The organism is Kitasatospora sp. NPDC058170 (assembly GCF_042883905.1).
Classification (GTDB): Bacteria; Actinomycetota; Actinomycetes; order Streptomycetales; family Streptomycetaceae; genus Kitasatospora.
Window position 1 is genome coordinate 1 of sequence record NZ_JBHVUV010000040.1, and the last position, 56,085, is coordinate 56,085.

Consider the following 56,085-nt stretch of genomic DNA (forward strand, 5'->3'; position numbering starts at 1 on the left):
TCTTCGAACACCCGCCAAGCAGGCGGGAGTTCGAAGACGGACCCCTATGCTGGGAGGGTGACGGACCGGGTGACCGTGCGGGTGGGGTCGGAGTCGGCGGTGCTGGTGCTCGGCACCGGGCGGGACCGGGTGCGCGAGGCGGCTGCCCTCCTGGGGGCGGGGCTGGCGTCGGCCCTGGCATGGCAGCTGCTGCTGCTCCCGGTGGGTGCGATGGTCGGCACCTTCGCCCACCACCTCCTGGACCTCGACGGCCGGGCGACGGCGTGGGCGGTGGCCGGGGTGTCCCTCCTGGAACTCGTGGTCGGGGCGGCCCGCTACGAGTGGGAGGAGCTGACCCGCCCGGGCCGGCTGGAGTTCTCACCGCCGGACAAGCCGGTGCGGTGGCGCCGCGTCGGGCCGGGCGTACCGGGCCGGTGGCAGCCGGTGGCACGCCTGCGCGGGTTGACGGTCACCCACTGGATCGCCGAGCCCGTGGACGGGGACCCGCGGCCCCGGCGCGAGACCTACTCCCTTCGACTGGAGCCGCCGGGCTTCGGCGCCGTGCCGTTGTCGGCGACCGAGGTGCCGGGTGATCCGCGGCGGCTCGTCGAGGACCTCCGGGCACTGCTCGTGCCGGCCGGTCTGGCGGTGGAGTTCGAGACCAGGCGGTACGTCCGGGCGCCCGGGCGGATCCCCTCCCTGGCGCCCGCGCCGCCCGACCTGCCTGCCCCGACCGCCCCGGCCGAGACCGGTACGGTGGCCGACGCCGTGCCGGACGCCCTGCCGGACACCGCGCCCGGCGACGAGGCCGGCACCGGGGCGGACCGAGGACAGACCCCGGCGTGACCGCCGCCGACAGGTGAACACCTGGCCCGGCCCGACCGCGGGGCAGGCCGCGCCGGAGGTCCGCCGAGCGCCTTCGGGCAACCGCAGTACGCCTCGGGGGTTGATCCGGCGTCAGGGAACCTCTTCACTTGTCATGGCACCGACGCGCATGATCGCGGCGTGGGCGCCGCTCGGCCCGCTCCACCGCTCGGCCCGCTCGGCCAGCTCCGCCTGCTCCACCGCTCCGCCAGCTGAACCGCTCTGATGCTCCGACGCCTCACCCGACGAGTCTGGAGACCCCTCATGCCCCTGCCCCGCTCGCGGCGCGCCCTCGTGGCGCTCGCGGCCCTGCCCCTGCTCGCGCTCGCCGCGGGTCAGGCCGCGGCCGCCCCGATACCCGCCCCCGCCCCCGCTGCTCCCGCCGCCCCGGCGGCCGCCACCCAGGTGTCCGCGATCGAGGACGAGGTCGCCCGCGCGCTGGCCACCTCCCTCACCGACTCCGCGCTGCGCGACGGACTGCGGTCCGCGACCGCCGGTACCGCGGCCGGCACCGCCGAGCTCGGCCCGCTGGCCGCCGCCGCCCAGAGCCCCGCCGCCCGCGGGCTCGCCGCCACCGCCGCGAACGCGGACCACCGGATCGCCGCCGCCAAGGGCCTCGGCGCCGAGCTCGGCCCGCTGCTGCGGGTCCAGTTGGCCGATCCGTCGATGCGGGCCGCCCTGGACGCGGGCGCGGCGCCGCTGGTGGCCACCGCCGTCGCCGACGACCACGCCCGCACCATCCGCGCCTACGACACCGCGGGCCGGGCCCACAACCTCGACGCCGGCGCGGTGCCCGGGCAGCCGGTCTACCTGGTGGACATCGACACGGCCAAGACGCTGGCCGCCGGAATCGCCGTGCTCCAGCGGGAGTTCGGCGCCCGCGGCCTCGACGCCACCGGCCTCGGCACCAAGGGCCCCGGCACCGCGACCCCCGGCACCAAGGGCCCCGACGCGGCGCAGGCCGCGGGCGGCTGGTGGGCCACCAAGATCAGCGGCATCGAGGTGGCCGACGACGAGGAGCCCTGGTTCAAGGGCGCCGCCGAGATGTTCAGCCTGGTGACCGGCTTCGGCCAGGACGGCAAGGTCCGGGTCGACTCGGTCGCCATGCCGTACCTCCAGTACGACGGCACGGTGTACCACCCGAACCAGATCCTGGTGAACTGGTCGAACTACAAGTACAACCTGGCCGACGTCGTCCTGATGGAGGACGACGGCGACACCAACTACCTGGCCCTCGCCCAGGCCGTCGCCGCCGTCCTGCTCACCATCGCCGACCAGGGTGCCTACATCCCGCTGGTCAACGCCGTCCTGGCGGCCCTGCCCACCTCCTGGTGGACCGACGACCCGGACTACGTGGAGTCCTGGTACACCCTCGCCCGGAACAGCTCGGGCCGCCTCAACGGCGCCCGCGGCAACGGCTGGATGACCGTCGAGCCGTACTTCGTGCAGCAGTTCTGACCGTCCTCACAGGGCCGGGCCGGCGCAGCGCGCGTTGCCGCGCTCCGTCGGCCCGGCCCGAAGTTGATCAACCCGTGTGAGGAGGACAAGTCCGTACTACCGTAGGCCCGATGACAACGGACTACGCATTGAACGGCCGGCCCGTCTCCCCGGCCGGGGCACCGGTGCTCCAGGCCCGCAACTCCGCCGCCTTCTGGATCGCGACCGGCCGATCCCGCGGGCACGAGGTGATCCGGCGCCGGGGATTCGTCGCCGTCGACGGTGACGAGCGCGCGGGCCTGCGGATCCTGATCCAGGAGCCCGACCTCGACCCGGGCGAAGTGGCCGAGTTGAGCGGACTGACCCGCCGGGCGGCGGGCTCGGTGACCGTCGAGGACCCGTTCAGCTCGACGGACCTGGGCCACCTGGGCATGCGCACCTGGCAGATGCCGATCATGCTGCGCCTGCCCGGGCCGGTCGCCGACCCGGCACTGGACGTGACCCGGGTGCGGCAGCCCGAGGACCTCCAGGTGGCCGAGCGGGTCGTGATCGAGGGCTTCGAGCTGGACGGCTTCGAGCCCTACCGCCCCGGCGAGCTCTTCCCGACCACGCTGATCGAACAGCCGGGCGTGGACGTGTTCGTCGCCTCCGTCGACGGCGTCGCCGCGGGTGCCGGCGTGAGCGTCGTGGCCGACGGCGTCGGCAGCCACTACTGGATCGCCACCTCCTCGGCCTTCCGCTCGCGCGGCGTGGGCCGGGCCGTCATGCTCGGCGCCCTCGCCCACCTGGCCGACCTCCCGGCCACCCTCACCGCCTCGAAGCTGGGCAGGCCGCTGTACGAGTCGCTGGGGTACACGGTGGCGTCCCCCTCGACCTGGTGGTCCGCGCCGTCCGGGACGGCGTAGCGCGGGATGGGTCCGCGCCGGTGACCCGCGGTCACCGCAACTGCGCTCCGTCACCGGGATGTTGAGTCTTCAAAGGCACCCCGATGACGGCCGGACTGCCTGGTGACACCCGATGGTGCGGGCGCGTAGCGTGGGAGGGAGCGGTCGGTACGGGACCGACCCGACGGTGACCGCGCGTAGCGAGCTGCGACGTGGTCCCGGTCCCTGCGACTGAGGAGGAAGCATGTCCAGGGAACTGCTCTTCTACCGGGCCGGCGACGGCCTGATAGCGACAGGAAGACTCGGTACCAACGGCATCTTCACCGGACTGGCCGACGGAAAGCTCTCCCCGCACTGGGCGCACATCGTGCCGATCGGGCGGGAGTTGCTCTTCTACCGGGCCGACAACGGTGTGATCGCGACCGCGCGGATCGACACGAACGGGATCTTCACGGAGCTGGCGGAGGGCGGGTTGTCCTCGGGTTGGACGCACATCGTGCCGGTGGGTCGGGAGTTGCTGTTCTACCGGGCCGACAACGGTGTGATCGCCACGGGTCGGATCGACACGAACGGGATCTTCACGGGGCTGGCGGAGGGCGGGTTGTCCTCGGGTTGGACGCACATCGTGCCGGTGGGCCGGGTGCTGCTGTTCTACCGGGCCGACAACGGCGTGATCGCCACCGGGAACCTGAACACCAACGGCATCTTCAACGGGCTGGCCGAGGGCGGGCTGTCCACCGGGTGGACCCACATCGAACCCCTGGGGGCCGAGCTGTTCTACCGGGCCGACAGCGGAGTGATCGCCACCGGCCGGATCGACACCGACGGGATCTTCACCGGACTGGCCGACGGAAAGCTCTCCCCGAACTGGACGCACATCGTGCCGGTGGGCCAGGAGGCGCTGTTCTACCGGGCCGACAACGGTGTGATCGCCACCGGCCGGATCGACACCGAAGGCATCTTCACCGAGCTGGCCGAAGGCGGCCTGAGCTCCGACTGGACCACGATCGTCGCCCTGACCGCCTGAGCCACCTCCGGGGCGCTGCGGAAAGGCAGGCCGAGCGACCCGGCACTCCGCGCAGGAAGTCGGTGGGGTCGACTTCCTGCGCTCACGGGTTGGGGGTGCGGGGCTGCTCCGGACAGGACTGGGACGAGGGGGCGTGGGTGGTGGACAGCGGTTCGGCTGTCACTTCCGGGCGTTGGTGCGCTTCGTCGGCTCGGCCGTGGTCGGGTCCTCGGGCCAGGGGTGGCGGGGGTAGCGGCCTCTGAGATCTGCTCTGACGGCGTGGTAGCCGTTCTTCCAGAAGCCCTCCAGGTCGCCGGTGATGGCGGCGGGGCGGCCGGCGGGGGAGAGCAGCTGCACGGTGAGCGGGACCCGCCCGCCGGCCAGGGCGGGGGCGGCCCTCCAGCCGAAGAGTTCCTGCAACTTGACGGCCAGCACCGGGCGTTCGGTGCTGTAGTCGACCCGTATCCTCGATCCGCTGGGCACGGTGATGCGTTCGGGGGCCAGCTCGTCCAGACGGCCGGCCTGTCCGCTTGCCCAGGGGAGCAGGCGCTGCAGTGCGGACGTGGTGTCGATCCGGGCGAGGTCGGCGCGGCGGCGGGCGCGGGAGAGTTCGGGTTCCAGCCACTCCTCGGCGCGTTCCAGCAGTGCCTCGTCGCTGACGTCCGGCCAGGGGTCGCCGATCGCCGCGTGGAGGAAGGCGAGGCGTTCGCGCAGGGTGGACGGAAAGTTCAGGAGGGCGCCTACGCCCTCGCGGGTGAGGCCTTCGAGGATGGCGGCGCGGACGAGGGACGGGTCGGGGCGGGGCAGCGGCTTCTCGGTGAGTTCGATGGCGCCGAGGGATTGCACCTGCCGGGAGACGACCTCGCCCCGCCGGGTGTCCCAGTGGACTTCGGCGCGCTTGGCGAGGAGTGGGGCACCGGCGAGGTGGGCGGTGTCCTCGTCGAGCGCGGCCGCATGCAGCACCCGCGCCGAGTGCGCCCCCGCCGGGCGGTCGGCCGCGGCGACGGCGAGCCAGGGCAGCGCGCCCAGCGCGGTGCCCGGGGCGAGTTCGGCTGCCGTCCCCGAGGCCATCAGGTACGGGCTGCGCTCGCCCGGGGCGGGCCGCTCGACCCGGGCGCGGGCGATGCGCTCGGGGAAGGCGAGGGCGACGACGAGTCCGACGGCGGTGGCGTCTGGCAGGCGGGTGGCGGGTTCGTCGGACGTGGCGCGTTGCAGGCGGCGGACTTCGTCGCGCCAGCGTCCGGCGTAGAGGTCGGTGCCCGACCGAACCCCGCGCCACACCGCGCCGAGGTCGTCCCCCAGTGCGCGCGGCGGTTCTTCGGAGAGCAGGGCGACCACCTCGGCCGCCCGGCGGGCGCCCACGGCGGGCGCGCCGTCGACCAGCGCCCGCCCCAGCCGCGGGTGCAGCCCGGTGCGGGCGAGCCGCACCCCGCGCTCGGTCGCCCGACCGTCCGAGGAGACGGCCCCGAGCGCCCGCAGGGTCTCCCGGGCGGCGGCCATCGCCCCGGCGGGCGGAGCGTCGGGCAGGGCGAGCCCGGTGGCGTCCGGGTCGCCCCAGCAGGCCACCTGGAGGGCGAACGGGGTGAGGTCCGCGAGCGCGATCTCGGGGGTGGGGAAGCGGGCGGCGCGGGCGTCCTCGGCCTCGTGCCAGCAGCGGTACACGGTGCCGGGAGCCTCGCGGCCCGCGCGGCCGGCGCGTTGGCGGGCGGCGGCCAGCGAGGCGCGCACGGTGACCAGGGCGGCGAGGCCGCGGGCGTGGTCGGTGCGGGGTTCGCGGGCGAGTCCGGCGTCCACCACGATCCGGACGCCGGGCACGGTGAGGGAGGACTCGGCGACGGCGGTAGCGAGGACGACCCGCCGCGAGGAGGACGGGGTGAGGGCCGCGTCCTGCACCGCCTGCGGGGCCCGGCCGTGCAGCTGCAGCACCTCGGCGGGGACACCGGCCAACTGCCCGGCGACCCGGGCGATCTCACCGACGCCGGGCAGGAAGCAGAGCACGTCCCCGTCCTGTTCCGCGAGCGCCCGCCGGACGGTGGCGGCGACGTGGTCCAGCAGCGCCGGATCGACCCGGGTGCCGTGCGCGGGGCGGACGGCGCGCGGCGGGGGCGCCCAGCGCACCTCGACGGGGTGCGAGACGCCGTGCGCCTCCACGACGGGTGCCGGGCCCTGCGGGCCCCCGAGCAGCTCCGCCCAGGCCGCCGTGTCGGAGGTCGCCGAGGCGCACAGGATCCGCAGCTCGGGCCGCAGCGCCGCCCGGACGTCCAGCAGGAAGGCGAGGGCGGTGTCTGCGTCCAGGTGTCGCTCGTGGCACTCGTCCAGCACCACCACGTCCACGCCGGGCAGTTCCTGGTCGCGCTGGAGCCGTTGCAGCAGCACGCCGGTGGTGACCACCTCGACCACCGTCCGGGGCCCGACCCTCCGCTCGCCGCGCACGGTGTAGCCGGCCTCGGCGCCGACGGCCGAGCCGAGCAGCCAGGCCATCCGCCGGGCGGCCGCCCGGACCGCCAGCCGGCGCGGTTCGGCGACCAGCACCCGGTGCACCGGGCGGTCGTCCCCGGCGAGCAGCCCGGCCAGGGCGAGCGGCACCAGCGTGGTCTTGCCGGTGCCGGGCGGGGCGGCCAGCACGGCGACCCCGTGCTCGTCGAGCGCGCGGTGCAGGGCGGGCAGGGCGGTACGGACGGGCAGTTCGCGCCAGGCGGGGTTCACCCGGACAGTCTCCCCGACCGGCGGTACCGCCCGTCGGTCCCGCCGACCTGCCGCGCCCGTAAGCCGCGCCCGCGGGTCGCGCCCGCCGACCATGCCCGCCGTTCGCCGTTCGCCGTTCGCGTTCGCCGTTCGCGTTCGTCAGTCGCGCTCGGCGACGAAGATCGCCGTCCCCGGGATCAGCCGTCCGCGCAGCGGCGACCAGCCGCCCCACTCCTGCTCGTGGCCCTCCGGCCACTGCGGCTCGACCAGGTCCAGCAGCCGGAACCCGGCGCCGACCAGCTCGCGCACCCGGTCCCCGAGCGTGCGGTGGTGCTCGACGTAGGTGGCCCGGCCCTGCTCGTCCTGCTCGACGTACGGGGTGCGGTCGAAGTAGGACGCGGTGGCGGTCAGCCCCTCGACGCCCGGCTCGTCCGGGAAGGCCCAGCGGATCGGGTGGGTCACCGAGAACACCCAGCGCCCGCCGGGTCGCAGCACCCGGTGCACCTCGCGCATCAGGGCGGCGGTGTCGGCGCTGAACGGCACCGCGCCGTACGCCGAGCACACCAGGTCGAAGGAGCGGTCCGCGAAGGGCAGCACCGCCGCGTCCGCCTGCACCACCGGCACGGGGGCCAGGCCCCGGGAGAGGTCGATCCGCCGGGAGTGCTGGAGCTGGCGGAAGGAGATGTCCAGCGCCACCGCCCGGGCGCCGCGACCGGCCAGCCAGCGCGCGCACTGGGCGGCGCCGGCGCCGAGCTCCAGCACGTCCTTGCCGGCCAGGTCCGCCGGGTCGCCGAGCAGCCGGGCGTCGGCCTCGTCCAGGCCCTCCGGGCACCAGGTGAACCGGTCGTCGCCGAGGAACTCGCCGTGCTCGTCCTGGTACTCGTCCGCGTTGCGGTCCCACCAGTGCCGGCTGGCCCGGCTGCTCTCGCCCGCCTCGGCCTCGCGCCTTAGCGCGTCGTCGCCGTCTTCGTCAAGATCATGCAGGTCGGACTGGGGGGTGGTGGCCACGGTGATAATGCCCATCGCGTAGGGTGTGGTCTGCGGAAGCGCCGCTGCCGCGAACCGGCCCGTCAAGGGCCCGGATCCAGGCGGTGGCATCCGGGGAAGGGCTTCCTGCGGCCGCCACCATGTGGTGCGCAATCGGAGGATATGGCCTGATCCATACCGGCCTCCACCGTCTTGGCGCCCTTGGCGTTGACCGTGCCTGGCCGTCCCCGTATGCTACAAGTTGCGCTGCGGGCCTGCGCGCCTCGGACGGAGCAGGTCGCGCTCGCATCTGTCGAAGACCCCACGGTCGCAAGACGGACACCGGTATTTCCCGCTGTGCGGGATTGTCCGGTGCGCCGTGTTCTTGGCTGTCCGGCTTTCGGTGGGAGCGATACGGGCCCTCCGCGTGGCATTACCTACGACTTCATGTCCGTACCGGAGCCCTTTTCCTAATGACGAGCCCCACCGACTCCTCCACCAGCACCACCCCGCAGGTCGCGGTCAACGACATCGGCGACGCTGAGGCGTTCCTCGCGGCGATCGACGAGACCATCAAGTACTTCAACGATGGCGACATCGTCGAGGGCATCATCGTGAAGGTCGACCGTGACGAGGTCCTCCTCGACATCGGTTACAAGACCGAGGGTGTCATCCCGTCCCGCGAGCTCTCGATCAAGCACGACGTTGACCCGCACGAGGTCGTCAAGGTCGGCGACGAGATCGAGGCCCTGGTTCTCCAGAAGGAGGACAAGGAGGGTCGTCTCATCCTGTCCAAGAAGCGGGCTCAGTACGAGCGCGCCTGGGGCACGATCGAGAAGATCAAGGAAGAGGACGGGATCGTCACCGGTACCGTCATCGAGGTCGTCAAGGGTGGTCTCATCCTCGACATCGGCCTCCGCGGCTTCCTCCCGGCCTCGCTGGTCGAGATGCGTCGTGTTCGCGACCTCCAGCCCTACGTGGGCAAGGAGCTCGAGGCCAAGATCATCGAGCTGGACAAGAACCGCAACAACGTGGTCCTGTCCCGCCGTGCCTGGCTGGAGCAGACCCAGAGCGAGGTCCGCCAGACCTTCCTCACCACCCTGCAGAAGGGTCAGGTGCGCTCCGGCGTCGTTTCCTCGATCGTCAACTTCGGTGCGTTCGTGGACCTCGGCGGCGTCGACGGTCTGGTTCACGTCTCCGAGCTGTCCTGGAAGCACATCGACCACCCGTCCGAGGTTGTCGAGGTCGGCCAGGAGGTCACCGTCGAGGTTCTCGACGTCGACATGGACCGCGAGCGTGTCTCCCTGTCGCTGAAGGCGACCCAGGAGGACCCGTGGCAGCAGTTCGCCCGGACCCACCAGATCGGCCAGGTCGTCCCGGGTAAGGTCACCAAGCTGGTTCCGTTCGGTGCGTTCGTCCGCGTGGACGAGGGCATCGAGGGTCTGGTCCACATCTCCGAGCTGGCCGAGCGCCACGTGGAGATCCCGGAGCAGGTCGTCCAGGTCGGCGACGAGATCTTCGTCAAGGTCATCGACATCGACCTCGAGCGTCGTCGCATCAGCCTCTCGCTGAAGCAGGCCAACGAGGCCCTCGGTGCCAACCCGGCCGAGGTCGAGTTCGACCCGACCCTGTACGGCATGGCCGCTTCGTACGACGACCAGGGCAACTACATCTACCCGGAGGGCTTCGACCCCGAGGCGAACGACTGGCTGCCCGGCTTCGAGAAGCAGCGTGAGGAGTGGGAGCGCCAGTACGCCGAGGCGCAGACCCGCTTCGAGCAGCACCAGGCCCAGGTCATCAAGAGCCGTGAGGCCGACGCCGAGGCCGCTGCCGAGGGTGGCGACGCTGTTGCCGCCGCCGCCGGTGGCTCGTACTCCTCCAGCAGCGACGAGGGCTCCGGCGCTCTCGCTTCGGACGAGGCCCTGGCTGCCCTGCGCGAGAAGCTGGCGGGCGGCCAGAGCTGAGGCTCTGCCCCTCCTGCTAGTGCCTAGCGCATAGCGTCACCGATGGTCCCCACCCGGATTTCCGGGTGGGGACCATTGTTTTTCCCCTTGACTTATTTATTCCCTATGTGAACGAATTTTGTGATAAGGGGCTCATTGGATGCCCCTGGGTGTTTTAGGGCCTAGCGCCTACCTTGGGATGAGTTGCCCGATGGGTCGCTCACCCGGCCCCACACGCTAGGCACCCCCCACACATGCGCCGTAGCACCGCAGTGACCTCCCCCTCCTCCCGCACGTCCGCCGACCCGAAGGTCGACGGGCGCCTTGCTGCCCTCGGCCGGTTCTGCTTCCGGCACCGGCGCTGGGTGCTCGGGTTCTGGGCGGTCGTGCTGGTCATAGGCGTGCTGATCGGCGGGCGGGTCTTCGCGGGATCGGTGGCCGGCGCCTCCTCGGCGGCCTCCGAGGCCGACCGGGGGAGCGCGGTGGTCACCGCGGCCGACCCGGCCAGGGGCGTCGTGACCGCGGTGGTGGACGGCAGGTCCGTCGACGATCCGGCCGTGCGGGACGCCGTCACCCGGGCCACCGCCGAGATCGCCGCACTGCCCGGGGTCTCGTCGGCCACCGACGCCTACGGGCCCGGCCCGGCCGGTGCCGCGCTGCGCTCCGCCGACGGGAACGCGAGCCTGCTGTCCGTCCGGATGGCCGACGACAGTACCGACGCGCAGACCGGCGCCGTCACCCAGCGGCTGGCGGCGATCGACGCCGAAGGCGCCCAGGTGAAGGTCGGCGGAGACCTCGTGCTCCAGGACGAGGTCAAGAAGCAGACCGAGAAGGACACCCGGTTCGGCGAGATCGTCACCCTGCCGCTGACCCTGATCGTCATGGTGCTGGTCTTCGGCGGCCTCGCCGCGGCCAGCCTGCCGGTGATCGGCGCGGTCGCCTCGGTCGGCGGGGCACTGCTGGCCATGTTCGGCTTCAGCAAGATCATGGACATCGACACCAGCGTGCTGCCGATCGCGACCGTGCTGGGGCTCGGCCTCTCGATCGACTACGCGCTGCTCATGGTGAATCGTTTCCGCGAGGAACGCGGCCACGGCGCCGGCATCGCCGCGGCCGTCGAACGGACCGCGGCCACCGCCGGCCGGACCGTCGCCTTCTCCGGGCTGACCGTGGCCGTCGCGCTCTCCGGCCTCTTCGTCTTCACCAGTCCCGTCCTCGGCGCGGTCGCCGCCGCCGGGGTGAGCGTGGTGGTGATCGCCGTCGCCGCCGCGCTCACCCTCGTCCCGGCACTGCTCGGCTTCGCCGGCAGCCGGATCAAGGCACCCACCGCGCCGGTGCCCGACGAGGGCTTCTTCAGCCGCACCGTCCGCCGGGTGAGCAAGCGCGCGGTACCCGTCGCGCTCGCCTGCGTCGCGCTGCTGATGGCCGCCGGGGCGCCGTTCCTGCACGCCGACATGCGCAGCTCCGGCGCCGCCGTGCTGCCCGCCTCCTCGGCCGGCCGACAGGTGGCCGAGACCGTCGACCAGCGCTTCCCGCTGGCCTCGGCGGCCCCGATCACCGTGGTCGTCGAGGGCGGCGCCCCCGTCGCCCAGGCCTACGCGGACGAGGTGGTGGCCAAGCTGCCCGGCGTCAGCGGGGTCCGTGCGGTGACCCCGGTGAGCGACGGGGTCTCCACCGTCGACGTGCTGGTGCACGGCGATCCGCAGGGCGGGGAGGCCAAGAAGGTGGTCGAGGAACTGCGCGCCGACCGCGGCGGGCTCACCACCCACGTCACCGGCGGAGCCGCGTCGATCGTCGACTTCCAGCACGAACTGCTCACCCGGGGGCCGATCGCACTCGGCCTGGTGGCGCTCGGCACGCTGGTGCTGCTCTTCCTGATGACCGGCTCGGTGGTGATGCCGGTCAAGGCCCTGCTGATGAACCTGCTCTCGCTGGGCGCCTCGCTCGGCGCGCTCACCCTGGTCTTCCAGGACGGCTGGTTCAGCGGACTGCTCGGCTTCAGCCCCACCGGTGGCCTGGAGACCTTCATCCCGGTGCTGGTCTTCGCCTTCGCGTTCGGGCTGTCGATGGACTACGAGGTCTTCCTGCTCGCCCGGATCAAGGAACTGCGGGACAAGGGCCACAGCTGTTCGAGCGCCGTGGAGCTGGGCGTCCAGCGCAGCGGGAAGATCATCACCTCGGCGGCGCTGCTGATGGTGATCGTCTTCGCCGGCTTCGCGCTCGGCGACATGCTGATGGTCAAGCAGATGGGCATCGCGCTCGCGGTCGCCGTGGCCGTCGATGCCACGCTGGTCCGCTGCCTGCTCGTGCCGGCGGCGATGAGCCTCTTCGGCGAGTTCAACTGGTGGGCCCCGGCGCCGCTGCGCCGCCTGCACCGCAGGTTCGGGCTGAGCGAGCACGTCGACCTGCCGACGATCGAGCCGGCCGTGCTGCCGGCGCAGCGTCCGGCGCCCGTTCTGGTGGGCGCGGGGCCGACCGGTTCGGCGCAGCCCGCTCAGTAGGTCCGGCGCCGCCGACCGGTTCGGCGCGGTAAGTCGGGCGTCGGCCGGTTCAGCGCAGTCGGCGCAGGAGCTCGACGCCGCTGCGCAGGGTCCGCTGCTCCTCTGGGGTGAGCCGCGCCTCGATGGCCGCCGCGATCCGCGCCTCCCGTCGGGCCCGCTGCTCGAACAGCGCGGCCCGGCCGGCCTCGGTGGCGGCGATCAGCAGCTTGCGGCCGTCGGTGGCGTGCGGCTGCTGGACGACCAGCCCGGATCCGGCCATCAGGGTGACGGTGCGGGCCATCGACTGGTGCCGGACGTTCTGGCGGGCGGCCAGTTCGGCGACGGTGTAGGCGCGCTCGTCGCGGACCAGCAGGCCGAGGACGGCGGCCTGGTTCTGCGGCAGCGCGTCGTCCGGGCGCAGCGCGCGGACCAGCTCCCCGACGGCGGTGCGCAGGTCGGCGGCGAGCTCCAGGGCCTCGGGGCCCGGAGTGCTGTTCGGCTCTTCGGTCATGGCGGAATCCTACCCGGCGATTATGCAGCAAGGCTGTACAGTCTTGCTGTAGTGTTTGCGGCATGCGACTGACCAAGTTCGGACATGCCTGTGTTCGCCTGGAACAGGGCGACACCACTCTCGTCATCGACCCCGGAGTGTTCACCGAGCCCGCCGCCCTCGCCGGTGCGGACGCCGTGCTGATCACCCACGAGCACGCCGACCACTTCGAGGCGGCCGCCCTGCGCGCCGCCCTGGCGGCCGACCCGGAGCTACGGGTGTGGACCAACCGCGCGGTGGCCGAGCAACTCGACGGGGTGGCGCAGCGGGTCACGGTGGTCGGCGAGGGCGACGCCTTCGAGGTCGGCGGGATCGGCGTCTCGGTGCACGGCGAGTGGCACGCGGTGATCCACCCCGAGATCCCGCTGGTGCGCAACATCGGCTTCCTCGTCGACGGCCGGGTGTTCCACCCCGGCGACGCGCTGACCGTGCCGCCACACGCGGTGGAGACGCTGCTGCTGCCGATCGCCGGGCCGTGGACCAAGGTGTCCGAGCTGATCGACTACGTCCGGGAGGCGGGCCCGAGCCGGGCGCTGCCGATCCACGACGCGGTGCTCAGCCCGGCGGGCCTCGCGGTGCACACCCGGCTGGTCGGTCCCGGCGGGCCCGGCACCGGGGCGGAGCTTTCGGCGCTGGCCGCCGGCGAGAGTCTCGACCTGGGCTGACCGGGCGCCGTGGGCGCCGGTAGCCTGGCGCCATGCTGAAGATCGGACTGACGGGCGGCATCGGCGCCGGCAAGAGCGAGGTGTCGCGGCTGCTGGCCGCCCACGGCGCGGTGATCGTGGACTCCGACGTGATCGCCCGCGAGGTGGTCGCTCCCGGGACGGCGGGCCTCGCGGCGGTGGCCGCCGAGTTCGGCCCCGGCGTGCTCCGGGCCGACGGTTCGCTGGACCGCCCCGCGCTCGGCGCCGTGGTCTTCGCCGACCCGGAGCGGCTGAAGGCCCTGAACGCCATCGTGCACCCACTGGTCCGGGCCCGCTCCGCCGAACTGGAGGCGGCCGCGGCCCCGGGCGCACTGGTCGTCCACGACGTCCCGCTGCTCGCCGAGAACGGGCTCGGCCCGCTCTACGACCTGGTCGTGGTGGTCGACGCGCAGGACGAGGTGCGGATCGACCGGCTGGTCCGGCTGCGCGGCATGGCCGAGGAGGAGGCCCGGGCGCGGATGGCCGCCCAGGCCACCCGGGCCGACCGGCTCGCCATCGCGGACCTGGTGATCGACAACAGCGGCCCGCTGGAGTCCCTGGCCCCCCGGGTCGCGGAGCTCTGGGCGGAGCTGAAGGGGCGTCAGGCCTGATCTGGTCATGGCGGGACCGGCGGGGGATCATGGCCCGATGACCGATCACTTCGTTTCCGTACCACCGGCGGTGACGCCGCTCGCGCAGTACACCCGGGCCGACCAGGACGAGATACTCGGCTCCGGCGCCGACCCGTTCGGCGTCGCGGACACCGGGCTGACCTGGCTGCCCAAGGAGATCCACTTCGGCATCCGGCAGCAGGACGGCCGACTGGTCGCCCACACCGGGCTGCGGCGGCTGCCGCTGACGGTGGGTGGCCTGGACGCCGAGGTGGTGGGCGTCGGCGGCGTGGCCGTCGCCCCCGACCTGCGGGGGCACGGCCTGGCGCGCGCGGTCGTCGGGGCGGCCCTGGACCATGCGCGGACGCTCGGCCCGCGGCACGCCCTGCTGTTCTGCCGCCCGCCGCTGGTCGCGCTCTACCGGCGGCTCGGCTGGCGGGAGCTGGACGGCGAGGTGGCGGTGGAACAGCCCGGGGGGCGGGTGGTGGTGATGCCGCTGCGGACCATGTGGACGCCCCTGCGGGACGGTGCCGACTGGCCCGCGGGAGCGGTCCGGCTGCGCTCGCTGCCGATGTGAGCCCGGGGCCCGCCGGGCCGAGTCGGGCCGGGGCGGGCCGCGGTGCGAGAGGTGTGTCAGGCGCGGACGGCCGCCGCGCGCTCCGCCGCGGCGGCGTGCTCCACCGCCGCGGCGGCGAGCGCGCGGATGGCGGGGTGGGCCCGGGTGCCGTCGCCCGCCAGCTCGGGCTGGAACAGCGAGGCCAGGAAGAACGGGTGGCCGGGCAGCTCCAGGACGCGCATCTCGCCGGAGTCGTCCGTGCCGCTGAACCGCAGCCCGCGCGCGTGCAGCCGCTCCAGGTAGTCGGCGTTCAGCCCGTACGCGCAGTGGTACCGCTCCAGCGTCCGGGTGGTGCCGAAGACGCGCTCGGCGAGCGAGCCGGGGGCGATCTCCACCGCGCCCTCGTGTCCGACCAGGGAACAGGTGAGCGGCACGATCAGCAGCTCGTCCCGCTCGGGGTGGGACTCGCCGTGCGCGGCGCCGCCGATGCCGCAGACGTTGCGGGCGTACTCCAGCACGGCGTGCTGGAAGCCGGCGCAGGTGCCGAGGAACGGGATGCCGCGCTCCCGGGCGGTCCGGACGGCCGCCAGGGCGCCGGCCTCGCTGCGGTAGGGGCTGCCGGGCAGCAGCCAGATCGCGTCGAAGCCGTCGAGGGCGGTGGGCGTCCCGGCGTCCTCGGTCGGGATCCAGTAGGCGTCCAGGACGAGCTGGTCGCGCTCGGCGAGGGCGTCGAGCAGGCCGGGGATCCGGGCGTGCGAGCGGACGGCGGGGGAGCGGTCGCCGACCAGGGCGATGCGGGGAGTCAGGTACGTCATGCGGCTATCCTCACCCTCGGCCCCGGATCAGCGCCAACGATGATTGCTTACCCTTCGATCAGAGACTCTGATACTCCTGTGTCCATGGACCCGCACCTGCTGCGCACCTTCGTCACCGTCACCCGGCTCGGCTCCTTCTCCGAGGCGGCGCGGGAGCTCGGCTACACCCAGTCGGCCGTGTCCCAGCAGATCGCCGCACTGGAGGGCGATCTGGGTGCGGCCCTGCTGCACCGCCGCCCGGTCGGCCCGACCGAGGCGGGCGCGCGGCTGCTGGAGCACGCCGGTCCGCTGCTGGTCCGGCTGGACGCGGCGCGCGCCGACATCACCCGTCTGGTCGCCGCCCCGAGCGCCCGCCTGGTGCTCGGGGCCACCCCGCTGGCGGTCACCGCCCGGCTGGCGGAGGCGCTCGCCGAGGTCCGCCGGGCGCATCCGCGGGTCGACCTGGTCGTCCGGGTGCTCGCCCACGAGGCGCTGCCCGCCCAGGTCGCCACCGGCCGGGTCGACCTCGCCCTGATCGACGGTCTCGCCGCGCCCAGCGACCCGCTGCCGCTCCCCGACGTCGGCCCGCTCACCACGGTGGCCGTCGCCGAGCAGCCGCTCGCCGTCGCGCTCCCGGCCGGCCACCCGCTGGCCGGGCGCCCCGGCCTCGCCCTCGCCGACCTCTCCGCCGCCCGCTGGCTCGACGCCCCCGACCTCGCCCCGCGCCCGGACCGCCTGCGCGCGGCCACCGGGGTGGACGGCTTCCGCTCCGCGACCCGCTACCTCGGCACCGACGTCCGCGGCCTGCTCGCCCTGGTCGCGGCCGGCCACGGCCTCGCCGCCCTCCCGGCCGCCGCCCTGTCCGGCGCACCCGGCCTCACCGCCGTCCCCGTCCACACCCCGCGGCTGGTCCACCGGACGGAACTCGTCCGCGGCAGCCTCCCCGAGGGCCCGGCGGCCCTGCTCGCCCACCTGCTGGACCAGGCCTGACCACCGGCTGGGTTGTCGTCAGGCGGTGGTCGGGCGGCGGAACAGGGCGGTGAGGAGGACGGGGATGCCGAAGAGCGGGCTCTCGGGTGGCTGGGGTGTCATCGGGCGGAGCTCGATCTCGGTGAAGTCCGAGAACAGCCAGCGCAGTTCGTCGGGCGTGTAGGCGAGCCCGGGCCCCGGCCGGGAAGCCCCGGACAGCTGCCCGCCGGGCCACTACAGTGCCGCCATGAGTGCCGCTATGAGTCTCCCCGCGCGTGCCGCCGCGAGTGACGGCCCGGTGATCCTCCGTCCGATATCCGCGGCCGATCTGCCGACCCTCGAAGCGCTGTTGGCCGATCCCGAGGCGCTCGGACCGTTCCAGTGGTACGGCTGGTCCGACCCCGGTCGCTGGCGGCGGCAGTGGGCGGAGGACGGCCTGCTGGGGGAGGAGCGGTCGCAGCTCGCGGTGGCCTCCGGCGGGGCGCTGCACGGGTTCGTCGGGTGGCGCCGCCGGGCGGTCGTCCCCGGAGCGCCGTACTGGAACATCGGGATCCAGCTGTTCCCGCAGGCCCGCGGCCGCGGGATCGGCACCGAGGCCCAACGCCTGCTGGCGGACTACCTGTTCGCGCACTCCCCGGTGGTCCGGCTGGAGGCCGACACCGAGTCCGCCAACCTCGCCGAGCAGCGCGCCCTGGAGAAGTGCGGCTTCACCCGGGAGGGCGTGCAGCGCAGCCTGGTGTTCCGGGACGGGCAGTGGCGCGACGTCGTCCGCTACAGCCTGCTGCGCGGCGACGCCCGCCGGGCCTGAGCCCCGCGCCTCCCGGGCCAATCCTCCGCAGAGTGCGCCAAGGCGGCGCCGGACGGCGGGAGTTCGCACAGATGCCAGGGCGTCTGCTCCCCGGCGCCCCGTCAGGCGAAGGTGACGTAGAGGGGCTCCTGCTGCTTCGCGTCGGCGAGGACGACCGGCTTGGGCATCAGCGACTTGTCCTCGATCCAGGAGCGCCCGAAGTGCAGCCCGGTGCCCGCGAGTCGCAGCAGGTAGAGGCCGGAGCCGTCGACCGTGTCCACCGCGATCGGCTGCTCGTCCTCGGTGAGCCTGAACAGGGCCCAGCGGGAGTGCGCGGCGCCGCCCTCCACCGCGGTCAGGACGACCCGGCCGCCCGCCTCGGCGGCCTCGGCCGCGAGGACCTGCCCGGAGTCCTTCTCCCTGATCAGGACCGTCCCGTCGCCGGCCGGCGCGATCAGGAACAGGGCCGGCGGTTCGTCCGCCAGGAAGGCGAAGACCCCGCCCCCGCGCACCCCCAGGAGCGAGCCGCGCGCACGGATCCGCAGGGCCCTGGTGTCTGCCATCATGCCTCCAGGAACGTGGTGTCGATGCGCCCATTCTCGCGGTAAATGCGGCGCACACGAAGGCATTTGACGATCCCTCACCCGGATGGGTGGCAGCCGGGCCGGCGCAGTGGCCCGACGGGCGGGCCCGCCGGCCCCTACCGCCCGCCCTGCCGCCCGAAGGCGCCGGCCTGTCCGGCGACGGGCTCCGGGCCGGTCGACGGGTCACGGGTCAGCAGGTAGCGGGCGCCCGGTCCGGCGGCGGCGGCGCGGTCGGCCGCGTTGTAGAGGGCGCAGCGGCTGAGCGAGAGGCAGCCGCAGCCGATGCAGCCGGTGAGCTTGGCCTTCAGTCGCTCCAGCTCCGCGATCTGCTCGTCGATCCGGCTCTGCCAGGACTCGGCGACACCGACCCACTCCTCGCTGCTGGGGGCGCGGTTCTCCGGGAGGCGGTCGAGGGCGACCTTGGCCTCGTCCAGGGAGAGCCCGACCCGCTGGGCGGCGCGGATGAAGGCGACCCGGCGCAGGGCGGCGCGGATGTAGCGGCGCTGGCCGCCGGTGGTGCGGGTGGCGTGGAGCAGGCCGAGCTTCTCGTAGTAACGCAGGGCGGAGGTGGCGAGGCCGCTGCGCTCGGCGAGCTGGCCGATGGTGAGCAGGTCGTGCCGGCTCGGCCTGGGCGGGGTGGCGGCTCCGTCGGCTCCGGGCGCGGTGGCGGCGGCAGTTGCTCCGGGCGAGGCGTCGGGGGCGATCATGGGATTCACTGTAGCCGCTTGACTTCAAGTCGACTTCAAGTTGCAGGATTCAGGGCATGACCACAGCAACGGCTGAAGCCGCCTTCGACGACCTCCCCGGCCTGATGGGCCTGATGACCGGCGCCGAGAAGCACGGCCCCGCCGCCACCTCCACGCTGGACGTGCTCTGGGTGCTCTACGACCGCGTCCTGCGGGTCACCCCGGACACCGCCGAGGACCAGGACCGCGACCGCTTCCTGCTCTCCAAGGGCCACGGCCCGATGGCCTACTACGCGGTGCTCGCCGCCAAGGGGTTCATCTCCCCGGAGCTGCTGCCGAGCTTCGGCGGGTACGACTCGCCGCTCGGCCACCACCCGGACCGCACCCTGGTCCCCGGCGTGGAGATCGCCTCGGGCTCGCTCGGGCACGGCCTGCCGCTGGGTGTCGGTACGGCGCTCGGGCTGCGCGCCCAGGGGCTCGCCGACCCGGCGGTCTGGGTGCTGGTCGGGGACGCGGAGTTCGACGAGGGGTCCAACCACGAGGCGGTGGCCTTCGCCGGCGCCTACGGGCTGGACCGGCTGCACGTGGTCGTCATCGACAACTCCTCGGCCACGCACGGCTGGCAGGGCGGGATCGCGGCCCGGTTCGCCGCCGAGGGCTGGTCGACCGCCACGGTCGACGGCCGCGACCACGAGGCGCTGCACGCGGCGTTCACCGCCGAGCACCCCGGCCGGCCGCACGTCGTGGTCGCCCGGGTGGAGCCCAAGAACTCCTGAGCCCCACCGAACGGCTCGAACCGCCGGAGCCGCAAAGCAGCCCGAGCCTCCTGAACCGCCCGAGCCTCCTGAACAGCTCGAACCGCCTGAACCGCCCGCGTCCGGCACCCGGGCCGAGACCGCCAAGACCCACCCACCAGTAGGGGACCCACCGATGGACACCATGCGCGACCGCTTCCTCGACGTCACCGCCCGCCTGCTCGACGACGACCCCCGACTGGCCCTGGTGCTCGCCGACATCAGCGCCGCCGGCTTCACCGAGGCGGCCGAGCGGCACCCCGACCGGGTGATCAACGTCGGCATCCGCGAACAGCTGCTGATCGGCGCGGCCGGCGGCCTGGCCCTCACCGGGATGCGCCCGATCGCACACACCTTCGCCAGCTTCCTGGTGGAACGCCCCTTCGAGCAGGTCAAGTTGGACCTGACCCACCAGGGCGTCGGGGCCGTCCTGGTGAGCGCGGCCGGCTCCTACGACTGGCCGGCCGGCGGCCGTACCCACATGGCGCCGGGGGACGTCGCCCTGCTGGACACCCTCCCGGGCTGGACGGTCCACGTGCCGGGCCACCCGGACGAGGCCGAACAACTGCTGCGCCACGCCGTCGCGGACGACGACCGTACCGTGTACGTCCGGCTCTCCGCGCACCAGAACGCCGCCGCCGTGCCGGTCGAGCCCGGCCGCTTCACCACCGTGCGCCAGGGCTCGAAGGGCGTGGTGCTCGCGGTCGGCCCGATGCTGGACGCCGTGCTGGCGGCCACCGCGGGCCTGGACGTGACCGTGCTGTACGCGGCCACCGTGCGGCCGTTCGACGCGGCCGGGCTGCGGGCGGCCGCCGGGGGCCGGGCGGACGTGGTGCTGGTCGAGCCGTACCTCGCGGGGACCTCCGCCAACGAGGCGCACGCGGCGCTCAACGACCGCCCGCACCGGGTCCTGGGCCTCGGGGTGCCGCGCGACGAGCACCGCCACTACGGCTCGATCCCCGAGCACCTGGCCGCCTACGGCCTGGACGCGGCCTCGCTGCGGGAGCGGATCGGCACCTTCCTCTGGTGACCGGCCCCTCCCCGAAGGCCGAGATCCGCAGGGTGGCTCCCCCGAAGGCCGAGATCCGCAGGGTGGCTCCCCCGAAGGCCGAGATCCGCACGGTGGCTCAGACCCGGACGACGGCGGCCGAGTCGGCCCCCAACCGCACCGCCGCACCGTCGAGCGCGCAGTCGCCGAAGGCCGCCAACAGCTCGTGCCCGGCTCCGCCGAGCGGCACCCGCGCGGCGAAGCCCCCCAGGTTGACCGCGATCCGGTACGCCCCCCGGTGCACCACCAGCCAGCGCGCCGCCTCGTCGTACTCCACCCGGACGGCCGCCAGATCCGGGTCGACCAGCTCGGGCCGCTCCCGCCGCAGCCGGATCAACCTCCGGTACCAGGAGAGCAGTTCGGCGTGCGGCGCACGCCTGGGCTCGGTCCAGTCCAGGACGGAGCGCAGCACGGTGGCCGGCTCCTGCGGGTCCGGCACCTCCTCGGCCTGCCAGCCGTGCTCGGCGAACTCCCGCCGCCGGCCCTGCCGGACGGCCTCGGCGAGGCCCGGGTCGGTGTGGTCGGTGAAGTACTGCCACGGGGTGGCCGCGCCCCACTCCTCGCCCATGAACAGCATCGGGGTGAACGGCGAGGTGAGCACCAGCGCGGCCCCGGCGGCGACCCGGCCGGGCGGCAGTCCGGCGGAGATCCGGTCGCCGAGGGCGCGGTTGCCGATCTGGTCGTGGGTCTGCAGGTAGCCGAGCAGCCGGTGCCCGTGGGCGGGAGGGAACGGGCGGCCGTGGCCGCGGCCGCGGAACGAGGACCAGCCGCCCTCGTGGAAGAAGCCCCGGGTGAGGGTCCGGGCGACGGCGGCCAGCGGCTCGCGCGCGAAGTCGCCGTAGTAGCCCTGGGATTCACCGGTCAGCGCGCAGTGCAGGGCGTGGTGCAGGTCGTCGCTCCACTGCGCGGTGAGGCCCTGGCCGCCGGCCTCGCGCGGGGCGGTGGTGCGCGGGGAGTTGAGGTCGGACTCGGCGATCAGGAACAGCGGGCGGTTGCTGGTGGCGGCCAGGGTGTCGACGGCGCCGGACAGTTGCTCCAGGAAGTGGACGGCCCGGTCGTCGGCGAGGGCGTGCACGGCGTCCAGCCGCAGGCCGTCGATCCGGTAGTCGCGCAGCCAGGCGAGCGCGCTGCCGATCAGGTACGCGCGGACCTCGTCCGAGCCGGGGGCGTCCAGGTTGACCGCCGAACCCCACGGGGTGTGGTGGCGGTCGGTGAAGTACGGGCCGTACGCGGGCAGGTGGTTGCCGGACGGGCCGAGGTGGTTGTGCACCACGTCCAGGACGACGCCGAGCCCCTTGCGGTGCGCGGCGTCCACGAAGCGCTTGAGCCCCTCCGGTCCGCCGTACGGCTCGTGCACCGCCCAGAGCGAGACGCCGTCGTAGCCCCAGCCGTGCCTGCCGGGGAACGGGCAGACGGGCATCAGCTCGACGAAGTCGACGCCCAACTCCACCAGGTGGTCCAGCCGTTCGGCGGCGGCGTCGAAGGTGCCGGCGGCGGTGAAGGTGCCGATGTGCAGCTCGTACAGCACCGCGCCGGGCAGCGGGCGGCCGCGCCAGCCGGTCTGCGACCAGCGGAACGCGGCGTGGTCGACGGGCCGACTGGGCCCGTCCGGGCCGTGCGGCTGCCGGGGCGAGCGCGGGTCGGGCAGCGGCGGTCCGTCGTCGAGCCGGAAGGCGTAGTCCCCGGTCGGCGCCTCGCCGTGCCACCAGCCGTCGCGCCCGGCGTCCACGGCCAGGGGGTGCCGCTCGCCCGCGACCTCCACCTCGACCCGCTCGGCGGCCGAGGGGGCCCACACCTCGTACGTCCTCATGCCCCGCTCCTCCTGGTCAGCAGCGCCACCGGGTACGTCGCCAGCAGCTGCGCCACCGGCACCGCGCCCGGTGCGAAGGTGCGCCGGGTGAGCCCGTCCGTCCACGGGCCGCCGCCCGGCAGCTCCAGCACGGTGTCCCGCCAGCCGCCGTCCCGGGCCAGGGCGAAGGGGAGGCGGGTGACCGCCGTGACCACGCCGTCGCCCCGCCCGAAGGCGAGCAGGTGCTCGGCGGCGGCGCCGGCGGCGGCCAGCGGCCGGTACGCCCCCAGTGGGCCGGCCCGCCGCAGGTGCAGGGCGGTCGTGGTGAGGTGCAGCTTCTCCCGGGCCGGGTCGTCGGCCCGCGGCGTGGCGGAGTCCGTCAGCCGCACGGCCAGCGCGCCCAGGTCCACCGGCTCCCGGTTGTCCGGGTCGACCAGGGTGTACAGCGGCTCCTCGCTGCCCTGGTAGAGGTCGGGCACGCCCGGCACGGTGAGGTGCAGCAGCGCGGCGGAGAGCGTGTTGGCGCGGGCGTGGGGTGCGATCGCCCGGACGAACCCCTCGATCCGCGGGAGCAGCCCCGGGGCGGTGCGGACGGCGCGGACGCGGTCGGTGAGGGCCTGTTCGTAGCGGGCGTCGGGGCTCGTCCAGGAGGTGTGCAGCTTGGCCTCCCGGACGGCCTTGAGCACGGCGGTGACCAGCCGGTCCGGGCCGATGGGCCAGGCCGCGACCAGGGTCTGCCAGAGCAGCCAGTCGCTGTCCCGGTCCGCCGGGGGGCCGGCCGCGGCGGACCAGGCGGCGGCCTCGGCGGCCCAGGTCCCGGGCTGTTCGGCGAGGACGGCGAGCCGGGCGCGGGCGTCGGCGCTGCGCTTGGTGTCGTGGGTGGAGAGCGCCGTCATGGTGTGCGGCCAGTCGCGTTCGACGGACCGGCACCACGCGTGGAAGTCCGCGGGCGCCAGGCCCGGCCGGGCCGGCTCGCCGCCGACCTCGTTGAGGCTGAGCAGCGCGTTCCAGCGGTAGAACGCGGTGTCCTCGACGCCCTTGGCGGCGACGGCGGCGGCGGTCTGCGCGAAGCGGACGCAGAACTCGTCCTTCTCGGGGCTGCGTCCGAGCCGGCCGAGGGCGAGGTCCGCGACCAGCACCTCGGTGGCGTCGTCCGAACCGTCCAGTGCGGCGCGCATCTGCTCGGCGGAGACCGAGTCGGGCGGGGCCGGCTCGCCGGGCCGCACGTACGGGCGGTAGGCGGGGTAGCCGCTGAGCACCCGCTGGAGCGCGGCGTGCAGCCGCCCGGGAGCGTGGTCGGCGAAGGCGGGTTCGGCGGCGCCGATCCGGAGCGCGATCCGGACCAGCCGTTCGACCTCGGCGGCCAGCTCGCCCTGCGGGCCGGTCATGTCGGCCCGGCCGCGCCGGGCGGCGGCGACGGCGGGGTCCGGTTCGGCGGGGTGCGGTTCGGCCGAGTGCGGGTTGGGGCGCGGCTCGCCGGCCGCGGTGCCCCGGACGAAGTGCTCGTAGTGCTCCGCGAGCCGGTCGGCGCCCGCCCGGTCGGTGAGCACCCCGTCGATCCGGCGCAGCGCGTCGTACCCGGTGGTGCCCGCGCACGGCCAGTCCGCGGGCAGCCGCTCCGGCCCGGTGAGGATCTTCTCGACGACGGTGTAGGCGCCGCCGGTGGCCTCGGCGAGCCGGCGCAGGTAGCCGGCCGGGTCGGCGAGGCCGTCGGGGTGGTCGATCCGGAAGCCGTCCAGGACGCCCTCGGCGTGCAGGCGCAGCAGCACCGCGTGGGTGGCCCGGAACACCTCCGGGTCCTCGACCCGCAGCGCGATCAGCTCGTTGACGGTGAAGAACCGGCGGTAGTTGAGCTCGGTGCGGGCCAGCCGCCACCAGCCGAGCCGGTACCACTGCCGGCCGAGCAGTTCGGCCAGCGGCAGGCCGGCGGTGCCGGGACGCAGCGGGAAGGCGTGGTCGTGGTAGCGCAGGACGTCGCCGTCGACGGCCAGCTCGCCGAGGACCGCGCCGAGCCGGTCGCCGAGCAGCGGCAGCAGCACCCGGCCGCGCGCGGGGGCGTCGGTCGGTCCCGGCTGGGCGGTCCAGTCGATGTCGAACCAGCGCGCGTACGGCGAGTCGGGGCCGTCCCGCAGCACCTGCCACAGGGGCTGGTTGAGCTCCTCGGGCACCGGGACGGCCATGTGGTTGGGCACCACGTCGGCGATCAGCCGCAGCCGGTGCCGGTGGGCCTCGGCGGCCAGTGCGCGCAGCGCGGGCTCGCCGCCGAGCCGGGTGCTGACCCGGGTGTGGTCGACGGTGTCGTAGCCGTGGGTGGAGCCGGGCGCGGCCTCCAGCAGCGGGGAGAGGTGGAGGTGCGAGACGCCGAGGGCGGCGAGGTAGGGCACGGCGGCGGTGGCGTCGCGGAGGGTGAAGCCGGGTTGGAGCTGGAGGCGGTAGCTGGCGGTGGGTGCTTCGAAGGACGGGGGCGCCGGGCGGGACGGGACAGCGGCCGGGCGTGGCTGCGCGGGCTCGGCGGCGGAGGTCATGTGTCCATGACTACCCGCGCGAGCCCGCCACCAAGACCCGTTGCTGATCCGAACAGGTGAACCACCCCGCCGCGGACCGCGGAGCACCGGCCCTGGAGCACGGACCGTGACGGCAGCACGGACCGTGACGGGGGTGCGGACCGCGGGCGGGAGCACGGACCGCGGACGGGGAGGACGGCCGGATCGGACCCGGCGCTCACGCGGGGCGTTGCAGCACCAGCAGCGAGCGGTCGGTGAGCCAGAGGGCGTCCCCGGCCTTGACCCGGGCCCCCGTCCCCGGGGCCGGGAGCCGGGGCTGCGCGGTGTCGACCACCACCTGCCACTCCTGCCCGTGATCGGCCGGCACGGTGAACTCCAGCGGCTCGAAGTGCGCGTTGAACATCAGCAGGAACGAGTCGTCGACGATCCGCCCGCCGCGCCGGTCCGGCTCCGAGATCGCGTGCCCGTTGAGGAAGACGGTGAGCGACTTGGCGTAGCTGGCACCCCAGTTGCGCTTGGTCATCTCCTCCCCGCTGGGGGTGAACCAGGCGATGTCGGTGAGGTCGTGGCTCGCCCCCGAGGCCGGGCGGCCCGACACCGGCCGGCCGTGGAAGAAGCGGCGGCGCCGGAACACCGGGTGGTCCCGGCGGAGCCAGATCATGCCCTGGGTGAACTCCAGCAGCCGGGCGGCCGGGCCGTCCTGCTCCGGCCAGTGCACCCAGGAGAGCGCGTTGTCCTGGCAGTACGCGTTGTTGTTGCCGCCCTGGGTGCGGCCGAGCTCGTCGCCGTGCGAGAGCATCGGCACCCCCTGGGAGAGCATCAGGGTGGCGATCAGGTTCCGCTGCTGGCGGGCTCTCAGCTCCTCGACCGCCGGGTCGTCGCTCGGCCCCTCCTCGCCGCAGTTCCAGGAGCGGTTGAAGGACTCGCCGTCCCGGTTGTCCTCGCCGTTGGCCGCGTTGTGCTTCTCGTTGTACGAGACCAGGTCGCGCAGGGTGAAGCCGTCGTGGCAGGTGACGAAGTTGATCGAGGCGATCGGGCGGCGGCCGTCGTCCTGGTAGAGGTCGGAGGAGCCGGTGAGCCGGGAGCCGAACTCGGCCAGGGTGGCGTTCTCACCGCGCCACAGGTCGCGGACGGTGTCCCGGTACATGCCGTTCCACTCCGTCCACAGCGGGGGGAAGTTGCCGACCTGGTAGCCGCCCTCGCCGAGGTCCCACGGCTCGGCGATCAGCTTGGCCTGGGACACCACCGGGTCCTGCTGGACCAGGTCGAAGAACGAGGACAGCCGGTCGACCTCGTGGAACTGCCGGGCCAGCGTCGCGGCGAGGTCGAAGCGGAATCCGTCGACGTGCATCTCGGTGACCCAGTACCTGAGCGAGTCCATGATCAGCTGCAGGACGTGCGGGCTGCGCATCAGCAGGCTGTTGCCGGTGCCGGTGGTGTCCTCGTAGAACCGCTGGTCCTGGGCGAGCCGGTAGTACGAGACGTTGTCCAGCCCGCGCAGCGACAGCGTCGGGCCGAGGTGGTTGCCCTCGGCGGTGTGGTTGTAGACGACGTCCAGGATCACCTCGATACCGGCCGCGTGCAGCGCCTTCACCATCGACTTGAACTCCTGCACCTGCTGGCCCCGGTCCCCGGTGGAGGAGTACGAGGAGTGCGGGGCGAAGAAGCCGACGGTGTTGTAGCCCCAGTAGTTGGCGAGGCCGAGGTCGCGCAGCCGGTGGTCGCGGACGAACTGGTGCACCGGCATCAGCTCGATCGCGGTGACCCCGAGCTTGGCCAGGTGCTCGATCACCGCCGGGTGGGCCAGGCCCGCGTAAGTGCCCCGGATCTCCTCGGGGATGCCCGGGTGGAGCCTGGTCAGGCCCTTCACGTGGGCCTCGTAGACCACCGTGCGGTGGTACTCGGTGCGCGGCGGCCGGTCGGTGCCCCAGTCGAAGTACGGGTTGATCACCACCGAGTGCATGGTGTGCGGGGCGGAGTCCAGGTCGTTGCGGCGCTCGGGTGCGCCGAAGTGGTAGCCGTAGACGGACTCGTCCCAGTCGATGTGCCCGCTCATCGCCTTGGCGTACGGGTCCAGCAGCAGTTTGGCGCTGTTGTGCCGCTGGCCGAGGCCCGGGTTGTACGGGCCGTGGACGCGGAAGCCGTACCGCTGGCCCGGCTGGACGCCCGGGAGGTAGGCGTGCCGGACGAAGGCGTCCGTCTCGCGCAGCTCCACGGCCGTCTCCGAGCCGTCCTCGGCGAGCAGACAGAGTTCGATCCGGTCGGCGCTCTCGGAGAACACCGCGAAGTTGGTGCCGGCCCCGTCGTAGGTGGCACCGAGGGGGTAGGGCTGCCCTGGCCAGACCTGCATGAGTCCTCAACTTCCTTGCCAACAACGGGAACTGACCCGCAATCCGGTACTCCGACCCGGACCTGGACGCTGTCTTCCCGGCCGGGCGGCCGGGCATGTGCGGCGGTCGCGCACCGTGATGCACGGCACAAACCGCATACTCCCCGACGCGTCCCCCGACAGCGGGGCCATTTGCCACTTGTTCGCCCGAACGGGTGTCCGGAGGGTCTTCGCGGGCCGGTGGGGGCGGGTGGGGCGGGCCCCGGCCCTCGGCCAACCGGCTGCGAGCGGCTCGCGGCGGGCAGTACCCTTGATCGTCCGGCCGCCCCCCGCGCTCGTGGCGATCCATCAGAAGCAGTAGCCCCAGCAGAAGCAGCGGCCCCGGCAGGAGCAGCGGCTTCGTCAGGAACCAGGTGAGGTGGCGCATGGTGTTCCCCGCCGGCGGCCGAGGCGGCGGGCCCGACCGCCCCGACCGGGGTGCCGCCCGCAGTGAGGCGCCGACCGTGGTCATGCGCCCCGCCCTGACCGGCCGGGCCGTGGTGCCCGCCCAGGGCGGTCCGGTCGAGATACCGGCCCTCGCCTGGTCCGGCGCGGAGTGGGAGGACGCCTACCAGCGGGTCCGGCTCGCCGGGCGGGCGTACGTCTGGCTCAACCTGGTCGAGCAGCGGCTGCGCTCCCTCGTCGACGAGGTGCTGCACCCCATCTACGCCCCCGCCCACGGCGAGGACTGGGTGACGGCCGCCGCCGGGCCGGTCGGCGAGGAGTGGGCGCACCGGGCCGGCGCCGTCCGCGAGGTCAGCCGCCGCAAGGGCTACCTGCTCGACCCGGCCGACGACGACCCGCTGGTCTTCCTCACGCTGCCCCAGCTGCGCGAGCTGATGGTCCAGCACTGGCCCTGCTTCGAGCCGTACCTGGCCGACCGCCGGGAGATCGAGCTCGCCCTGGACGAGCTGGAGGTCGCCCGGCACGTCGTCTCCCGCAACCGCGTCCTCACCCAGACCGTCCTGGCCCAGACCGAGCGCGCCGCCGCCCGCCTGCTCGCCGTGCTCGACGGCGGCACCGGCGGGGTGCCCGCCGACGTGGTGGAGTCCCTGGTGGCCGGCCGGTACGCGGACGTCGTCGCGGTGCACGCCGACCGGGTCAGGCTCCAGCGCGACCTGCCGGTGGAGGACCTGCTGGACGGCGCCCGGCGGCTCGACGCGCTCGGCATCGGCCTCGGCATGCTCTGCCAGAACTACACCGGCAAGCGGCTGGTCCGGCTGGCCACCGAGGGCTGCCGGGTCCGGCTGCTCTTCCTCAACCCGGCCAGCAGCGCCGTCCGCCGCCGCGAGCGCGAGCTCGGTCTCGGCCGCGGTGAGCTGGCCCGGGCGATCGAGATGAACATCATGCACGTGCGCCGGGTCCGGGCCCGGCTGCGCGACCAGGGCGGATTCGAGATCCGGGTCTTCGACGAGACCCCGCGCTTCACCGCCTACCTGGTCGAGGGTCCGCGCCCGGCCGGCCAGGCCGGCGGCCCGCGCCGCCAGACCCGGGACCTCGGCGTGGTCCAGCCCTACCTGCGGCGCGCCCGGGGAATGGAGTCGCCCGCCCTGGTGCTGCGCGGCGGCGCCGGCCAGCAGCCGGGCGGGACGGACGCCGGGCTGCTGGAGGTCTACCGCGAGGAGTTCGAAGGCGTCTGGGGGGACTCCCGGCCGGTCTCCTGACGGGCGGCCCGGGTCGACGTCCCACCCTGGTGCGCCCGGCGGCCGGGTGGGCCCCGCCGGGCTCCGGGCCGTGACCGGTCCCGGCCCGGGGCGGTAGCCCGGACGGGCGGCAACCGGCGGCTGTTCAGCCGATGGGCGGTCATCCGGAGCGGGCGAGCGGGGGCGGGGCCGGGAGGGGCTTGCTAGCGTCGATTCCATGATCGGCAGGCGGCGTTCCGGCGCCGGCCTGCGGTCGACTCCCGCCACTCCCGGCACTCCCGCCACTCCCGGCACTCCCTCCGCACCCGGCACTCCCTCCGCACCCGGCACTCCCGCCACTCCCGGCACTCCCTCCGCTGCCGAACGGCCCGCTTCGGCATGCCCGCCCGCATCCGCCCGACGATCCGGAAGGCCGACCGATGACCAGTCAGCACGCGCCAGGCGCCAGCCGCCCCGGGGCCTCGCGCCGCGGCTTCGTCCGCACCGCCCTCGGCGCCGGCACCGCCGGGGCGCTCGCCCTCGGCACCGCCCGCCCGGCCCACGGCGCGCCCACCCCGGCCGCGCCCGCCCCGGCGACCGGCGGCATCCCGTTCCACGGCGTCCACCAGGCCGGCCTCACCAACCCGCCACCCGGCTACGGCACCTTCCTCGCCCTCGACGTCCGGGCCCCCGACCGCGCGGGCCTGGAGGCGCTCCTGCGCACCCTCACCGGCCGGGCCCGCTTCCTCACCGCCGGCGGCACCCCGCCCGACCTCGGCCCCGCCGCCGCGCCCGCCGACAGCGGCACCCTCGGCCCGGTGCTGCCCACCGACGACCTCACCGTCACCCTCGCCGTCGGCGCCTCGCTCTTCGACGACCGCTACGGCCTCGCCGCCGCCAGGCCCCGCCACCTCGGCCCGATGCGCGACTTCCCGGGGGACGGCCTGCGCCCGGCCGAGTGCCACGGCGACCTGCTGCTCCAGGTCTGCGCGACCAGCCGCGACACCGTCCAGCACGCCCTGCGCGACCTGCTGCGCAGCACCGGGATCGCGCTCCGCCCCCGCTGGCAGCTCGACGGCTACCAGAACCGGGCCCGCCCGAGCGGCGCCGCCCGCAACCTGCTCGGCTTCAAGGACGGCATCGAGAACCCCGACACCGGATCCGCCCGCCAGATGGACGAGCTGGTCTGGGTCGGCGCGAGCAGCGGCGAACCGGGCTGGGCCGTCGGCGGCAGCTACCAGGTCGTCCGGGCCATCCGCACCCTGGTCGGCCCCTGGGACGAGGTCGCGCTGCAGCAGCAGGAACGCATGATCGGCCGCCGCAAGTCCGACGGCGCCCCGCTCGGCCGCACCAAGGAGACCGAGGCCCCCGACTTCGGAACCGACCCGGACGGCGCCGTCATCGCCCTCGACGCGCACATCCGGCTCGCCAACCCGCGCACCGACGCCACCCGGAGCAGCCGCATCCTGCGCCGCGCCTTCAACTACGACCGCGGCCTCGACGAGCAGGGCCAGCCCGAGCTCGGCCTGGCCTTCTGCTGCTACCAGCAGGACCTCTCCCGCCAGTTCGAGGCCGTCCAAACCCGCCTCGCGGGCGAGCCGATGGCCCGCTTCCTGCGGCCCACCGGGGGCGGCTACTTCTACGTCCTGCCAGGGGTCCTGGACGAGGCGGACTGGCTCGGCCGGGGGCTGCTCGCCGCCGTCTGAGCACCGCACCCGACGGCCCCACCGGCGGCATTGTCGGTGGGGCGGGTGATGATAGGGGCTGTTTCGACCAGCAGGACGGAAGGACACACCCCTATGAGCTGGTGGCAGCAGCCACTGGTCGGCTTCGACCTGGAGACCACGGGCACCGACCCGGCCGTGTCCCGCATCGTCACGGCCGCCCTCGTGGACACCGTCGGAGCCCGCCGGACGGGCGCCACCGGCTGGCTGGTCGACCCGGGCGTCCCGATCCCCGCCGAGGCGGAGGCGATCCACGGCATCGGCGACGACCTCGTCCGCGCCAAGGGCCGCCCGGCCAAGGAGGCGGTGGACGAGATAGCCACCGCCCTGTGCGAGCGGCTCACCGCCGGCCGCCCGGTGGTGGCCTTCAACGCGCCCTTCGACCTCTCCCTGCTCGACGCCGAGCTGCGCCGGTACGGGCTGGCGCCGCTGGCGGAGCGGCTCGGCGGGCCGGTCGAGCCGGTCCTGGACGCGCTGGTGATCGACCGGGCCGTCGACAAGTACCGCAAGGGCTCCCGGACCCTCCAGCGGGTCTGCGAGGTGTACGGGGTCGAGCTGACCGACGCGCACGAGGCCGGCAGCGACGCGCTCGCCGCCGTCCGGGTCGCCGTCGCCCTCGCCGAGCGCTACCCCGGCGAGGTCGGCGACGTCCCGCTGGCCGAGCTGCACACCCGTCAGATCGACTGGCACCGCACGTGGGCCGAGAGCCTGGAGGCCTGGCTCCGCAGATCCAAGGACCCGCAGGCCGTGATCGACCCCCGCTGGCCGCTGCGCTGAACGTCGCGCTGAAAGCGGCGCCGACCGCTCAGCAGAGCACGTAGATGCAGTAGTGCTCGCTGCTCTCGGCGAAGCAGTAGGTGGCGCCGCTCTCGGTGATCTCGATGTCGTTGCAGCCGCGGTCGGCGCTGAGTGCGGAGGGGCTCCCGCCGTGGCAGGGGCTGTCCCGCTTCGCGGCGCGCGCCGCGTCCGGCCGGCGCCGCACGATGTAGGGCGGGGGCGCCGCGGGGCGCGCGGCGCCGGTGAGCCCGGCGGCCTCGGACGCCTTGATCCGGCGGAAGGTCTCGACGACGACCGAGGCGTCCACGTCGATCGCGAAGTCGAAGATCTCCTCGCCGGTGCTCGCCAGCCGGCCCGTCGTGGCGCGGCCGCGGACGGCCGCCTCGTCCACCCAGATGATCGGATGGCCGTCGCAGGGGCAGGGGTCCGTCACGCACACGCACACCTGGATCGGCAGGCTGCCGGCCTGCCGCAGCGGATGGTCGTCGGGCGCGTCGAGCGGCACACCGGTGAGGGCGGTCGTGGTGGCATGGGCGAAGGCTCGCGCTTTGGCAGTGTCGTAACTGGCCATCGTCACTCCCAGCGGCAGGTGGCACGGTTGCCCGTTCCGCAGGCCGGTCGGCCCTCGGTGCTTCGAGGGTGCTTCGAGGGGTGGTTCGGGGGTGGTTCGGGGGATTCGAGCTGGGTCCAGGCCTTGGTCCGAGCGCCGTGGGCCCCTGGTCCGAGCAGCCTGGTTCGCTGTCGAACGATCTGGGGGGCGGGTCCGGATCGACCTGATCGGACCGCGGTTTCACGCTAGCGCAGCACCGGGCCGCCCGCCTCCCCGTGGCGGGTGGCCGGGATCAGCCCGCCGGGAAGTCGAAGCGGTACCCCTGGGCGACGAGCCAGGGCAGCAGCTGCCGCAGTGCGGCGACGGTCTGGCTGCGGTCGCCGCCGCCGTCGTGCAGCAGGACCACGCCGCCGGGCTTGAGCTGGCTCTGCACGGTGGAGACGATCGACGGGACGCCCGGGCGGGACCAGTCGCGGGGGTCGACCGACCAGCCGAGCGGCCGCAGGCCGAGCTCCGCGGCGACGCGCTGGTTGTCGGCGGTGAACCCGCCGCCGGGGGCGCGGAACCAGCCGACCCGGGTGCCCGGGCCGCCGGCCTGGACGATCATGTCCTTGGCGGCCGAGATCTCGTACACCGTCCGGTCGTGCGGGAGCGAGGCGAACGGCTGCGGGTGGTGCACGCTGTGGTCGCAGAGCCGGTGGCCGGCCGCCAGGATGCGCCTGACCATGGCGGGGTTGGCGGCGGCCTGCTGGCCGATCTGGCAGAACGTGGCCTTGGCGCCGTACTGGGCGAGCAGGTCGAGGACCTGGCCGGTGGCGGTGCCCGGGCCGTCGTCGAAGGTGAGCGCCACGGTCCGCCCGCCGGAGGCGGTGGAGCGGACGACCGAGGTCGGCACGCCGCTCGCGGGCGGCGCGGGCGGCGGGACCGGCGTGGTGGTGGGCGCCTTGGTGGTGGGCGGCCTGGTGGCCGGGGCGCTCGGCGGCGGCTGTGCGGGGGCCGGCGCCTTGGAGGTGGTGGGCGGCGGGGGCTTGGGCGCGGACGGCCGGGCGGTGGACGGCTTCGGCGCGGCGCTGCTCGGTACGGCGGTGCTCGGAGCGGAGCGGCTCGGAGTGGCGGTGCTCGGAGCGGAGCGGCTCGGGGTGGCGCCGGAGGGGGTGCTGCCCGAGGGGGAGGGGGCGGCGGCCGACGGGGTCGGCGTACCCGGTGCCGTACTGCTCGGGGCGGAGGAGCTGATGACCGGCTGCGGCCGGAGCGCGCCGTTCGCGGTGCCGCAGCCGACCAGGGCCAGCGCGGCGGCGACCACCGCGACGCAGCCCGCGACCAGGGGGCGGCGGTGCCGGACGGGCGACGAGGGGGGCTGCGGGGCGGAGTTCTCCGACATGGCTGCGGCTCCTGAGGTGCTGAGGCGGGTACCGGTCCCTCGGTCAGGATGACTGTCCGGTAGGACGCCCACCAGGGTGTCGACGGTTGCGCCGATCCGGACCCGAGTGCGGCTCAGAACGCGTACCAGCGCACGTCGGTGGCGCCCTCGCGCAGCGAGGCCACCCGGCGGCGGAACTCGGCCGGCGCGGCCGGGTTGCCCGCCGCCTGCTGCGCGACCCAGGAGGCGCTGGCCGTCTCACGGGCCCCGCGCAGCACCGCGAAGCCGGACCACTCGCGGACGTCCCAGCCGTACTCCTCGGTGAACGCCCGGTACTCCTCGGCCGGGACGCCGTACCGGTCGTGGCTGAGCGCGAGCACCACCAGGTCGTGCTCGCGCAGGTCGTGCGAGACGTTCTCCAGATCGAGCAGGACGGGCCCGTCCGGGCCGACGTGCACATTGCGCGGCAGCGCGTCGCCGTGGATGACACCGGGCTGCAGATGCGGGGTCAGATCGGGCAGGGCGGCCGCGTAGGCGTCCCGGCGGCGGCGCAGGAAGGCGGCGTCGGCCGGGTCGATGTGGCCCTCGGCGGAGGCCAGCCAGCGTTCGACCGGGGCGAGCAGGTCGCGCCGGGCGAGCGGGAGGGGCGGCGTCGGCAGCCCGTGCAGGGCGCGCAGCAGCGGCGCCAGGTCGGCCGGCCGCGCGGGCCGTTCGGCGGGGGCGAGCCGGTGCCAGAAGGTGACGGGGTGTCCGTGCGCGAGCTGCGGTCCGGGCGCGACGGCGTCGTACGGGCGGACCACGGGGATGTGCCGGTCGGCCAGCCAGTGGGCGACGGAGAGCTCGTGGCGCGCCCGCTCGTGGAGCTCGGGGCCGCGGCCGACCTTGGCGACCACGGCCGGGTCGCCGAGGTCGAAGACGGCGTTCTCGCCGAGCGCGAGCAGCCGGGCGCCGACCGGGGCGGGCAGGCCGACGGCCTCGCAGGCGTGGGTGAGCAGCAGGCGGGCGCGGCCCTCGTCGAAGGGGGTCATGGGGGTCCGTTCCGTGGTGGCGGCCAAGGGGACGGTGATCATTCTGGCAAACGCGGACCGGGCCCCGCGTGATGCGGGGCCCGGCCTGGTCGGTGGGGTGTCAGGTGCAGCGGGGTGTCAGGTGGTGCGTGCGGGCGGGCGGTCGGGCCCGGTGCGTCCGGTCCAAAGGGTCCGGCGGGTCCGGTGGGTCAGACCTCGATCCGGCGGTGCCGGGCCGCGGTCGGATCGGCGGGGGCCGGGGCGAGCGGCCCGCCGTGGGCGCCGACCGGGGGGAAGGACTCGCCGTGCGAGAGGTCGGGCAGCCAGCGCAGCCAGGACGGCAGGTACCAGTTGCGCTCGTCGAGCAGGGTCATCACCGAGGGCAGCAGCACCGCGCGGATGACCGTCGCGTCGATCAGCACCGCGACCGCCAGGCCGACGCCCATCTGCTTCATGGCCTGCATGGAGAGGGTGCCGAAGACCGCGAACACCGCCACCATGATCACCGCGGCGCTGGTGACCACCCCGGCCGTGGAGCGGATGCCGTGCGCGATGGCGGCCCGGGTCGGCAGGCCGCGGTCCCGGCCCTCCTTGATCCGGGAGACCACGAAGACGTGGTAGTCCATCGAGAGGCCGAAGAGGATCACGAAGAGGAACAGCGGCACCCAGGACTCGACCGCGCCGACCCCGGCGGTGCCGAGCAGCGAGGCGCCCACGCCGTGCTGGAAGACCAGCGTCAGCACCCCGTACGCGGCGCCGACCGAGAGCAGGTTGAGCACCACGGCGGTGGCGGCGATGGCCAGGGAGCGGAACGAGGCGAGCATCAGCAGGAAGGCGAAGGCCACCACGAAGCCGAACACCAGCGGCATCGAGCCGGTCATCTTGTCGTTGAAGTCGTAGGAGCCGGCGGTGCGCCCGGTCACCGGGGCCTCGGTCCCGGCCACCGTGAGCACGGTGGCGGGGACGATCTCGGTGCGCAGGGCCTTCAGCGCGGCGTTGCTGGTGGCGTCGTTGCCGGTGCCGTTGAGCGGGATGTCGATGGTGGCGATGTTCTTGTCCGGGTGCACGGTGACGTCCACCGGGCCGTGCATCCTCCCGCTGGCCAGGGCCTTCGCCTTGAGGTCGGCGATCGCGGCGGTCATCGCGGGGGAGTCGATGTCGGCAGCCTTGACCACGACGGTGGCGGGGGCCGGGCTGCCGGGGAAGGCGGCCTCGATCTTCTTCGAGGTGGCCACCAGCGCGTTGCCCTCGGGCAGCTGCTGCTGGAAGGTGAGGTTGGCGGTGTGCATGGTCAGCATCGGCGCGGCAAGGCCGACCAGCAGGGCGCCGGAGAGCAGGGTGGCGGCCAGCGGGCGGCGCAGCACCGGGGTGAGGACGGCGTTCCAGACCCGGCCGCCGGTGGCGGTGGCGTCGGGGCTGCGCAGCTTGCCGAGGAAGGGGACGCGGCCCTTGTCGACCCGGTCGCCGAGCATCGACAGCAGTGCGGGCAGCACGGTGAGCGAGCCGAGCACGGCGGTGATCACGACCACGATGGTGGCGTAGGACATCGCCTGGAACTCGGCGATGCCGGTGAGGAACATGCCGGCCATGGCGACCACCACGGTGACGCCGGAGACCAGGACGGCCCGGCCGCTGGTGGCGGCGGCGATCTTCAGGGCGGTCTCCAGGTCCCGCCCGGCGGCCCGCTCCTCGCGCTCGCGGCGCAGGTAGAAGAGGCAGTAGTCGACGCCGACGGCGAGGCCGACCAGCAGCATCACCGAGCTGGCGTTGTTGCTGGTGTGCAGGAAGCTGCTGCTCAGCGCGACCAGTCCGCCGGCCGCGATGAAGGCGGTGATGGCGAGGACCACCGGCAGCAGGGCGGCGACCAGCGCGCCGAAGGCGACCAGCAGGATGCCGAGGGCGAGCGGCACGGCCGTCCACTCGGCGCGGGCGAAGTCGTCGGAGAACTGCTCGTCGATCCACTTGCCGGAGCTGGCGTCGCCGAGTTCGACCACGGTGAGGTCGGGGTGCTGCTTCTGCACCCCGGCGACGGCGTCCAGGACGGCCGGGACGTTCTTGAGGGCCTCCTCGCGCTCGCCGGTGACGGTGAGCTGGACGAGTGCCGAGCGGCCGTCCGCCGAGACGGCCTTGGTGTCGTAGGGGGAGCGGACGTCGGCGGTCTTGCCGGTGGCCTTGACGGCGGTGACCACCTGCTCGACGGCGGCCCGGAAGGCCGGGGCGTCGGAGGTCAGGCCGGCGCTCTGGATCAGGACGGTCTCGCCGGCCGGCGACTTGAGCCCGGCCTCGTCGAGGATCTTGGCGGCCCGGGACACCTGTCCGGGCATCGCCTCGGACTCCTTGACCTCGTTGCTGCCGTGGAGGCCGCCGAGGAAGGCGGCGAGGACGACGAAGAGCAGCCAGCCGAAGACGGCTGTCTTTCTGTGCCGGGCGCTCCAGGCGCCCATCGCGGCAGCCATGCCGAGCTTGGTCTTCACGGGAGTTCCCCCCAGGGAGAGCGGCGGTCGAACGCCGGGTGTGCGGCGGTTGGTCGACCGCCGGGACAGGGGCGCCGGGTGCGGGTCCGGCGTTGCAACCGACAGTAGGGAAAGGGCGGTTGGGGAGGTATCCGGCTACCGGGGGAGTCGTCCCGGGGGCTCGCCTCGGGGGAGGGGTGGGGTTATCCCTACCAGGGAACCCTGATGTCTCCTCCCTGGGAGTGGGGGAAAACTCCACCCTGAGGGGGAGCTGTCTCCACCCGGAGCACGAGGTCAGCGGGCCGGTCGGCGGGTGAAGATGGTTCGGGGTCGTCACGTGGCGTCCCCGAGGGGGTGCTTACGGGGGCTGCTTGCCGGGCGGCAGGCAAGTTCTCGTAGGATGATGTTCTCTCTTACTTACCTGCCGACCGGCTAGGAGTGGGCTTCCTTGCCATGCCCTGCCGGTCCTGCCGTCGCCCGGCGTCCCGTCCCCAAGGGCTGCGGTGAACCATGCCCAGGAGGCATCACGAGCATGTTCCACCGACTAGGACACTTTGTCGTCCGTCGCGCTTGGTGGGTGATCGCGGCGTGGATCGTCGCGATGATCGCGATCGTGGCCGGTGCGCCGACGATCACCGCCCAGACCGACGAGGCTTCCTTCCTCCCCAAGCACTACGAGTCCATCCAGGCCTCCGCGCTCCAGGAGAAGGCGTTCCCGGCCAGCTTCACGCCCTCCGCGCTGGCGCTCTTCGAGCGCAACGACGGCGGCGCGATGAACGACGCCGACAAGGCCGCCATGGCCAAGATCGTCCAGGGTCTGACGGACAAGAAGATCGCGGACGTCGAGAAGATCATCCCGGTCAGCGAGCAGACGACGTCCAAGGACGGCAAGTACGCGCTCGCGCCGATCGCCATCGACAAGGCGAAGCAGCAGTCCGAGGACTTCGGCGAGGCCGCCAAGCACCTCCGGGAGGAGGGCAAGTCGCTGTCCTCGGGGACGGACCTGAAGTTCCAGTTGGGCGGCGCCGCCGCCCAGGCCCTGGACCAGAAGGAGTCCTCCGGCTCGGCCGACGCCCTCATCGCGATGTCGACGGTCCTCCTGGTCGCGATCATCGTCGGGATCATCTTCCGCAGCATCCTGGCCGGCATCCTGCCGGTCCTGATCTCGCTGGTGGTCGCGATGCCGACCGCCAACGGCGTGATCGCCTACGCGACCAAGGCGTTCGGCCTGGAGAGCACCCCGGTGCTGTCGGCGATCCTGATCGTCGTCGTGCTCGGCGTCGGCACCGACTACTTCCTCTTCCTGGCGTTCCGCTACCGCGAGCGGCTGCGGGCCGGTGACGACCGCAAGGAGGCCGTGGCCAACGCCGTCGGCCGGGTCGGCGAGGCGATCGCCTCGGCCGCCGGTGCGGTCACCGTCGCCTTCGCGGTGCTGGTGCTCTCCAGCCTCGGCATGTTCAAGGCCCTCGGCCCGGCCCTGGCCATCGCCGTGGTCGTCACCGCGTTCGCCTCGCTCACCCTGGCCCCGGCCGTGCTCGCGGTCATCCCGGCCCGCGGTGTGTTCTGGCCGGGCAAGAAGTGGATGAACGAGCCGAACAACGCGCGGTTCGCCGCGCTCGGCCGGATGGTGGAGAAGCGCCCCGCCCTGGTGGCCCTGGCCTCCGGCGGCGTGCTGGTGGCGCTGTCGGCCGGCGCCCTGGGCTACAACGGCACCTTCGACCTGGCGGGCAGCTCCATGCCCAAGGACAAGGAGTCGATGGTCGTCCAGGACAAGCTGATGAACGGCTTCTCGGCCGGCGCGGCCGACCCGAGCCACGTCTACCTGACCAGCACCGCCGGTACCAAGCTCGACCCGGCCGCGTTCGAGAGCTACGCGGCCAAGCTCGGGGCGGTGTCCGGAGTGTCCCCGGTCGCGGCGAAGCCCCAGCTCAGCGAGGACGGCAAGACGGCCGACTTCACCGTCCTGCTCAACCACAAGCCGGACAGCAACGAGGCGATCGACACCCTCACCGACCTGCGCGAGGTCGCCCACGGCCAGGCGCCGACCGGCACGGAGGCGAAGGTCGGCGGTCTGACCGCCGTCTACAAGGACATCAACCTCGCGATGACCCACGACTACAAGTTGGTCTTCCCGATCGCGGGTCTGCTGATCCTGCTCATCCTCGGCCTGCAGCTGCGCAGCGTGGTCGCCCCGTGGTACCTGATGGTCTCGGTCGGCCTCGGCTTCACGGCGACCCTCGGTGCCGCCACGCTGATCTTCCAGCAGATCGGCAGCGAGACCGGTCTGATGTTCATGCTGCCGATCCTCATCTACCTCTTCGTGGTGGCGATCGGTACCGACTACAACATCCTGATCATCGCCCGCCTGCGGGAGGAGGCCCGTGCGGGCCGCAACCCGCGCGAGGCGGCCCGTGAGGCGCTGCGCCACGGCGGTCCGACGGTCGCGGCGGCCGGGTTCATCCTGGCGGCGTCGTTCGCGACCTTCATGCTCGCGGGCAACGTCTTCATGCTGGAGTTCGGCTTCGCGATGGCCTTCGGCATCGCGCTGGCGGCCTTCGTGATGGCGCTCTTCTTCACCCCGGCGCTCACCGCGCTGATCGGCCGCGCCGCCTGGTGGCCCGGCCACGGCGCCGACGACGAGCACGGGGCCGGCCCGGCCCCGCTCACCGGTGCGCAGGGCGTGCCGGAGCCGGCCGGACGGCACTGACCGCCGGTAGCAGGAGGTAGGCAGGCGGTGTCCGCTTCGGCGGGCGCCGCCTGCCCCTGTTCCGCCCCCTGCAAACGTGACGTGCTGGGCAAAAACCCCCCGGTCAATCGGGGTGACGCCGTGCTACAGTCGAACCAGTTGCAGTTTTGGTTCCCATGAACGTTTGTGTGCGCCTGCTGGTTCCAACCAACAGGCGCATTTGTTTTGTCCGGTGTTTCAGTCTCCGGATGGGGATCGCGGCTACTTGGGGTCCACGAGGTGTGGGCCCTGATGCCCCAGTTTTAAGGAGACGGTTATGGCTACCGGCACCGTGAAGTGGTTCAACAGCGAAAAGGGCTTCGGCTTCATCGAGCAGGATGGTGGCGGCGCTGACGTGTTCGCCCACTACTCGAACATCGAGGCGCAGGGCTTCCGTGAGCTCGTCGAGGGCCAGAAGGTCGAGTTCGACGTCACGCAGGGCCAGAAGGGCCCGCAGGCCGAGCACATCCGCGTCATCTGAGTCCAGCTTCCGAGCTGACTCGCGATCTCGCGTAGCGAGGGCCCGTACCGCACGGTGCGGGCCCTCGTGCATGCCGCCGAACGGCCGGGGCGGCGACTCCATCCCCGACGGCCGACCAGCCCCGCACAGGGCTGCCCACCATCGGACGGAGACTCCGTGACCACCCCTGCCCGCTCGCCGCGTGAAGGCGACCGCACCACCGACCGCACCGCCCGCTCGCGCAAGCCGCGCACCGGCGGCGGCGCCCCGCGTACCGGCGGTGCCCCGCGCGCCTCCCGTGGCGGTGCCCCGCGCAACAGCGCCCCGCGCGCTGCCGCGCCCGCCGACTTCACCGTGGTCGAGGGCACCCCGGCCCGGCCCCCCGTGACGAGCTTCGCCGAGCTGGACCTGCCCAAGGGCATCCTGAGCGCGCTCACCCGCGAGGGCGTCACCGAGCCGTTCCCGATCCAGGGCGCCACCCTGCCCGACTCGATGGCCGGGCGCGACGTGCTCGGCCGCGGCCGCACCGGCTCCGGCAAGACCCTCGCCTTCGGCCTGCCGGTGCTCGCCCGCACCGCCGGCCGGCGCGCCGACTCCCGCCACCCGCTGGCGCTCGTCCTGGTGCCCACCCGCGAGCTGGCCCAGCAGGTCACCGAGGCCCTCACCCCGTACGCGACCGCCGTCAACCTGCGGATCGCCACCGTCGTCGGCGGGATGTCCATCACCCGGCAGGCCAACGCCGTCCGCCGTGGCGCCGAGGTGCTCGTCGCCACCCCGGGCCGGCTGGACGACCTGATCAACCGCGGTGACGTCCGGCTGTCCGACGTCGCCATCACGGTCCTCGACGAGGCCGACCAGATGGCCGACATGGGCTTCCTGCCGCAGGTCACCAAGCTGCTGGAGCAGGTCGCCGAGGGCGGGCAGCGGATGCTGTTCTCCGCCACCCTCGACCGCAACGTCGACCGCCTGGTCAAGCGCTTCCTGACCGACCCGGTGACCCACTCGGTCGACCCGTCCGCCGGCGCGGTCACCACGATGGACCACCACGTGCTGCAGCTGGAGGCGGCCGACAAGGCCTCCGCCACCGCGCACATCGCCTCCCGCGAGGGCCGGCTGATCATGTTCGTGCACACCAAGCACGGCGCCGACCGCCTCGCCAAGCAGCTGCTCGCCAACGGCGTGAAGGCGGCCGCGCTGCACGGCGGCAAGTCCCAGCCGCAGCGCAACCGGGTGCTCGACCAGTTCCGGGACGGCCTCGTCACCGCGCTGATCGCCACCAACGTCGCCGCCCGCGGCATCCACATCGACGGCCTCGACATGGTCGTCAACGTCGACCCGCCGATCGACCACAAGGACTACCTGCACCGCGGCGGCCGTACCGCCCGGGCCGGCGAGTCCGGCACGGTCGTCACCCTCGTCCTGCCCGAGCAGCGCCGCGAGGTCAACCGGCTGATGACGGTGGCCGGGATCCGGCCGACCACGACCAGGATCCGCCCCGGCGACGCCGAGCTCGCCCGGATCACCGGCGCCCGCACCCCCACCGGCACGCCGGTCACCGTGACCGTCGCGGCCGCCGCGCCGGCCCCGGAGGCCAAGCCCGCCGGGTCCTCGCCGCGCCGCCGGTCCGGCGGCAAGCGCTCCGGCCTGCCGAGCGACGTCGACATGAACGGCAACCCGCGCCGCCCGCGCCCCAAGCAGCGGATCGGCGGCGCCGCGGGCGGCGGCGGTGGCGCCCAGGGCGGCGGCTCCTCCCGCCAGGCGGCCGGCTTCATCGGCCGCTCCTCCGGGCGCGCCAAGCCGGGCTCCGGCGCCAAGTCCGGTTCCAACTACGGCACCGGCCGCCAGCGCCGCAACGCCGAGTGACCGGCTGAGCGACCGGCCGGCCGAGCGCCGGCCCAGGTGTGACGGCCCGGCTCCCCCTCGCAGGAGGGGGAGCCGGGCCGTCCGCATACCGGCGGGCGGAGTATCTCTTTCCGGTCGCATCGGACGAGGGACCCCGCGCCCGGTCGGACCGGGGGCCGGCGTTCGGTGCGCTGCTCGGACCCGGTCCGGCCTGGTCGCCGGCCGATCATGATCTGTGAACGGAGCGTTGGCGGATATCCGTCAACTGGTTGACGGTCCTCACACCTTCCCCAGAAGCTTTCACGCGTCCCGCACAACTGTCACACCGTCACAACGCGGTGGCAGGGCGCGGGCCCCGTGATCCCGTCTTCGGAAGGACCTTCCCGTGCGACGCTCCGCCGCAGTTCTGGCCACCACGCTGCTCGCCTCCGCCGCCGCGCTGACGGTACCCGCCACCAGCGCCCAGGCCGCGGGGGGCTGTTCCGCCTACCCCGCCGGCTGGAGCGCGATCGGCACCTGTACCGGTATCGACCCGCTGCAGACCTGGTGGGTCAGCGCCACCTGCCTGTACTGGAACTTCGACCACACGGTGCAGTTCTCCCGTCCGACCTTCAGCGGCACCGTGCTCGGCTCCGGCACGGCCTCCGCCTCGTGCGGCGTCAACGAGAACGTGATGTTCCCGAACATCGTGTTCGGCGCGAAGCTCCCGCCGGAGCCCGCCGGCCCGGTCGGCCGGATCACGGGCTACGCGAGCAAGTGCGTGGACGTGAAGGGCGCCAGCAGCGGCGACCGCACCCCCGTGCAGATCTACGACTGCAACGGCACCAACGCCCAGAACTGGAAGATCGCCACCGACGGCACCATCCGCGCCCTCGGCAAGTGCATGGACATCGACGGCGGCGGCATCAACAACGGCACCAAGGTCCAGCTCTACACCTGCAACGGCACCGGCGCCCAGCAGTGGCAGGTCCGCGCCGACGGGTCGATCCTCAACCCGCAGTCCGGCCGCTGCCTGGACGACCTGGGCTTCTCCACCGCCAACGGCAACCAGCTCGGCATCTGGGACTGCAACGGCGCGGCCAACCAGGTCTGGAGCGTTCCGGCCTGACGCGCACGGCAGCCGAACCGACCTGACCACCGTTCTCAAGAGGAGCCTTCCGATGCGCCGTAGCGCCGCCGTACTCGCCACCGCCCTGCTCGCCGGAGCCGCCGCACTCACCGCGCCGGCCGCCGGCGCCCAGACCGTGTCGGCCGCCAACACCCAGGCCGCCACAGGCTGTTCCGCCACCCTGTCGGGAGACAGAGTCGTCGGCAGCTGTTCGGGAATCGACCCCATGCAGACCTGGCGGGTCTCGGGCTGGTGCCAGGGCTGGGACGGCACCTCGCAGACCTGGCAGGGAACCACGAGCGGCTGGGTGACCGGCAACGGCACCACCAGCGCGCCGTGCTTCGGCATGTCGATGGCATCGTTCGGGCAGGTCGTGTTCGGCTCCCCGGTGCCGGCCGGCCCGGTCGGCCAGATCAGCGGCTACGCGAACAAGTGCGTGGACGTACGCGGCGGCAGCAACGCCAACGGCACCCCCGTCCAGATCTGGGACTGCCTCGGGAACAGCAGCCAGGCGTGGAAGATCGGCGCCGACGGCACCCTCCGCGCCCTCGGCAAGTGCCTGGACGTCAAGGGCGGCGGCACCGGCAACGCCACCGTGGTGCAGACCTACGACTGCAACGGCTCCGGCGCGCAGCAGTGGCAGGTCCGGGGCGACGGGTCGATCCTCAACCCGCAGTCCGGCCGCTGCCTGGACGACCTGGGCTTCTCCACCACCAACGGCAACCAGCTGGGCATCTGGGACTGCAACGGCTACGCCAACCAGGTCTGGCACCTGCCCGCCTGACGCACGACCGCGAGGTCAGACGGTCGCGGCGGCCGGGGCGAGCCTGCGCAGGCGCTCCCCGGTCTCCGCGTCCCGCGGCGAGAGGACCAGCAACTGCAGCCCGTCCGGGGCCCGCAGGACCAGCTGGTCGGTCCGCAGCAGTCCCACCTCCTCGTGCAGCAGGTCCTTCTCGGCGCCCGCCCGCTCCTGCACCCGGTGCTCGTCCAGCCAGTCCTCCGTCTCGGGGTACTCCTCCCGCACCCAGGCGATCAGCCGCGCCAGCCGCAGCCCCGCCGCGTCACCGTCGCAGCCGCGCTCCGCGTACGCGGACCGCAGCTCCCCGAGGAACCGGCGGGCGTGCAGCTCCCAGTCGACGGTCCTGGTCCGGTGGAGCCTGTTGCCGAACACCACCCGGACCAGGTTGCGGTCCTCCGGCGCGAGGCCGGCCAGCCCGAACAGCGCCTCGGCGCTCGGGTTCCACGCCCGCACGTCCCAGTCCGCGTCCGTGACGAAGGCCGGCGCGGGCCACTGCGCGTGCATCAGGCGCAGCAGGGGCGCCGGCACCTCGACCGGCACCTGCGCGCCGGACTCCCGGGGCTCGCTCCCGGCCAGCCGGAACAGGTACGCCGTCTCCGCCCGGTCCAGCCGCAGCGTGCGGGCCAGGCTGGTGAGCACCTCCGGGGACGGGTTGATGGCCCGCCCCTGTTCCAGCCAGGTGTACCAGGTCACCCCGACCCCGGCGAGCACGGCCAGTTCCTCCCGCCGCAGCCCCGGTGTACGCCGCCGCACCCCCGGTGCCATCCCGACGTCCTCCGGCGTCAGCCGGGCCCGCCGGCTGCGCAGAAAGCTCGACAGCGCCGTCCGGCGGACCTCCGTGTCGGTCATTCCCCCGTCCCTTCCTGGTAGTCGGACTGCCAGTATCCGCACGCACTGCCGCGTGCCGCCCCGCCCCGCGAGGCTGGAGCCCCGAGCGGATCGCTCGACCTCACAGGGGGATTCTCCAATGAACCGTCAGAACCACCAGAGCCCGCAGAACCATCCGGGCCGTCAGGACCGGTCGGGCCGCGCGACCCGCGCGACCCGCCGGGCCCTGCTCGCCGCGGCGGCGGCCGTCCTGCTCGGCACCGCCGGATCGCTGCCCGCCGTCGCTGCCGACGCGGGGTCCGCTGCCGGGACGGCGGCCCGGGCGGGCCGGGCCCCGGCCGTGATCGAGGGCCGCGCACCGCGGCTGACCCCGGAGGGGGTGAGCTGGGACCAGGCCCACCAGCGGTTCCTGGTCGGCTCGATGGAGCGCGGTACCGTCTCCGTCGTCCGCCCGGACGGCACCGTCCGCACCCTGGTCGACGACCCGGACGCCCTGGTGCAGGTCGCCGGCCTGCACGTGGACGCGGCCCGCGGACGCGTCCTGCTGGCCAACCTCGACAACGGGGTCGGCGCCCGCAGCACGCCCGCCACGACCGGCCGGACCGCCGGGGTCGGTGCGTACGACCTGGAGACCGGGCGCCGGATCTTCTACACCGACCTCGCGGCGGTCGCGGGCGACGGCGGCCGGCACGCGGCCAACGACGTGGCCTTCGGGCCGGACGGGACGGCGTACGTCACCGACTCGTTCGCGCCGGTCGTGTACCGGGTCGGGGTGGACGGCGCCGCCTCCGTGCTGGTCCGCGACGACCGGCTGGCACCCAAGCCCGGCGGTTACGGCCTCAACGGGATCGTCTACCGGGACGGCCGGCTGGTCATCGGCACCTGGGACGACGGGACGCTGTGGCAGCTCCCGGTCCACCGGCCCGAGGGCCTGCGCCGGATCGAGGTGCTCGGCGGCGGTGCGGCCGCACTGGTCCACCTCGACGGCCTGCTCGGCCGCCCGGACGGCGGGATCGCGGGGGTGACCAACAGCTTCGGCGGAGCGGGCCGTGACGCCGAGGTCGAGCTCCGCTCCGACGACCACTGGCGGACCGCCCGCCTCACCGCCGTCCGCCCCTCCGCGGACCCGATGCCCACCGCCGTCACCCCGGGGCCCGGCGGCAGCACCTACCAGCTCTCCGGCCGCGTCGACCTGCTCATCGCCGGCACCCCGGCCGACACCTTCACCCTGCGCAGGATCTGACCCGCCCGGGCCCGACCGGGTCCGCCCCCGCGGGGGCGGGCCCGGTCAGTCGGGGGAGGAAGGGCCTGCACCACACCGCGGCGGGGCGGGTCAGGCGGTCAGGGCCGGGGCTGTTGCGGCGGTCAGGCGGGCCTGGTCGTAGCGGGTCAGCAGGAGGCGGGCGAGCTCGGGGGCGGCGCCGAGGACGGGGGCGAGGAGGTCGGCGTCGCGGGCCGCGTCGGCGATGCGGTCGGGGAGGAGGCCGGGGGCCAGCAGGTAGGGGGCGACGGCGGCCCGGTCGACCGCCGGGTCGCGGCGCAGGGCGGCGACGGCGTCGGGCACCCGCGGTCCGGCGGCGGAGGCGTAGGCGACCTCGGCGGCGGCCCAGCCGCGGGTGCGGCGCCACTCGGCGGCGAGCGCCCGGGTGGCGGCGTCGGCGGCCGGGTCGGAGGAGCCGGCCGCGGCCAGCACCACACCGGTACGGGCCCGGACGGCGGGGGAGGAGACCTCCAGCCCGGCCTCGGCGAGGCGGCGGTCCAGTGCGGCGAGCAGCAGCGGGGAGGGCCCGAGCACGTCCGCGACCGGCAGGCCGGCGCCGGCCGCGCGCAGGGCGGCCGGGATGTCGTGCTTGGCGTGGAACGCCCGGTTGAGGAGCAGCGGCACGGCCACGGCGTCCCGGAGCCGGGAGACGACCTGCGGGATCCGCGGGGCGCAGTGGTCCAGGTACGCGGTGGCGGTGTCGAGCCCGGGCCGCAGTGCCCGGACCTCGTGGACCAGCGCCGCCACCGTCGCGGCGTGCCTCGGGTCCCGGCTGCCGTGGGCGATCAGCAGCAGGGCGGGGCCGCCCGCCGCCACCGGGGTGGCGGGGGCGGCGGACGGCCGGCGGAAGTGCATGGGAGGAGCCCTACCTGACGGCGGCCAGCAGGCCGCGGTTGCGCAGCACCCGGCGCTCGATCGGGGTGAACACCAGCAGTTCGATGGCGATCCCGACGAACAGGATGAGGATGATGCCGAGCAGCACGCCGGCCATGTCGGAGAACTCGCGCTGGTTCTCCAGGTACCGGCCCAGGCCCAGGCCCAGGTCGGGGGAGGAGGCGACCAGCTCGGCGGCCATCAGCGAGCGCCAGGAGAACGCCCAGCCCTGCTTGAGGCCGGCCAGGTAGCCGGGCAGCGCGGCCGGCAGCAGGATATGCCGGGCACCGGCCAGGCCGGTGGCGCCGATGGTCCGCCCGGCGCGCAGGAACAGCGGCGGCACCTGGTCGATGCCGGCCACCAGGCCGTTGGCGATGGACGGGACGGCGCCGAGCAGGATCACCGCGTACATCATCTGGTCGTTGATGCCGAGCCAGATGACGGCGGCCGGCACCCAGGCGACCGAGGGCAGCGACTGCAGACCGGACAGCACCGGTCCGAGCGCGGCCCGCACCGGCTTGACCCGGGAGACCACCAGGCCGATCGGGGTGCCGATGACGACGGCTATCAGGAAGCCGGACAGGCCGCGCCAGACGCTGGTCCAGATGATCGAGAACAGCGTGCCGGCGCTCCACAGGTCCCCGGCGGCGCTCCAGACGTCGGCCGGGCTGGGCAGCTTGTAGGCGGTGGTGACGTGCAGGCTGTAGGCGCCCTGCCAGACGGCGAGCACCAGCAGCACGCCGAGCAGCGGCGGCAGCGCCTTCTGGCGGAACACCTCGCCGTAGGAGCTGCGCTGTGCCGAGACGGACTCCAGCGCGTCCAGGCCCGCTCCGACGTCGGCCGAGTCGGTGCCGGCGGCGGGGCGCTTGTCCATCACCGGGGTGGTGTCAGTGCTGGCCATGGCGGCGGATCTCCCCACGCAGTTCTTCGGTGATCTCGATGGACAGGTCGGCGACGCCGGCGGACTCGATGCGGCGCGGCTGCGGCAGGTCGATCCGCCACTCGCGGGCGACCCGGCCGGGGCGGGAGGAGAGCAGGACGACGCGCTGGGCGAGCCGGACGGCCTCGCGCACGTTGTGGGTGACGAACAGGACGGTGAGCTTGCGCTCGGCCCAGATCCGGGTGATCTCGTCGTGCAGGACGTCCCGGGTGATGGCGTCGAGCGCGGCGAACGGCTCGTCCATCAGCAGCACCGAGCCGCCCTGGGCGAGTGCCCGGGCCATCGCGACGCGCTGGCGCATACCGCCGGACAGCTCGTGCACGCGCTTGCCGTAGGAGCCCTGGAGGCGGACGAGTTCGAGCAGCCGCTCGGCCTCGGCCTTCCGCTCGGGGCGGGCCACGCCGCTGAGCCGCAGGGCGAGTTCGATGTTCTTGCCGGCCGTGAGCCAGGGGAACAGCGCGTGCTCCTGGAACATCAGCGCGGGGCGACCCCCGGTCACCTCGATCGAGCCCGCGGTGGGCTGGTCGAGGCCGGCGACCAGGTTGAGCAGGGTGGACTTACCGCAGCCCGAGGCGCCGAGCAGGGTGACGAACTCGCCCGGTGCGACATCGAGGGTGATGTCGTCCAGGACGGGGGTCGCCGAGCCGGGGCGGCCGAAGGACTTGTGCACGTGCGAGATCCGGACGGCGGGCGTGCCGCCGCGGGCGTCGACGCCGACGGCGTCTTCCGAGGTGGTCAGTGCCGGGGTCATCCGGGCACCTCCTGCATCTGGGAGCACCTCCCGGCCCGGGGCCGGGGGCGGTCATGGGTCCTCCGGCCGGTCGGGGCAGGGAGGGGTGGCGAAGTGGGGCCGGGGTCCGGCCCCGCCCGCCCCGTGCTCGGGGCATCGATTGGGCATCGACAGGGCGGGCGGGGGGCCGGACCGCGGAGCTTGGGCGCGGCTACGCGGTGGTGCGGGGTGCTACTTGGTGCCGAGTCCGGCGTCCGCCACAGCGCTCTGACCCTTGGCCTTGAGAACCTTGTTGAGCAGGGTCAGGTCGTAGATCCCGTTCAGGTTCGGCTTCTTGAGCAGGCCCGCGGTCACCGCGTTGTCGGCCTCCGCCTGCAGGGTGTTGGCCAGCGGGTCGTCGAGGAAGTCGATGTCCTGCCAGGCCGGGTCGAGGACGGCGGGCTCCAGGGCGTTGCCGGCCTCCTTCTTGATGGCCTCGTTGGCGTCGGCCTTGGCCTTGTCCGGGTTGGCCTTGATGAAGGCGTTGGTGTTCACCGAGCCGCGCAGGACGGCCTCCACCACGTCGGGGTGCGCGCTGAGGAACTTCTGCGACACGATGATGTTGGTGATCACGAACTTCTTGTCCGGCCAGACGTCCTTCTCGTTGAGCAGGACCTTCGCGCCGAGGGTCACCAGCTTGGACGCGGTGGGCTCGGGCACCCAGGCGCCGTCGATCGAGCCCTGCTTGTAGGCGTCCGGGGTGACCTTGTTGTCGGTGCGGACCACCGAGACGTCGCCGGCGCCGGACTGCGCGTCCACCTTGTAGCCCTTGCCGGCCAGGTAGTTGAGCAGCGCCACGTCCTGGGTGTTGCCCAGCTGCGGGGTGGCGATCTTCTTGCCCTTGAGGTCGTCCAGCGAGCCGATCTTGTCGGGGTTGACCACGAGCTTGACACCGCCGGAGGCCGAACCGCTGACGATCCTCAGCGACTTGCCCTCGGACTTGGTGAAGCCGTTGATCGCTGGGGAGGGGCCGATCCAGCCGATGTCGATCGAGTCGGCGTTCAGCGCCTCGATCTCCGCCGGGCCCGCGTTGAAGACCTGGCTCTTGATCTGGGTGGCGCCCAGCTCCTTCTGGAAGAGGCCCTCCTGGAGCCCGACCAGCGGGGTGCCGTGGGTCAGGTTGGCGAAGTAGCCGATCCTGACGGTGTCGGCGGAGAGCTTCGCGCCGGAGGCGGAATCACCGGCCGGGGCCGCGGTGTTGGTCTTCTTGTCGTCGTTCTTCGAACCGTAGCCGCAGGCCGAGAGCAGGGCCACGGCGGTGAGGCCGGCGACGGCGGCCGCGGCGGAGCGTCTGATCCGACCGGAGGCCGGGCGTGCGGGTGTATGCGGCGCGGGGCTGTGCGGCAGTGCCTGGTTCGATGCCATGGTGGAGTCCTGTTCGCGGACGGACCGTCAGGAGGCGGCCTCGGGGCGGAAGTCGGTCGGTTCGTGCGTGCGGCACCGGGGGGTGCCGGGCAAGCCGGGTCGGCGTGCTGCGCCAGTGGGGTGGGACAGCGGCCGGCCCGGTGACAGGGCGTTCTCAGCCCTGTCGGCCCACACATCGCGTCAGGCCGCCCTGGCCGCTGCCGAGGACGCCGCTGCCGATGCGGCCGCCTTCCTTGTCCATGCCCGAGAACGCCTCGCTGGGCATCAGACCCAGTCCTCCTCGTCGGATGGTGCGTCGGGTGCGTCGGTACCGGGTACCGACGCGAAGGCCTCGCCCGCCATACCGGCGGTGAGGGTGGTGCCGTCGGCCGGGTCGATCAGCAGGAACGAACCGGTCCGGCGGTTGGCGGAGTAGTCGTCGAGCGAGAGCGGCTCGGCGGTGCGCAGCACCACGTGGCCGATGTCGTTGACGCTCAACCCCTCGGCGCCGGAGCGCTGTTCGAGGGTGTCGATGTCGATCCGGTAGGAGATCTCCTTGACCAGCGCCCGGACCGTGCGGGTGGTGTGCTTGAGCAGCACCTTGTCGCCGGTGCGCAGCGGGCGCTCGTGCAGGTGGCAGACGGTCGCGGTGACGTCCTTGACGGGCGTCGGGGCGGGGCCGGCCGCGATCAGGTCGCCGCGGGAGATGTCGATGTCCTCGGCGAGGCGGACGGTGATCGACTGGGGGGCCCAGGCGATGTCGGTCTCCCTGCCGAGCGCGTCGATCCCGGCGACGGTGGTGGTGTGGCCGGAGGGCAGTACCGTCACCCGGTCGCCGACGCGCAGCACGCCGGAGGCCAACTGCCCGGCGTAGCCGCGGTAGTCGGGGTGCTCCTCGGTCTGCGGGCGGATCACGTACTGGACCGGGAAGCGGGCCGGCTCCTCGCTCGGGTCGCCGACGACGGCCACCGTCTCCAGGTGCTCCAGCAGCGTCGGGCCGCCGTACCAGTCCATGTGGGCGGAGGGCTCGACCACGTTGTCCCCGGCGAGTGCGGAGATCGGGATCGCGACCACGTCCTTGACGCCGAGCGAGGCGGCGTAGGCGGTGAACTCCTCGGCGATGGCGGCGAAGACGGGCTCCGCGTACTCGGTGAGGTCCATCTTGTTGACGGCCAGCACGACGTGCGGCACGCGCAGCAGCGCGGCGACGGCGGCGTGCCGACGGGTCTGCTCGACCACGCCGTTGCGGGCGTCGACCAGCACCACGGCGAGTTCGGCGGTGGAGGCGCCGGTCACCATGTTGCGGGTGTACTGCACGTGCCCGGGGGTGTCGGCGAGGATGAACCGCCGCCGCGGGGTGGCGAAGTAGCGGTACGCGACGTCGATGGTGATGCCCTGCTCGCGCTCGGCGCGCAGGCCGTCGGTGAGCAGTGCGAGGTCGGGCGCGTCCTGGCCGCGGCTCAGGGAGGCGCGCTCGACGGCCTCCAGCTGGTCGACCAGCACCGACTTGGAGTCGTGCAGCAGGCGGCCGACCAGGGTGGACTTGCCGTCGTCGACGGAGCCGGCGGTGGCGAAGCGCAGCAGGGAGGTGGCGCTGGTCTCGGTGGTGGTGCTCATTTAGAAGTATCCCTCGCGCTTGCGGTCTTCCATCGCGGCCTCGGAGAGCTTGTCGTCGGCCCGGGTGGCGCCGCGCTCGGTGAGGCGGCTGGCGGCGATCTCGGCGATGACGTCGGCGATGGTCACCGCGTCGGAGTCGACGGCCCCGGTGCAGGACATGTCGCCGACCGTGCGGTAGCGGATCAGGCGCCGCTCGACCGGCTCGTTCGCCTTGGGGCCGCCCCACTCGCCGGCGGTCAGCCACATGCCGCTGCGGGAGAAGACGTCGCGCTCGTGGGCGTAGTAGATCTCCGGCAGCTCGATGCCCTCGCGCTCGATGTACTGCCAGACGTCCAGCTCGGTCCAGTTGGAGAGCGGGAAGACGCGCACGTGCTCGCCGACGGCGTGCCGGCCGTTGTAGAGCGACCACAGCTCGGGGCGCTGGCGGCGCGGGTCCCAGGCGCCGAACTCGTCGCGCAGGGAGAAGACGCGCTCCTTGGCGCGGGCCTTCTCCTCGTCGCGGCGGCCGCCGCCGAAGACGGCGTCGAAGCGGCCCTTCTCGATGGCGTCCAGCAGCGGCACGGTCTGCAGCGGGTTGCGGGTGCCGTCGGGGCGCTCGCGCAGCCGGCCGTCGTCGATGAAGTCCTGGACGTGGGCGACGTGCAGGCGCAGGTTGTGCTCGGCCGCGACGCGGTCGCGGTAGGCGATCACCTCGGGGAAGTTGTGGCCGGTGTCGACGTGCAGCAGCGAGAACGGGATGGCGGCTGGCCGGAAGGCCTTGAGCGCCAGGTGCAGCATGACGATGGAGTCCTTGCCGCCCGAGAACAGGATCACCGGGCGTTCGAACTCCCCCGCGACCTCGCGGAAGATGTGCACCGACTCGGCCTCCAGCGCGTCCAGGTGGGACAGCGCGAAGGGCCCCCGTGCACCGTGGCCGGGGTCGTCGGTGTGGACCAGGCTGTCGGTCGCGGTGGTCACGCGAGGCCCCTCTCGGTCAGGAAGGCGTGGAGTTCGGCGGCGCTCTCGGCCACCTCGCGGCCCTGGGTCTGCAGGCGCAGCTCCGGGTCCGCGGGGGCCTCGTACGGGTCGTCGACACCGGTCAGGCCGGAGATCTCACCGGCCGCCTGCTTGGCGTACAGGCCCTTGACGTCGCGCTCGGCGCAGAGCTCGACGGGGGTGGCGACGTGGATCTCCAGGAACTCGGTGCCGTGGGCGGCGTGCCGCTCGCGGACGGCGGTGCGGGAGTCCGCGTACGGGGCGATCACCGGGGCGAGCACCTTGACGCCGTTGGCGGCGAGCTTCTCGGCGACGAAGCCGATCCGGGTCACGTTGGTGTGCCGGTCCTCGCGGGTGAAGCCGAGGCCCTTGGAGAGGAACTCGCGGATCTCGTCGCCGTCCAGGACCTCGACCCGGTGGCCCTCGGCGCGCAGCCGCTCGGCCAGCGCGAAGGCGAGCGTGGTCTTGCCGGCGCTCGGCAGCCCGGTCAGCCACACGGTGGCGCCGCGCTCGCAGGGGGCGGCCGAGGGGGCCGCCTCTGCGGCTCCGTCGGCGGCCAGGGTGGTGGCTGTGCTCACGGTGAAGTCTCCAGACGGGTGTTGACGGTGGATCAGAGGTGTATGCCGCACTCGGTCTTGCCGGAGCCGGACCAGCGGCCGGCCCGGGCGTCCTCGCCCTCGGCGGGCTTGCGGGTGCACGACAGCGGCGAGCAGCCGACCGAGGTGTAGCCCTCCCACAGCAGCGGGTTGAGCAGGACCCCGTTGGCGTTGACGTAGGCGTCCACGTCCTCCTGGGTCCAGCGGGCGATCGGGGCGATCTTGACCTTGCGGCGCTTGGCGTCCCAGGCGACCACCGGGGTGCCGGCCCGGGTGGGGGACTCGTCGCGGCGCAGCCCGGTCGCCCAGGCGTCGTAGCCGCCGAGGCCGCGGTTGAGCGGCTCGACCTTCCGCAGCGAGCAGCACAGGTCCGGGTCCCGGTCGTGCAGGTGGGGCCCGTACTGGGCGTCCTGCTCGGCCACGGTCTGCAGCGGCTTGAGGGTGATGACGTTGACCGGCATCACCGCCGCCACCGCGTCCCGGGTGCCGATGGTCTCGGGGAAGTGGTACCCGGTGTCGAGGAACACCACGTCCACCCCGGGGAGGGCGGCGGAGGCCAGGTGGGCCACGACCGCGTCCTCCATGGAGGAGGTGACGCAGAACCGCTTGCCGAAGGTGTCGGCCGCCCAGGCCAGGATCTCCTGGGCGGTGGCCTCCTCCAGCTCGCGGGCGGCCCGCTCGGCGATCGCCTGGTGGTCAGCCGTCGTGCTGGTCATGCGCCTTACCCCCGTTGGTCGGCGACAGCAGTCCGAGGAACTTCAACTGGAAGGCCCTGCGGCACCCGTGGCATTCCCAGGCGCCGTGTCCGGCCTCGGACGGGCGCAGGTCCTCGTCCCCGCAGTACGGGCAGAAGAACGGTGCTGCACGCTCACTCATGACAGCTGCTCCTCGCTGGCCCGGGCCGCCCACTGGGCGAAGCGCTCGCCCTCGGTACGGCCGGCCTGGTAGCGGGTCAGGACTCGCTCGACGTAGTCCGGCAGGCCGTCCTTGGTGACCTTGAGTCCGCGGACCTTGCGGCCGAAGCCGGCCTCCAGGCCCAGGGCGCCGCCCAGGTGCACCTGGTAGCCCTCGACCTGCTCGCCGTTGTCGTCCGTGACCAGCTGGCCCTTGAGGCCGATGTCGGCGACCTGGATGCGGGCGCAGGCGTTCGGGCAGCCGTTGATGTTGATGGTCAGCGGCTCCTCGAAGTCGGGGAGGCGCTTCTCCAGCTCGTCGATGAGCGTGCGGCCGCGCTCCTTGGTCTCGACGATGGCGAGCTTGCAGTACTCGATGCCGGTGCAGGCCATGGTGCCGCGCCGGAACGGGGACGGGGTGACCCGCAGGTCCAGTGCCTCCAGGCCGGCCACCAGCGACTCGACCCGGTCCTCGGCGATGTCGAGGACGATCATCTTCTGCTCGGCGGTGGTGCGCAGCCGGTCGCTGCCGTGGGCGGCGGCGAGGTCGGCGATCTGCCCGAGCAGTCTGCCGTCGACGCGGCCGACGCGCGGCGCGAAGCCGACGTAGTACGCGCCGTCCTTCTGCCGGTGCACGCCGACGTGGTCGCGCCAGCGGCCGCTGGGCTCCGCGGGGGCCGGGCCGTCGATCAGCTGGTACTTGAGGTACTCGTCCTCCAGCACCTGGCGGAACTTCTCCACGCCCCAGTCGGCGACCAGGAACTTCAGCCGGGCGCGGTTGCGCAGCCGGCGGTAGCCGTAGTCGCGGAAGATGCCGATGACGCCGCCGTAGACGTCCGCGACCTCGTCCAGCGGGACCCAGGCGTTCAGGCGCACGCCGAGCTTGGGGTTGGTGGAGAGGCCGCCGCCGACCCAGAGGTCGAAGCCCGGGCCGTGCTCGGGGTGGACGACGCCGACGAAGGCGATGTCGTTGATCTCGTGGGCGACGTCCAGCAGCGGGGAGCCGGAGACGGCGGACTTGAACTTGCGCGGCAGGTTGGAGAAGTCCTTGTTGCCGATGAAGCGGCGCTGGATCTCCTCGATGGCGGAGGTGCCGTCGATGATCTCGTCCTCGGCGATGCCGGCCACCGGCGAGCCGAGGATGACGCGCGGGGTGTCGCCGCAGGCCTCGGTGGTGGACAGGCCGACGGCCTCCAGCTTCTGCCAGATCGCCGGGACGTCCTCGATCCGGATCCAGTGGTACTGGACGTTCTGCCGGTCGGTCAGGTCGGCGGTGTTGCGGCCGTACAGCTCGGAGACCTCGGCGATCGCCTTGAGCTGGGCGACCGTCAGCCGGCCGCCGTCGATGCGGACGCGGAGCATGAAGTACTCGGCGTCCAGCTCGTGCGGGTCCAGGATCGCGGTCTTGCCGCCGTCGATGCCCTCCTTGCGCTGGGTGTACAGACCCCACCAGCGCATCCGGCCGCGCAGGTCGGCCGGGTCGATCGAGTCGAAGCCGCGGTGCGCGTAGATCGTCTCAATGCGTGTCCGCACGTTGAGACCGTCGTCGTCCTTCTTGAACTGCTCGTTGGCGTTCAGAGGGGTGAAGTGGCCCATGCCCCACTGGCCCTCGCCGCGGTGCCGGGTCGCCTTGCGGGCCGGCGCGGGGCGCTGCGCGGCTGCGCGGTCGGCCGTGGGCTCGGCGGTCTCGGGGGAGGTGGCCATGGTGAAGTCCTTCGGGGCAGGTGGCTCTGGCGCCGGGTTGGTCGCTGGGCGTGCTCGACGGGTACGGTGCTGCTGTGACCTGCTGGTTTGTCAGGGCCGGGAGAGCAGACCGGGGCCGGGCGGGCGCCTGCGCATCCGCGTCAGCGGGGATGGCCGGGGTGGTGGCGCCGGGTGCGGTGGGTGGCAGCGGGGTGGGGCTCAGATCACCGGACACATGGCGCTGGACACGCGAAGCAGATCGACGTGGAGTCGACCAACTAGGGTGGTTCCGGCGCTAGGCATGGCAAGAGATTCGCACGGCGCACGACTCGCGGTCCACTAACGTCCGTATTCTGGACGTAAAGGTTTCGCATGGCGAGATGCCGGAGCGTTCCCGCCGCTCGTCGGATCGGACCCCCTGCGGCAGGCCGCGACACGGGAGATCAGTGGACCGGTCCCGGCCCGATACCGTTAGCCCTGTGCAACCAGCAGGCGAAACGACGAGTCCCAGCCCCGAGCGGTCCTCCCGACGTCGGGGCCGGGGTTCCCGGCGCGCGGTCAAGCAGGTCACCTGGCGCAGTACGGCCTGGGCGCTGGTCAAGGACACCACCAACACCTGTGTCGAGTACCGGGTCACCGGCCTCGCCGCCGAGGCGGCGTTCTTCACCCTGCTCTCGATCCCGCCGCTGCTGCTCTGCCTCGCCGCCACGCTCGGGTACCTGGACGAGTTCCTCGGGGCCGGGACGATCGACCAGCTCAAGTCGGACATCGTCTCGGCAGCCGGGACGGTGCTCTCGCAGTCGTCCATCCAGGACGTGGTGGTGCCGCTGCTCAACGACGTCTTCGACCACACCCGGCCCGACCTGATCTCGATCGGCTTCCTGCTGTCGCTGTGGTCCGGCTCGCGCGCGC

At 73.6% G+C, this 56,085-nt stretch carries 48 protein-coding genes (1 of these 48 only partly in view); 23 read left to right on the forward strand and 25 right to left on the reverse strand.

The features are described 5' to 3' along the window. Positions 1–57 precede the first annotated feature (57 nt). The 4 genes from ACFVVX_RS33475 (at position 58) to ACFVVX_RS33490 (ending at position 4,191) form a co-directional block, all read left to right on the forward strand. Complete coding sequence (locus ACFVVX_RS33475) at positions 58–825, forward strand: hypothetical protein (RefSeq protein ID WP_387951248.1); 768 nt, start codon at positions 58–60, stop codon at positions 823–825. Positions 826–1,107: 282 nt separating this feature from the next. Continuing rightward, complete coding sequence (locus ACFVVX_RS33480) at positions 1,108–2,301, forward strand: DUF3103 family protein (protein ID WP_387951250.1); 1,194 nt, start codon at positions 1,108–1,110, stop codon at positions 2,299–2,301. A 110-nt stretch (positions 2,302–2,411) separates the two neighbouring features. Then, the gene (locus ACFVVX_RS33485; protein WP_387951252.1) at positions 2,412–3,185 is read left to right on the forward strand and encodes a GNAT family N-acetyltransferase; all 774 of its coding nucleotides are present in this window, start codon (positions 2,412–2,414) and stop codon (positions 3,183–3,185) included. A 223-nt stretch (positions 3,186–3,408) separates the two neighbouring features. Then, positions 3,409–4,191 carry a hypothetical protein gene (locus ACFVVX_RS33490; RefSeq protein ID WP_387951254.1) on the forward strand — a complete coding sequence of 261 codons (783 nt, stop codon included), beginning with the start codon at positions 3,409–3,411 and terminating at the stop codon, positions 4,189–4,191. Positions 4,192–4,350: 159 nt separating this feature from the next. Here ACFVVX_RS33490 and hrpB read toward each other — a convergent pair whose 3' ends face one another. Further along, on the reverse strand, positions 4,351–6,969 hold the full coding sequence (gene hrpB / locus ACFVVX_RS33495) for an ATP-dependent helicase HrpB (protein WP_387951256.1): 2,619 nt from the start codon (positions 6,967–6,969) through the stop codon (positions 4,351–4,353). Between the two features lie 45 nt (positions 6,970–7,014). Then, entirely contained in the window at positions 7,015–7,878 is an 864-nt protein-coding gene (locus ACFVVX_RS33500; RefSeq protein ID WP_387951258.1) for a class I SAM-dependent methyltransferase, read from the reverse strand. 416 nt (positions 7,879–8,294) lie between these two features. Here ACFVVX_RS33500 and rpsA point away from each other — a divergent pair, with 416 nt between their 5' ends. Together rpsA and ACFVVX_RS33510 are read left to right on the forward strand one after the other, a co-directional pair. Further along, a complete protein-coding gene (gene rpsA / locus ACFVVX_RS33505; RefSeq protein ID WP_387951260.1) occupies positions 8,295–9,785 on the forward strand; it encodes a 30S ribosomal protein S1 in 1,491 nt (496 codons plus the stop codon). Between the two features lie 233 nt (positions 9,786–10,018). Further along, entirely contained in the window at positions 10,019–12,265 is a 2,247-nt protein-coding gene (locus tag ACFVVX_RS33510; RefSeq protein WP_387951261.1) for an MMPL family transporter, read from the forward strand. 49 nt (positions 12,266–12,314) lie between these two features. Here the strand turns inward: ACFVVX_RS33510 and ACFVVX_RS33515 are convergent, their stop codons facing one another. After that, entirely contained in the window at positions 12,315–12,755 is a 441-nt protein-coding gene (locus tag ACFVVX_RS33515; RefSeq protein WP_387951263.1) for a MarR family winged helix-turn-helix transcriptional regulator, read from the reverse strand. 62 nt (positions 12,756–12,817) lie between these two features. Here ACFVVX_RS33515 and ACFVVX_RS33520 point away from each other — a divergent pair, with 62 nt between their 5' ends. From ACFVVX_RS33520 to ACFVVX_RS33530, 3 genes are read left to right on the forward strand one after another with little or no spacing between them, the layout of a single operon-like run. Continuing rightward, positions 12,818–13,459 carry an MBL fold metallo-hydrolase gene (locus tag ACFVVX_RS33520; protein WP_387951265.1) on the forward strand — a complete coding sequence of 214 codons (642 nt, stop codon included), beginning with the start codon at positions 12,818–12,820 and terminating at the stop codon, positions 13,457–13,459. A gap of 32 nt (positions 13,460–13,491) precedes the next feature. Further along, entirely contained in the window at positions 13,492–14,088 is a 597-nt protein-coding gene (gene coaE / locus ACFVVX_RS33525; RefSeq protein ID WP_387951267.1) for a dephospho-CoA kinase, read from the forward strand. A 37-nt stretch (positions 14,089–14,125) separates the two neighbouring features. After that, positions 14,126–14,665 carry a GNAT family N-acetyltransferase gene (locus ACFVVX_RS33530; protein WP_387951269.1) on the forward strand — a complete coding sequence of 180 codons (540 nt, stop codon included), beginning with the start codon at positions 14,126–14,128 and terminating at the stop codon, positions 14,663–14,665. Between the two features lie 56 nt (positions 14,666–14,721). On the opposite strand, the gene ACFVVX_RS33535 is transcribed toward ACFVVX_RS33530, so the two are convergent. Beyond that, on the reverse strand, positions 14,722–15,459 hold the full coding sequence (locus ACFVVX_RS33535; protein ID WP_387951271.1) for a hypothetical protein: 738 nt from the start codon (positions 15,457–15,459) through the stop codon (positions 14,722–14,724). Positions 15,460–15,543: 84 nt separating this feature from the next. Here ACFVVX_RS33535 and ACFVVX_RS33540 point away from each other — a divergent pair, with 84 nt between their 5' ends. Next, the gene (locus tag ACFVVX_RS33540; RefSeq protein WP_387951273.1) at positions 15,544–16,428 is read left to right on the forward strand and encodes a LysR family transcriptional regulator; all 885 of its coding nucleotides are present in this window, start codon (positions 15,544–15,546) and stop codon (positions 16,426–16,428) included. Between the two features lie 226 nt (positions 16,429–16,654). Continuing rightward, the gene (locus ACFVVX_RS33545) at positions 16,655–17,215 is read left to right on the forward strand and encodes a GNAT family N-acetyltransferase (protein ID WP_387951274.1); all 561 of its coding nucleotides are present in this window, start codon (positions 16,655–16,657) and stop codon (positions 17,213–17,215) included. A gap of 101 nt (positions 17,216–17,316) precedes the next feature. Here the strand turns inward: ACFVVX_RS33545 and ACFVVX_RS33550 are convergent, their stop codons facing one another. Both ACFVVX_RS33550 and soxR read right to left on the reverse strand, forming a co-directional pair. Beyond that, a complete protein-coding gene (locus ACFVVX_RS33550; protein WP_387951276.1) occupies positions 17,317–17,757 on the reverse strand; it encodes a hypothetical protein in 441 nt (146 codons plus the stop codon). 137 nt (positions 17,758–17,894) lie between these two features. Beyond that, the gene (gene soxR, locus ACFVVX_RS33555) at positions 17,895–18,485 is read right to left on the reverse strand and encodes a redox-sensitive transcriptional activator SoxR (RefSeq protein WP_387951277.1); all 591 of its coding nucleotides are present in this window, start codon (positions 18,483–18,485) and stop codon (positions 17,895–17,897) included. Positions 18,486–18,541: 56 nt separating this feature from the next. On the opposite strand from soxR, the gene ACFVVX_RS33560 reads away from it, so the two are divergent. Further along, positions 18,542–19,240, forward strand: coding sequence for a transketolase (locus tag ACFVVX_RS33560; RefSeq protein WP_387951279.1), 699 nt, complete (start codon positions 18,542–18,544; stop codon positions 19,238–19,240). A 154-nt stretch (positions 19,241–19,394) separates the two neighbouring features. Further along, the gene (locus ACFVVX_RS33565; protein WP_387951280.1) at positions 19,395–20,288 is read left to right on the forward strand and encodes a transketolase family protein; all 894 of its coding nucleotides are present in this window, start codon (positions 19,395–19,397) and stop codon (positions 20,286–20,288) included. A gap of 97 nt (positions 20,289–20,385) precedes the next feature. Here ACFVVX_RS33565 and treZ read toward each other — a convergent pair whose 3' ends face one another. The 3 genes from treZ to glgX form a co-directional block, all read right to left on the reverse strand. After that, positions 20,386–22,116: a malto-oligosyltrehalose trehalohydrolase gene (gene treZ / locus ACFVVX_RS33570; RefSeq protein ID WP_387951281.1), complete on the reverse strand. Its 1,731-nt coding sequence runs from the start codon at positions 22,114–22,116 to the stop codon at positions 20,386–20,388. Beyond that, positions 22,113–24,620, reverse strand: a complete 2,508-nt coding sequence (gene treY / locus ACFVVX_RS33575; protein WP_387951283.1) for a malto-oligosyltrehalose synthase — start codon at positions 24,618–24,620, stop codon at positions 22,113–22,115. Before treY ends, treZ begins: the two co-directional genes overlap by 4 nt. 196 nt (positions 24,621–24,816) lie before the next feature. Continuing rightward, entirely contained in the window at positions 24,817–26,949 is a 2,133-nt protein-coding gene (glgX, locus tag ACFVVX_RS33580) for a glycogen debranching protein GlgX (protein ID WP_387951285.1), read from the reverse strand. Positions 26,950–27,353: 404 nt separating this feature from the next. Between glgX and ACFVVX_RS33585 the strand changes: the two genes are divergently transcribed. The 3 genes from ACFVVX_RS33585 (at position 27,354) to ACFVVX_RS33595 (ending at position 31,090) form a co-directional block, all read left to right on the forward strand. Continuing rightward, on the forward strand, positions 27,354–28,631 hold the full coding sequence (locus tag ACFVVX_RS33585; RefSeq protein WP_387951287.1) for an SAV2148 family HEPN domain-containing protein: 1,278 nt from the start codon (positions 27,354–27,356) through the stop codon (positions 28,629–28,631). Between the two features lie 398 nt (positions 28,632–29,029). Then, positions 29,030–30,295: a Dyp-type peroxidase gene (locus ACFVVX_RS33590; protein ID WP_387951289.1), complete on the forward strand. Its 1,266-nt coding sequence runs from the start codon at positions 29,030–29,032 to the stop codon at positions 30,293–30,295. 93 nt (positions 30,296–30,388) lie between these two features. Further along, positions 30,389–31,090: an exonuclease domain-containing protein gene (locus ACFVVX_RS33595; RefSeq protein WP_387951291.1), complete on the forward strand. Its 702-nt coding sequence runs from the start codon at positions 30,389–30,391 to the stop codon at positions 31,088–31,090. A 28-nt stretch (positions 31,091–31,118) separates the two neighbouring features. Here the strand turns inward: ACFVVX_RS33595 and ACFVVX_RS33600 are convergent, their stop codons facing one another. From ACFVVX_RS33600 to ACFVVX_RS33615, 4 genes are all read right to left on the reverse strand, one after another. Then, a complete protein-coding gene (locus tag ACFVVX_RS33600) occupies positions 31,119–31,661 on the reverse strand; it encodes a hypothetical protein (protein WP_387951293.1) in 543 nt (180 codons plus the stop codon). 271 nt (positions 31,662–31,932) lie between these two features. Continuing rightward, entirely contained in the window at positions 31,933–33,021 is a 1,089-nt protein-coding gene (locus ACFVVX_RS33605; protein WP_387951295.1) for a polysaccharide deacetylase family protein, read from the reverse strand. A gap of 113 nt (positions 33,022–33,134) precedes the next feature. After that, a complete protein-coding gene (locus ACFVVX_RS33610) occupies positions 33,135–34,028 on the reverse strand; it encodes an aminoglycoside phosphotransferase family protein (RefSeq protein ID WP_387951297.1) in 894 nt (297 codons plus the stop codon). 188 nt (positions 34,029–34,216) lie between these two features. After that, positions 34,217–36,463: an MMPL family transporter gene (locus tag ACFVVX_RS33615; RefSeq protein WP_387951349.1), complete on the reverse strand. Its 2,247-nt coding sequence runs from the start codon at positions 36,461–36,463 to the stop codon at positions 34,217–34,219. A gap of 529 nt (positions 36,464–36,992) precedes the next feature. Here ACFVVX_RS33615 and ACFVVX_RS33620 point away from each other — a divergent pair. The 5 genes from ACFVVX_RS33620 (at position 36,993) to ACFVVX_RS33640 (ending at position 43,379) form a co-directional block, all read left to right on the forward strand. After that, positions 36,993–39,167, forward strand: a complete 2,175-nt coding sequence (locus ACFVVX_RS33620) for an MMPL family transporter (RefSeq protein ID WP_387951299.1) — start codon at positions 36,993–36,995, stop codon at positions 39,165–39,167. Between the two features lie 295 nt (positions 39,168–39,462). Then, positions 39,463–39,666, forward strand: a complete 204-nt coding sequence (locus tag ACFVVX_RS33625; protein ID WP_363609217.1) for a cold-shock protein — start codon at positions 39,463–39,465, stop codon at positions 39,664–39,666. Between the two features lie 156 nt (positions 39,667–39,822). Beyond that, positions 39,823–41,508, forward strand: a complete 1,686-nt coding sequence (locus ACFVVX_RS33630) for a DEAD/DEAH box helicase (protein ID WP_387951302.1) — start codon at positions 39,823–39,825, stop codon at positions 41,506–41,508. A 364-nt stretch (positions 41,509–41,872) separates the two neighbouring features. Next, on the forward strand, positions 41,873–42,595 hold the full coding sequence (locus tag ACFVVX_RS33635) for a ricin-type beta-trefoil lectin domain protein (RefSeq protein WP_387951304.1): 723 nt from the start codon (positions 41,873–41,875) through the stop codon (positions 42,593–42,595). Between the two features lie 52 nt (positions 42,596–42,647). After that, entirely contained in the window at positions 42,648–43,379 is a 732-nt protein-coding gene (locus tag ACFVVX_RS33640; protein ID WP_387951305.1) for a ricin-type beta-trefoil lectin domain protein, read from the forward strand. A gap of 15 nt (positions 43,380–43,394) precedes the next feature. Here ACFVVX_RS33640 and ACFVVX_RS33645 read toward each other — a convergent pair whose 3' ends face one another. Then, on the reverse strand, positions 43,395–44,243 hold the full coding sequence (locus ACFVVX_RS33645; protein ID WP_387951307.1) for a helix-turn-helix transcriptional regulator: 849 nt from the start codon (positions 44,241–44,243) through the stop codon (positions 43,395–43,397). A gap of 118 nt (positions 44,244–44,361) precedes the next feature. Here ACFVVX_RS33645 and ACFVVX_RS33650 point away from each other — a divergent pair, with 118 nt between their 5' ends. Then, positions 44,362–45,465 (forward strand): gluconolaconase, encoded by a 1,104-nt coding sequence (locus ACFVVX_RS33650; RefSeq protein WP_387951309.1) that lies wholly within the window; start codon positions 44,362–44,364, stop codon positions 45,463–45,465. A gap of 90 nt (positions 45,466–45,555) precedes the next feature. On the opposite strand, the gene ACFVVX_RS33655 is transcribed toward ACFVVX_RS33650, so the two are convergent. From ACFVVX_RS33655 to ACFVVX_RS33705, 11 genes are all read right to left on the reverse strand, one after another. Next, positions 45,556–46,338 (reverse strand): sirohydrochlorin chelatase, encoded by a 783-nt coding sequence (locus ACFVVX_RS33655; protein WP_387951311.1) that lies wholly within the window; start codon positions 46,336–46,338, stop codon positions 45,556–45,558. 10 nt (positions 46,339–46,348) lie between these two features. Further along, positions 46,349–47,257, reverse strand: coding sequence for an ABC transporter permease (locus ACFVVX_RS33660; protein WP_387951313.1), 909 nt, complete (start codon positions 47,255–47,257; stop codon positions 46,349–46,351). After that, complete coding sequence (locus ACFVVX_RS33665; RefSeq protein WP_387951315.1) at positions 47,244–48,047, reverse strand: ABC transporter ATP-binding protein; 804 nt, start codon at positions 48,045–48,047, stop codon at positions 47,244–47,246. Before ACFVVX_RS33665 ends, ACFVVX_RS33660 begins: the two co-directional genes overlap by 14 nt. Positions 48,048–48,257: 210 nt before the next feature. Further along, positions 48,258–49,430, reverse strand: coding sequence for an aliphatic sulfonate ABC transporter substrate-binding protein (locus ACFVVX_RS33670; protein ID WP_387951317.1), 1,173 nt, complete (start codon positions 49,428–49,430; stop codon positions 48,258–48,260). 264 nt (positions 49,431–49,694) lie between these two features. Beyond that, positions 49,695–51,026 carry a sulfate adenylyltransferase subunit 1 gene (locus tag ACFVVX_RS33675; RefSeq protein ID WP_387951319.1) on the reverse strand — a complete coding sequence of 444 codons (1,332 nt, stop codon included), beginning with the start codon at positions 51,024–51,026 and terminating at the stop codon, positions 49,695–49,697. Further along, positions 51,027–51,962: a sulfate adenylyltransferase subunit CysD gene (gene cysD / locus ACFVVX_RS33680; protein WP_387951351.1), complete on the reverse strand. Its 936-nt coding sequence runs from the start codon at positions 51,960–51,962 to the stop codon at positions 51,027–51,029. Between the two features lie 17 nt (positions 51,963–51,979). Next, positions 51,980–52,561 carry an adenylyl-sulfate kinase gene (gene cysC / locus ACFVVX_RS33685; RefSeq protein WP_387951352.1) on the reverse strand — a complete coding sequence of 194 codons (582 nt, stop codon included), beginning with the start codon at positions 52,559–52,561 and terminating at the stop codon, positions 51,980–51,982. Positions 52,562–52,611: 50 nt separating this feature from the next. Continuing rightward, positions 52,612–53,313, reverse strand: coding sequence for a phosphoadenylyl-sulfate reductase (locus tag ACFVVX_RS33690; RefSeq protein ID WP_387951321.1), 702 nt, complete (start codon positions 53,311–53,313; stop codon positions 52,612–52,614). Beyond that, the gene (locus ACFVVX_RS33695) at positions 53,294–53,473 is read right to left on the reverse strand and encodes a hypothetical protein (protein ID WP_387951322.1); all 180 of its coding nucleotides are present in this window, start codon (positions 53,471–53,473) and stop codon (positions 53,294–53,296) included. Before ACFVVX_RS33695 ends, ACFVVX_RS33690 begins: the two co-directional genes overlap by 20 nt. Beyond that, complete coding sequence (locus ACFVVX_RS33700; RefSeq protein WP_387951324.1) at positions 53,470–55,194, reverse strand: nitrite/sulfite reductase; 1,725 nt, start codon at positions 55,192–55,194, stop codon at positions 53,470–53,472. Before ACFVVX_RS33700 ends, ACFVVX_RS33695 begins: the two co-directional genes overlap by 4 nt. Positions 55,195–55,392: 198 nt before the next feature. Then, positions 55,393–55,476 (reverse strand): putative leader peptide, encoded by an 84-nt coding sequence (locus ACFVVX_RS33705; protein ID WP_353963037.1) that lies wholly within the window; start codon positions 55,474–55,476, stop codon positions 55,393–55,395. A 176-nt stretch (positions 55,477–55,652) separates the two neighbouring features. Here ACFVVX_RS33705 and ACFVVX_RS33710 point away from each other — a divergent pair, with 176 nt between their 5' ends. Then, on the forward strand, positions 55,653–56,085 hold the beginning of the coding sequence (locus tag ACFVVX_RS33710) for a YihY/virulence factor BrkB family protein (RefSeq protein ID WP_387951326.1). It continues 875 nt past the right edge of the window; 433 of the gene's 1,308 nt are visible here — the first part of the coding sequence; its start codon is at positions 55,653–55,655; the stop codon falls past the right edge of the window.

Excerpts from the sequence above, each read along its gene's own strand:
- ACFVVX_RS33480 (WP_387951250.1), top strand. The coding sequence starts at position 1,108 with ATGCCCCTGCCCCGCTCGCGGCGCGCCCTCGTGGCGCTCGCGGCCCTG.
- ACFVVX_RS33485 (WP_387951252.1), top strand. The coding sequence starts at position 2,412 with ATGACAACGGACTACGCATTGAACGGCCGGCCCGTCTCCCCGGCCGGG.
- ACFVVX_RS33490 (WP_387951254.1), top strand. The coding sequence starts at position 3,409 with ATGTCCAGGGAACTGCTCTTCTACCGGGCCGGCGACGGCCTGATAGCG.
- hrpB (WP_387951256.1), bottom strand. The coding sequence starts at position 6,969 with ATGGTCGGCGGGCGCGACCCGCGGGCGCGGCTTACGGGCGCGGCAGGT.
- ACFVVX_RS33500 (WP_387951258.1), bottom strand. The coding sequence starts at position 7,878 with ATGGGCATTATCACCGTGGCCACCACCCCCCAGTCCGACCTGCATGAT.
- rpsA (WP_387951260.1), top strand. The coding sequence starts at position 8,295 with ATGACGAGCCCCACCGACTCCTCCACCAGCACCACCCCGCAGGTCGCG.
- ACFVVX_RS33510 (WP_387951261.1), top strand. The coding sequence starts at position 10,019 with ATGCGCCGTAGCACCGCAGTGACCTCCCCCTCCTCCCGCACGTCCGCC.
- ACFVVX_RS33515 (WP_387951263.1), bottom strand. The coding sequence starts at position 12,755 with ATGACCGAAGAGCCGAACAGCACTCCGGGCCCCGAGGCCCTGGAGCTC.
- ACFVVX_RS33520 (WP_387951265.1), top strand. The coding sequence starts at position 12,818 with ATGCGACTGACCAAGTTCGGACATGCCTGTGTTCGCCTGGAACAGGGC.
- coaE (WP_387951267.1), top strand. The coding sequence starts at position 13,492 with ATGCTGAAGATCGGACTGACGGGCGGCATCGGCGCCGGCAAGAGCGAG.
- ACFVVX_RS33530 (WP_387951269.1), top strand. The coding sequence starts at position 14,126 with ATGACCGATCACTTCGTTTCCGTACCACCGGCGGTGACGCCGCTCGCG.
- ACFVVX_RS33535 (WP_387951271.1), bottom strand. The coding sequence starts at position 15,459 with ATGACGTACCTGACTCCCCGCATCGCCCTGGTCGGCGACCGCTCCCCC.
- ACFVVX_RS33540 (WP_387951273.1), top strand. The coding sequence starts at position 15,544 with ATGGACCCGCACCTGCTGCGCACCTTCGTCACCGTCACCCGGCTCGGC.
- ACFVVX_RS33545 (WP_387951274.1), top strand. The coding sequence starts at position 16,655 with ATGAGTGCCGCTATGAGTCTCCCCGCGCGTGCCGCCGCGAGTGACGGC.
- ACFVVX_RS33550 (WP_387951276.1), bottom strand. The coding sequence starts at position 17,757 with ATGGCAGACACCAGGGCCCTGCGGATCCGTGCGCGCGGCTCGCTCCTG.
- soxR (WP_387951277.1), bottom strand. The coding sequence starts at position 18,485 with ATGATCGCCCCCGACGCCTCGCCCGGAGCAACTGCCGCCGCCACCGCG.
- ACFVVX_RS33560 (WP_387951279.1), top strand. The coding sequence starts at position 18,542 with ATGACCACAGCAACGGCTGAAGCCGCCTTCGACGACCTCCCCGGCCTG.
- ACFVVX_RS33565 (WP_387951280.1), top strand. The coding sequence starts at position 19,395 with ATGGACACCATGCGCGACCGCTTCCTCGACGTCACCGCCCGCCTGCTC.
- treZ (WP_387951281.1), bottom strand. The coding sequence starts at position 22,116 with ATGAGGACGTACGAGGTGTGGGCCCCCTCGGCCGCCGAGCGGGTCGAG.
- treY (WP_387951283.1), bottom strand. The coding sequence starts at position 24,620 with ATGACCTCCGCCGCCGAGCCCGCGCAGCCACGCCCGGCCGCTGTCCCG.
- glgX (WP_387951285.1), bottom strand. The coding sequence starts at position 26,949 with ATGCAGGTCTGGCCAGGGCAGCCCTACCCCCTCGGTGCCACCTACGAC.
- ACFVVX_RS33585 (WP_387951287.1), top strand. The coding sequence starts at position 27,354 with ATGGTGTTCCCCGCCGGCGGCCGAGGCGGCGGGCCCGACCGCCCCGAC.
- ACFVVX_RS33590 (WP_387951289.1), top strand. The coding sequence starts at position 29,030 with ATGACCAGTCAGCACGCGCCAGGCGCCAGCCGCCCCGGGGCCTCGCGC.
- ACFVVX_RS33595 (WP_387951291.1), top strand. The coding sequence starts at position 30,389 with ATGAGCTGGTGGCAGCAGCCACTGGTCGGCTTCGACCTGGAGACCACG.
- ACFVVX_RS33600 (WP_387951293.1), bottom strand. The coding sequence starts at position 31,661 with ATGGCCAGTTACGACACTGCCAAAGCGCGAGCCTTCGCCCATGCCACC.
- ACFVVX_RS33605 (WP_387951295.1), bottom strand. The coding sequence starts at position 33,021 with ATGTCGGAGAACTCCGCCCCGCAGCCCCCCTCGTCGCCCGTCCGGCAC.
- ACFVVX_RS33610 (WP_387951297.1), bottom strand. The coding sequence starts at position 34,028 with ATGACCCCCTTCGACGAGGGCCGCGCCCGCCTGCTGCTCACCCACGCC.
- ACFVVX_RS33615 (WP_387951349.1), bottom strand. The coding sequence starts at position 36,463 with ATGGCTGCCGCGATGGGCGCCTGGAGCGCCCGGCACAGAAAGACAGCC.
- ACFVVX_RS33620 (WP_387951299.1), top strand. The coding sequence starts at position 36,993 with ATGTTCCACCGACTAGGACACTTTGTCGTCCGTCGCGCTTGGTGGGTG.
- ACFVVX_RS33625 (WP_363609217.1), top strand. The coding sequence starts at position 39,463 with ATGGCTACCGGCACCGTGAAGTGGTTCAACAGCGAAAAGGGCTTCGGC.
- ACFVVX_RS33640 (WP_387951305.1), top strand. The coding sequence starts at position 42,648 with ATGCGCCGTAGCGCCGCCGTACTCGCCACCGCCCTGCTCGCCGGAGCC.
- ACFVVX_RS33645 (WP_387951307.1), bottom strand. The coding sequence starts at position 44,243 with ATGACCGACACGGAGGTCCGCCGGACGGCGCTGTCGAGCTTTCTGCGC.
- ACFVVX_RS33650 (WP_387951309.1), top strand. The coding sequence starts at position 44,362 with ATGAACCGTCAGAACCACCAGAGCCCGCAGAACCATCCGGGCCGTCAG.
- ACFVVX_RS33655 (WP_387951311.1), bottom strand. The coding sequence starts at position 46,338 with ATGCACTTCCGCCGGCCGTCCGCCGCCCCCGCCACCCCGGTGGCGGCG.
- ACFVVX_RS33660 (WP_387951313.1), bottom strand. The coding sequence starts at position 47,257 with ATGGCCAGCACTGACACCACCCCGGTGATGGACAAGCGCCCCGCCGCC.
- ACFVVX_RS33665 (WP_387951315.1), bottom strand. The coding sequence starts at position 48,047 with ATGACCCCGGCACTGACCACCTCGGAAGACGCCGTCGGCGTCGACGCC.
- ACFVVX_RS33670 (WP_387951317.1), bottom strand. The coding sequence starts at position 49,430 with ATGGCATCGAACCAGGCACTGCCGCACAGCCCCGCGCCGCATACACCC.
- ACFVVX_RS33675 (WP_387951319.1), bottom strand. The coding sequence starts at position 51,026 with ATGAGCACCACCACCGAGACCAGCGCCACCTCCCTGCTGCGCTTCGCC.
- ACFVVX_RS33690 (WP_387951321.1), bottom strand. The coding sequence starts at position 53,313 with ATGACCAGCACGACGGCTGACCACCAGGCGATCGCCGAGCGGGCCGCC.
- ACFVVX_RS33695 (WP_387951322.1), bottom strand. The coding sequence starts at position 53,473 with ATGAGTGAGCGTGCAGCACCGTTCTTCTGCCCGTACTGCGGGGACGAG.
- ACFVVX_RS33700 (WP_387951324.1), bottom strand. The coding sequence starts at position 55,194 with ATGGCCACCTCCCCCGAGACCGCCGAGCCCACGGCCGACCGCGCAGCC.
- ACFVVX_RS33705 (WP_353963037.1), bottom strand. The coding sequence starts at position 55,476 with ATGCCTAGCGCCGGAACCACCCTAGTTGGTCGACTCCACGTCGATCTG.